The sequence below is a fragment of the Micromonospora sp. DT53 genome (assembly GCF_049841535.1).
In the GTDB taxonomy this organism is placed as follows: Bacteria; Actinomycetota; Actinomycetes; order Mycobacteriales; family Micromonosporaceae; genus Micromonospora.
Genome location: NZ_JBNCKM010000005.1, coordinates 407,655 through 464,531 on the forward strand (window position 1 = coordinate 407,655; position 56,877 = coordinate 464,531).

General features: G+C 71.1%; 51 protein-coding genes, 1 tRNA gene, 1 other RNA gene and 1 pseudogene (1 of these 54 cut by a window edge). 19 read left to right on the forward strand and 35 right to left on the reverse strand.

Going from position 1 to position 56,877, the window contains the following annotated elements; genetic code table 11:
• Positions 1-176: 176 nt before the first annotated feature.
• Together ACLQ3B_RS18850 and ACLQ3B_RS18855 are read left to right on the forward strand one after the other, a co-directional pair.
• A pseudogene (locus ACLQ3B_RS18850) lies at positions 177-404 on the forward strand (type II toxin-antitoxin system RelE/ParE family toxin); the annotation flags it as partial.
• Positions 401-718 carry a helix-turn-helix domain-containing protein gene (locus ACLQ3B_RS18855; protein ID WP_196928203.1) on the forward strand — a complete coding sequence of 106 codons (318 nt, stop codon included), beginning with the start codon at positions 401-403 and terminating at the stop codon, positions 716-718. The pseudogene ACLQ3B_RS18850 and the gene ACLQ3B_RS18855, both read left to right, overlap by 4 nt.
• Positions 719-846: 128 nt before the next feature.
• Here the strand turns inward: ACLQ3B_RS18855 and ACLQ3B_RS18860 are convergent, their stop codons facing one another.
• The 4 genes from ACLQ3B_RS18860 to ACLQ3B_RS18875 form a co-directional block, all read right to left on the reverse strand.
• Complete coding sequence (locus ACLQ3B_RS18860) at positions 847-1,716, reverse strand: SRPBCC family protein (protein ID WP_425782033.1); 870 nt, start codon at positions 1,714-1,716, stop codon at positions 847-849.
• Positions 1,709-2,266 (reverse strand): winged helix-turn-helix domain-containing protein, encoded by a 558-nt coding sequence (locus ACLQ3B_RS18865; protein ID WP_238666556.1) that lies wholly within the window; start codon positions 2,264-2,266, stop codon positions 1,709-1,711. The genes ACLQ3B_RS18860 and ACLQ3B_RS18865 overlap by 8 nt, the downstream gene beginning before the upstream one ends.
• Before the next feature lie 100 nt (positions 2,267-2,366).
• On the reverse strand, positions 2,367-3,710 hold the full coding sequence (locus tag ACLQ3B_RS18870) for a class I SAM-dependent methyltransferase (RefSeq protein WP_425782034.1): 1,344 nt from the start codon (positions 3,708-3,710) through the stop codon (positions 2,367-2,369).
• Complete coding sequence (locus ACLQ3B_RS18875; RefSeq protein WP_425782035.1) at positions 3,707-5,104, reverse strand: FAD-binding oxidoreductase; 1,398 nt, start codon at positions 5,102-5,104, stop codon at positions 3,707-3,709. The genes ACLQ3B_RS18870 and ACLQ3B_RS18875 overlap by 4 nt, the downstream gene beginning before the upstream one ends.
• A gap of 93 nt (positions 5,105-5,197) precedes the next feature.
• Here ACLQ3B_RS18875 and ACLQ3B_RS18880 point away from each other — a divergent pair, with 93 nt between their 5' ends.
• Positions 5,198-5,668, forward strand: a complete 471-nt coding sequence (locus tag ACLQ3B_RS18880) for an aminoacyl-tRNA deacylase (RefSeq protein ID WP_425782036.1) — start codon at positions 5,198-5,200, stop codon at positions 5,666-5,668.
• Positions 5,669-5,693: 25 nt separating this feature from the next.
• On the opposite strand, the gene ACLQ3B_RS18885 is transcribed toward ACLQ3B_RS18880, so the two are convergent.
• Positions 5,694-6,998 carry an MFS transporter gene (locus ACLQ3B_RS18885; RefSeq protein WP_425782037.1) on the reverse strand — a complete coding sequence of 435 codons (1,305 nt, stop codon included), beginning with the start codon at positions 6,996-6,998 and terminating at the stop codon, positions 5,694-5,696.
• 52 nt (positions 6,999-7,050) lie between these two features.
• On the opposite strand from ACLQ3B_RS18885, the gene ACLQ3B_RS18890 reads away from it, so the two are divergent.
• On the forward strand, positions 7,051-8,058 hold the full coding sequence (locus tag ACLQ3B_RS18890; RefSeq protein ID WP_425782038.1) for a GlxA family transcriptional regulator: 1,008 nt from the start codon (positions 7,051-7,053) through the stop codon (positions 8,056-8,058).
• 126 nt (positions 8,059-8,184) lie between these two features.
• On the opposite strand, the gene ACLQ3B_RS18895 is transcribed toward ACLQ3B_RS18890, so the two are convergent.
• From ACLQ3B_RS18895 to ACLQ3B_RS18925, 7 genes are all read right to left on the reverse strand, one after another.
• Entirely contained in the window at positions 8,185-8,649 is a 465-nt protein-coding gene (locus ACLQ3B_RS18895) for a hypothetical protein (RefSeq protein ID WP_425782039.1), read from the reverse strand.
• Between the two features lie 28 nt (positions 8,650-8,677).
• Positions 8,678-10,630: a vWA domain-containing protein gene (locus ACLQ3B_RS18900; protein ID WP_425782040.1), complete on the reverse strand. Its 1,953-nt coding sequence runs from the start codon at positions 10,628-10,630 to the stop codon at positions 8,678-8,680.
• Positions 10,631-10,632: 2 nt separating this feature from the next.
• Positions 10,633-12,093, reverse strand: a complete 1,461-nt coding sequence (locus tag ACLQ3B_RS18905) for a magnesium chelatase (RefSeq protein ID WP_425782041.1) — start codon at positions 12,091-12,093, stop codon at positions 10,633-10,635.
• A 57-nt stretch (positions 12,094-12,150) separates the two neighbouring features.
• Complete coding sequence (locus ACLQ3B_RS18910; protein WP_425782042.1) at positions 12,151-13,227, reverse strand: hypothetical protein; 1,077 nt, start codon at positions 13,225-13,227, stop codon at positions 12,151-12,153.
• Positions 13,228-13,303: 76 nt separating this feature from the next.
• Entirely contained in the window at positions 13,304-13,954 is a 651-nt protein-coding gene (locus tag ACLQ3B_RS18915) for a response regulator transcription factor (protein ID WP_425782043.1), read from the reverse strand.
• The gene (locus tag ACLQ3B_RS18920; RefSeq protein ID WP_425782044.1) at positions 13,951-15,195 is read right to left on the reverse strand and encodes a sensor histidine kinase; all 1,245 of its coding nucleotides are present in this window, start codon (positions 15,193-15,195) and stop codon (positions 13,951-13,953) included. Before ACLQ3B_RS18920 ends, ACLQ3B_RS18915 begins: the two co-directional genes overlap by 4 nt.
• Before the next feature lie 55 nt (positions 15,196-15,250).
• Positions 15,251-15,748: a hemerythrin domain-containing protein gene (locus ACLQ3B_RS18925; RefSeq protein ID WP_030331463.1), complete on the reverse strand. Its 498-nt coding sequence runs from the start codon at positions 15,746-15,748 to the stop codon at positions 15,251-15,253.
• A gap of 113 nt (positions 15,749-15,861) precedes the next feature.
• On the opposite strand from ACLQ3B_RS18925, the gene mgrA reads away from it, so the two are divergent.
• Complete coding sequence (mgrA, locus tag ACLQ3B_RS18930) at positions 15,862-16,857, forward strand: L-glyceraldehyde 3-phosphate reductase (protein ID WP_425782045.1); 996 nt, start codon at positions 15,862-15,864, stop codon at positions 16,855-16,857.
• A gap of 27 nt (positions 16,858-16,884) precedes the next feature.
• Here mgrA and ACLQ3B_RS18935 read toward each other — a convergent pair whose 3' ends face one another.
• Positions 16,885-17,811, reverse strand: a complete 927-nt coding sequence (locus tag ACLQ3B_RS18935; RefSeq protein WP_425782046.1) for a lytic polysaccharide monooxygenase auxiliary activity family 9 protein — start codon at positions 17,809-17,811, stop codon at positions 16,885-16,887.
• 63 nt (positions 17,812-17,874) lie between these two features.
• Entirely contained in the window at positions 17,875-18,270 is a 396-nt protein-coding gene (locus ACLQ3B_RS18940) for an SdpI family protein (protein WP_425782047.1), read from the reverse strand.
• A 73-nt stretch (positions 18,271-18,343) separates the two neighbouring features.
• On the opposite strand from ACLQ3B_RS18940, the gene ACLQ3B_RS18945 reads away from it, so the two are divergent.
• Positions 18,344-18,466 (forward strand): 50S ribosomal protein L36, encoded by a 123-nt coding sequence (locus ACLQ3B_RS18945; protein WP_357071839.1) that lies wholly within the window; start codon positions 18,344-18,346, stop codon positions 18,464-18,466.
• A gap of 79 nt (positions 18,467-18,545) precedes the next feature.
• Here ACLQ3B_RS18945 and ACLQ3B_RS18950 read toward each other — a convergent pair whose 3' ends face one another.
• Together ACLQ3B_RS18950 and ACLQ3B_RS18955 are read right to left on the reverse strand one after the other, a co-directional pair.
• Complete coding sequence (locus tag ACLQ3B_RS18950) at positions 18,546-19,937, reverse strand: class I adenylate-forming enzyme family protein (protein WP_425782048.1); 1,392 nt, start codon at positions 19,935-19,937, stop codon at positions 18,546-18,548.
• Complete coding sequence (locus ACLQ3B_RS18955) at positions 19,927-21,465, reverse strand: NAD(P)-binding domain-containing protein (RefSeq protein WP_425782049.1); 1,539 nt, start codon at positions 21,463-21,465, stop codon at positions 19,927-19,929. The genes ACLQ3B_RS18950 and ACLQ3B_RS18955 overlap by 11 nt, the downstream gene beginning before the upstream one ends.
• 63 nt (positions 21,466-21,528) lie before the next feature.
• On the opposite strand from ACLQ3B_RS18955, the gene ACLQ3B_RS18960 reads away from it, so the two are divergent.
• From ACLQ3B_RS18960 to ACLQ3B_RS18990, 7 genes are all read left to right on the forward strand, one after another.
• Positions 21,529-23,043 carry an aromatic amino acid ammonia-lyase gene (locus ACLQ3B_RS18960; protein ID WP_425782050.1) on the forward strand — a complete coding sequence of 505 codons (1,515 nt, stop codon included), beginning with the start codon at positions 21,529-21,531 and terminating at the stop codon, positions 23,041-23,043.
• Positions 23,033-24,598 carry an NAD(P)-binding domain-containing protein gene (locus ACLQ3B_RS18965; RefSeq protein WP_425782051.1) on the forward strand — a complete coding sequence of 522 codons (1,566 nt, stop codon included), beginning with the start codon at positions 23,033-23,035 and terminating at the stop codon, positions 24,596-24,598. Before ACLQ3B_RS18960 ends, ACLQ3B_RS18965 begins: the two co-directional genes overlap by 11 nt.
• Position 24,599: 1 nt before the next feature.
• Positions 24,600-25,589, forward strand: a complete 990-nt coding sequence (locus ACLQ3B_RS18970) for an alpha-hydroxy acid oxidase (protein ID WP_425782052.1) — start codon at positions 24,600-24,602, stop codon at positions 25,587-25,589.
• Complete coding sequence (locus ACLQ3B_RS18975; protein ID WP_425782053.1) at positions 25,586-26,839, forward strand: cytochrome P450; 1,254 nt, start codon at positions 25,586-25,588, stop codon at positions 26,837-26,839. The genes ACLQ3B_RS18970 and ACLQ3B_RS18975 overlap by 4 nt, the downstream gene beginning before the upstream one ends.
• Entirely contained in the window at positions 26,836-28,095 is a 1,260-nt protein-coding gene (locus ACLQ3B_RS18980; RefSeq protein ID WP_425782054.1) for a cation:proton antiporter, read from the forward strand. Before ACLQ3B_RS18975 ends, ACLQ3B_RS18980 begins: the two co-directional genes overlap by 4 nt.
• A 62-nt stretch (positions 28,096-28,157) precedes the next feature.
• Positions 28,158-28,814: a response regulator transcription factor gene (locus ACLQ3B_RS18985; protein ID WP_425782055.1), complete on the forward strand. Its 657-nt coding sequence runs from the start codon at positions 28,158-28,160 to the stop codon at positions 28,812-28,814.
• On the forward strand, positions 28,811-30,070 hold the full coding sequence (locus ACLQ3B_RS18990) for a sensor histidine kinase (RefSeq protein ID WP_425782056.1): 1,260 nt from the start codon (positions 28,811-28,813) through the stop codon (positions 30,068-30,070). Before ACLQ3B_RS18985 ends, ACLQ3B_RS18990 begins: the two co-directional genes overlap by 4 nt.
• A gap of 46 nt (positions 30,071-30,116) precedes the next feature.
• Here the strand turns inward: ACLQ3B_RS18990 and ACLQ3B_RS18995 are convergent.
• Together ACLQ3B_RS18995 and ACLQ3B_RS19000 are read right to left on the reverse strand one after the other, a co-directional pair.
• Positions 30,117-30,189 (reverse strand) — tRNA-Ala (locus ACLQ3B_RS18995).
• Positions 30,190-30,278: 89 nt separating this feature from the next.
• On the reverse strand, positions 30,279-30,869 hold the full coding sequence (locus ACLQ3B_RS19000; RefSeq protein WP_030490862.1) for a YqgE/AlgH family protein: 591 nt from the start codon (positions 30,867-30,869) through the stop codon (positions 30,279-30,281).
• A gap of 322 nt (positions 30,870-31,191) precedes the next feature.
• On the opposite strand from ACLQ3B_RS19000, the gene mdlC reads away from it, so the two are divergent.
• Complete coding sequence (gene mdlC, locus ACLQ3B_RS19005) at positions 31,192-32,787, forward strand: benzoylformate decarboxylase (protein WP_425782057.1); 1,596 nt, start codon at positions 31,192-31,194, stop codon at positions 32,785-32,787.
• Between the two features lie 6 nt (positions 32,788-32,793).
• Here mdlC and ACLQ3B_RS19010 read toward each other — a convergent pair whose 3' ends face one another.
• From ACLQ3B_RS19010 to pruA, 10 genes are all read right to left on the reverse strand, one after another.
• Positions 32,794-33,747: a hypothetical protein gene (locus ACLQ3B_RS19010; protein ID WP_425782058.1), complete on the reverse strand. Its 954-nt coding sequence runs from the start codon at positions 33,745-33,747 to the stop codon at positions 32,794-32,796.
• 45 nt (positions 33,748-33,792) lie between these two features.
• Complete coding sequence (locus tag ACLQ3B_RS19015) at positions 33,793-34,302, reverse strand: hypothetical protein (protein ID WP_425782059.1); 510 nt, start codon at positions 34,300-34,302, stop codon at positions 33,793-33,795.
• Between the two features lie 150 nt (positions 34,303-34,452).
• A complete protein-coding gene (locus ACLQ3B_RS19020) occupies positions 34,453-35,130 on the reverse strand; it encodes a hypothetical protein (RefSeq protein ID WP_425782060.1) in 678 nt (225 codons plus the stop codon).
• 71 nt (positions 35,131-35,201) lie between these two features.
• Positions 35,202-35,577, reverse strand: a transfer-messenger RNA (tmRNA) gene (gene ssrA / locus ACLQ3B_RS19025).
• Between the two features lie 104 nt (positions 35,578-35,681).
• Positions 35,682-36,161: an SsrA-binding protein SmpB gene (gene smpB, locus ACLQ3B_RS19030; protein ID WP_124821485.1), complete on the reverse strand. Its 480-nt coding sequence runs from the start codon at positions 36,159-36,161 to the stop codon at positions 35,682-35,684.
• Positions 36,162-36,309: 148 nt separating this feature from the next.
• A complete protein-coding gene (gene ftsX / locus ACLQ3B_RS19035) occupies positions 36,310-37,185 on the reverse strand; it encodes a permease-like cell division protein FtsX (protein WP_425782061.1) in 876 nt (291 codons plus the stop codon).
• Positions 37,186-37,252: 67 nt separating this feature from the next.
• Positions 37,253-37,933 (reverse strand): cell division ATP-binding protein FtsE, encoded by a 681-nt coding sequence (ftsE, locus tag ACLQ3B_RS19040; protein ID WP_030331491.1) that lies wholly within the window; start codon positions 37,931-37,933, stop codon positions 37,253-37,255.
• Positions 37,934-38,051: 118 nt separating this feature from the next.
• Positions 38,052-39,173 carry a peptide chain release factor 2 gene (gene prfB, locus ACLQ3B_RS19045; protein WP_425782062.1) on the reverse strand — a complete coding sequence of 374 codons (1,122 nt, stop codon included), beginning with the start codon at positions 39,171-39,173 and terminating at the stop codon, positions 38,052-38,054.
• Between the two features lie 121 nt (positions 39,174-39,294).
• Positions 39,295-39,810 (reverse strand): PadR family transcriptional regulator, encoded by a 516-nt coding sequence (locus tag ACLQ3B_RS19050; RefSeq protein ID WP_091393967.1) that lies wholly within the window; start codon positions 39,808-39,810, stop codon positions 39,295-39,297.
• A gap of 176 nt (positions 39,811-39,986) precedes the next feature.
• Entirely contained in the window at positions 39,987-41,615 is a 1,629-nt protein-coding gene (gene pruA / locus ACLQ3B_RS19055; RefSeq protein ID WP_425782063.1) for an L-glutamate gamma-semialdehyde dehydrogenase, read from the reverse strand.
• Positions 41,616-41,906: 291 nt separating this feature from the next.
• Here pruA and ACLQ3B_RS19060 point away from each other — a divergent pair, with 291 nt between their 5' ends.
• Complete coding sequence (locus ACLQ3B_RS19060; protein ID WP_425782064.1) at positions 41,907-43,061, forward strand: hypothetical protein; 1,155 nt, start codon at positions 41,907-41,909, stop codon at positions 43,059-43,061.
• 121 nt (positions 43,062-43,182) lie between these two features.
• On the opposite strand, the gene ACLQ3B_RS19065 is transcribed toward ACLQ3B_RS19060, so the two are convergent.
• Positions 43,183-43,692 carry a DUF6912 family protein gene (locus tag ACLQ3B_RS19065; RefSeq protein WP_425782065.1) on the reverse strand — a complete coding sequence of 170 codons (510 nt, stop codon included), beginning with the start codon at positions 43,690-43,692 and terminating at the stop codon, positions 43,183-43,185.
• 215 nt (positions 43,693-43,907) lie between these two features.
• On the opposite strand from ACLQ3B_RS19065, the gene ACLQ3B_RS19070 reads away from it, so the two are divergent.
• Together ACLQ3B_RS19070 and ACLQ3B_RS19075 are read left to right on the forward strand one after the other, a co-directional pair.
• Positions 43,908-44,135: a helix-turn-helix domain-containing protein gene (locus tag ACLQ3B_RS19070; RefSeq protein WP_425782066.1), complete on the forward strand. Its 228-nt coding sequence runs from the start codon at positions 43,908-43,910 to the stop codon at positions 44,133-44,135.
• Between the two features lie 351 nt (positions 44,136-44,486).
• Positions 44,487-45,080, forward strand: coding sequence for an Rv3235 family protein (locus ACLQ3B_RS19075; RefSeq protein WP_425782067.1), 594 nt, complete (start codon positions 44,487-44,489; stop codon positions 45,078-45,080).
• A 582-nt stretch (positions 45,081-45,662) separates the two neighbouring features.
• On the opposite strand, the gene secA is transcribed toward ACLQ3B_RS19075, so the two are convergent.
• Positions 45,663-48,590: a preprotein translocase subunit SecA gene (gene secA, locus ACLQ3B_RS19080; RefSeq protein ID WP_425782068.1), complete on the reverse strand. Its 2,928-nt coding sequence runs from the start codon at positions 48,588-48,590 to the stop codon at positions 45,663-45,665.
• A gap of 168 nt (positions 48,591-48,758) precedes the next feature.
• Here secA and ACLQ3B_RS19085 point away from each other — a divergent pair, with 168 nt between their 5' ends.
• On the forward strand, positions 48,759-49,910 hold the full coding sequence (locus tag ACLQ3B_RS19085; RefSeq protein ID WP_425782069.1) for a GNAT family N-acetyltransferase: 1,152 nt from the start codon (positions 48,759-48,761) through the stop codon (positions 49,908-49,910).
• Positions 49,907-51,019: a GNAT family N-acetyltransferase gene (locus tag ACLQ3B_RS19090; protein WP_425782070.1), complete on the forward strand. Its 1,113-nt coding sequence runs from the start codon at positions 49,907-49,909 to the stop codon at positions 51,017-51,019. The genes ACLQ3B_RS19085 and ACLQ3B_RS19090 overlap by 4 nt, the downstream gene beginning before the upstream one ends.
• Positions 51,020-51,078: 59 nt before the next feature.
• On the opposite strand, the gene hpf is transcribed toward ACLQ3B_RS19090, so the two are convergent.
• The 5 genes from hpf to mtrA form a co-directional block, all read right to left on the reverse strand.
• Positions 51,079-51,720 carry a ribosome hibernation-promoting factor, HPF/YfiA family gene (gene hpf / locus ACLQ3B_RS19095; protein WP_425782071.1) on the reverse strand — a complete coding sequence of 214 codons (642 nt, stop codon included), beginning with the start codon at positions 51,718-51,720 and terminating at the stop codon, positions 51,079-51,081.
• 245 nt (positions 51,721-51,965) lie between these two features.
• Complete coding sequence (locus tag ACLQ3B_RS19100; RefSeq protein ID WP_425782072.1) at positions 51,966-52,673, reverse strand: ComF family protein; 708 nt, start codon at positions 52,671-52,673, stop codon at positions 51,966-51,968.
• Between the two features lie 4 nt (positions 52,674-52,677).
• Positions 52,678-54,495 (reverse strand): LpqB family beta-propeller domain-containing protein, encoded by a 1,818-nt coding sequence (locus ACLQ3B_RS19105; protein ID WP_425782073.1) that lies wholly within the window; start codon positions 54,493-54,495, stop codon positions 52,678-52,680.
• Positions 54,492-56,249, reverse strand: coding sequence for an MtrAB system histidine kinase MtrB (gene mtrB, locus ACLQ3B_RS19110; protein WP_425782074.1), 1,758 nt, complete (start codon positions 56,247-56,249; stop codon positions 54,492-54,494). The genes ACLQ3B_RS19105 and mtrB overlap by 4 nt, the downstream gene beginning before the upstream one ends.
• A 12-nt stretch (positions 56,250-56,261) precedes the next feature.
• Positions 56,262-56,877: the 3' portion of an MtrAB system response regulator MtrA gene (gene mtrA, locus ACLQ3B_RS19115; protein WP_030331519.1), read on the reverse strand. 74 nt of this gene lie beyond the right edge of the window; 616 of the gene's 690 nt are visible here — the last part of the coding sequence; the start codon falls outside the window, past its right edge; it ends in the stop codon at positions 56,262-56,264.

Genomic DNA, 56,877 nt, shown 5'->3' on the forward strand with positions numbered 1-56,877 from the left:
TCGGCGTCGGACTTGGAGATCTCGTACTCCGCCGCGCAGAACGTGCACTGCTGTGCGTACCGGGTGCGGATCGGAATGAGGGAGATGAAGAACATCGCCCGCCAGTACCCACTCGACCGCGAAAAGTCACCAGATCCCGCCAGCGGATCACCAACCATCGCCGTCGGCCACCGGATCTGGTCGACACAATCAGAGGTTCGTCGATTGCCAACTTGAAGGAGCTGCGTCCCGGCACGGTCCGCATCCTTTTTGTCTTCGACCCCTGGCGCGCGAGCATTCTGCTGGTCGCCGGCGACAAGGCGGGCCAATGGACGAGCTGGTATCAACAGGCCATCCCGCTCGCCGAGCAACGGTACGAGCTTTACTTGAAGGAACGTGCACAGCAGGAGGGGGGACACCAGTGAGCGGTCACGTGCGGTGGACGGACATCCGAGCGGAATACGTGCAGCGTGCTGGTGGCGAGGCGGCTGTCGAAGCGGGTAAGGAAGAGCTGCTCGCGCAGGTAGTCGGGCACCGCCTCGCGGAGGTACGACGCTCTCGCGGCTTCACCCAGCAGCAGATCGCTGAGCGGATGGGCGTGACCAAGGGGCGGGTGTCCCAGATCGAGCAGGGCAGGATCTCCGGTCAGGATGTGGTGGCCCGATACGCCGCCGCCCTCGGCGGCCGGCTCCACCAAGCCATCTACTTCGACGACGGTGACATCGCCGCCATCGCGTAAGGATCCTGACACGAGATAGTGCTCGATCCGGGATGTAGTGGCCTCCGGGATGAACGAGGCCACTACATCCCTGATCGAGCACGATCAAGGCGACACGATCAAGGGCGAGCGCGGTCAGGGCGAGACCGTCAGCTGGCCGGCGCGGGCTCCAGGCCGGGGATCTCCTCGGAGATCCAGATCGGCTGCCAGTCCGGCACCTCGTGGAAGCGGCGCAGCTCGAACAGCCCGGCAACCGACCCACTCCAGGCGCCGTACGGCGGGTTGGCCTCGTCGAAGCCGCTCTGCACGAAGGTCAGCGTCGTCCGGCCACCGGACTCGGCCAGCTCCCAGCTCGTCACGCCGGTCGGTCCCCAGTCGACGGACATCCGGCGACCGGGCTCCAGGTCGACGACCTTGGCGGCGTAACCGGTCTCGAAGCCGCCCATGGCGTATCGGCCGCCGACCCAGGGCTCGATGCCGATCGGGTAGCCGAACCAGGCGCTGGCCTGCTTGGAGTCGGTCAGGGACTCCCACACCTTGTCGGCGGGGGCGGCGATGACCAACTCACCGCGCAGGTCGGCGGAGGTGAAGTCGGTGCGGGGCAGCAGTGGCTTGCCCTCCACGTGGCCGGCCAGGTTGGCGATGGACAGCGCCCAGAACGTCTGGAGCACGCCCCGGATGCTGGAGCCGCTCATCGCCTCGGCGAAGTCGAAGTGGGTCTGGGTCAGCGTCAGCATGGTGCTGTCGGTGCCCTCGGCGGCCAACTGGAACTCGGTGGTGGTCTCCACCCCGTCGAGCAGCCAGCTGAAGCGCAGCGTGTCGTCGTCGGCGTGCAGCAGCCGCTGGTGCGGGACGTCGCCCTCGGGCGTGTAGCGGCCCCAGAACTCGTACCGCTGGGGCAGCTCGACCTCGGCGTGCTCGGCCAGCCAGAGACGCAGCTCGGCCGGGTCGGTCAGGGCCTGGCGGACGCGCCCGACCGGCGCGGAGAGACGGGCCTGGACCTTCATCGGCTCACTCATTGTCGTTCCCTTTCGGATAGCAGGCGACGGCCAGCTTGAAGGCATCGCCTTCGCTGCCGCCGTAGCGGGTGAACAGGTCCTGAAGTGCGGTTTGCAGGTCGTGCAGGAACTGCTGGCGAAGCTCTGCGGGCACGCGGATCTCGCCGGAGACCCCGATCGAGGGCAGCTCGGGTGCGGCCCGGTCCAGGCCGGCGATGTCGGCCTGCACCTCCTCCATCAGGTCGAGCAGGTAGCCCAGGCTCAGCTCGTCACGGGCCCGGCGCAGGCCGATTCGGCCGACGAGTCGCGGCGAGAGCCAGTAGGACCGGGCGGCGGCCTGGTAGATGCCTTCGGTGATGCCGCGGACCTTGCGTTCGTTGACCAGCTCGACGAGGCCGGCCGCGACGAGCTGCTTGACGTGGTAGTAGACGCGTTGTGGCGTCTGGTCGAGTCGGGCCGCGACCTCGGTGCAGGTGCGCGGCTCGGCCAGTTGCCGCAGCACCTCGACGCGCTGCGGCTTGAGCAGGACTTCGGCCTGCTCGATCTGCTCCAGGTACAGGACGTCTCTCATGGCAAAATCAGTTTGTACGTACAAAACTTATTTGTCAATCGCTTCGCGAGAAGCCGCGCCGACTTTCTCGGCGCGGCTTCAGGCAACGGTCAGCAGGTGGTCAGGGCAACCAGTCCGGTCGCAACGGATAGCCGCTCACACCGTTCGGGCCGTTGTGGGTGGCCAACACCTGGTGCAGCTGGATGCCGTTACGTTCGAACGCCATCCGCGACCCGGCCATGTAGAGCCCCCACACCCGGGCGGTGCCCGCGCCCACCTCCGAGACGCAGAAGTCCCAGTGCTCGACCAGGTTGCGGCACCAGGCGGCCAGCGTCAGCGCGTAGTGCTGGCGCAGGTTCTCCTCGTGGTGCACCTCGAACCCGGCGTCGTGCACCTCGCTGACCAACCGGCCCGGACCGGCCAACTCACCGTCCGGGAAGACGTACCTGTCGATGAACGCGCCGGAGCGGTGCGGCGCCCGGTTGTCCGCGCGGGTGATGCAGTGGTTGAGCAACCGCCCGCCCTGCCGCAGTCGACTGCGCAGCGACCCGAAGTAGGCCGGGTAGTTGCGCACCCCGATGTGCTCGGTCAACCCGATCGAGGAGATGGCGTCGAACTGCTCGGCCGGCGCGTCCCGGTAGTCCAGGTGCCGCACCTCCGCCAGCTCGGTCAACCCCTCCCGCTCGATCGCCGCCTGCGCCCACTGCGCCTGCGCCTTCGACAGGGTCACCCCGAGCGCCTTGACGCCGTACTCGCGGGCGGCGTGGCGCACCATGCCACCCCAACCACAGCCGACATCCAGCAGCCGCATCCCCTTCTTGAGCGCCAGCTTGCCGGCGACCAGGTCGTACTTCGCCGCCTGGGCCTGCTCCAGGGTGTCGTCCGGAGACCGGAAAACCGCGCAGGTGTACGTCATCGACGGGCCGAGCACCTTCTCGTAGAAGGCGTTGGAGACGTCGTAGTGGTGCGAGATGGCCGCGCCGTCCCGCACCCGCGAGTGCCGCAGCCCGTTCATCACCCGCTTCCAGCGGGGCTGCGCCTCCTGCGGCGGCGCCGGCGGCGGCATCAGCCGCTCCCAGCCCAGCCCACGGACCAGCGCCAGCCCCTCGGCCAGCGACGGTGGGCGCAACCGCAGCTCGTCCTTGAGCACCCGCAACGCCTCGTACGGGTCACCCGGGTGCACGCCCTGCAACGCCAGGTCACCACTGACGTACGCCCGGGCCATGCCCAGGTCGCCGGGCGCGGTGAGCAGGTACGACAGCCCCCGCTCGGAACGGATCGCCAGGGTGATGCCGGCGTCGGACGGGCCGACGGCGCTGCCGTCGTACCCGGTGATCCGCACCGGCAACGGCCCCGCGGTGACCGCGCGGACGACATCCGCGACGGTCGGACCCGTGTGCCGGCCCCCCGCCGGTGGGGTGGCGGGGACGCTCGCCGCCCCCTGATCTCTGTCGGTCAGGCTCATGCTCGTGCTACCGCCTTTTCGTACAGTCCCGTCAGCCGGTGGTCCGGGTCGTAGCGGTCTTTCACCGCGCGCCACGTGTCGCCGCCGTAGAGGCGATCGAAGGCGTCCCGGTCGTAGTACGCGTCGGAGTAGAGCGACTTGTGGCCGCCCGCCTCCGACACCCTGCGTTCGATCGTGCGGTTGACGTCGCCGTCGGCGGCGCCCGGCGCGATCGGCACGCTCCCCCAGAACCCAATGTTGACGTAGTCCAGCCCCGGCCGGAGCGGATACAGCGGCCAGGACCGCGCCGAACCGGACCCTGCCGGCTCACGCAGTCGCAACGGGCACAGCCACACCGGGTTCATCCCCACCGCGCCGGCGAACCAGCGCAGGAAGTCAGCCGTCTGGCCCAGCGGGATCTCCACGTCCTGCACGACCCGCTCCCGGGCGGGTTGCCCGCGCAGCCTGTCGATCCGGGCCGCCACCTGGTGGCGGTGCTCAAGGCGGACCAGTCGGTGGTAGAAGTCGCTGCGTCGGTAACGCGCCGGCCAGAGCCTGCGCACCACCGGGTGCTGCGCGCCGAACGCCGCCGAGCACCAGAACCAGTCGGTGTCCCAGCGCCACAGATAGTCGTACGCGGTGAGCACGTCGCGGGTGCGCTGGCGCAGTGACCGGTAGTAGATCGCCTGGCCGGTGTAGTCGCTGGGCGGGTCGGCCACGTCGGTGAACGTGGCGAGCACCAGGTACGACTCGCCGGGGCTGAACATCACCCCGTCCATCGCGTCCACCGGCTCGCCGGCCCAGGATCGGGTCGCGCTCACCTCCGCGATCGCGTCGGTCAGCGCCTCCAGTTGGGTGAACCGCACGTTGCGCAACGAGACGTACCGGCCGACCGGTTGCAGCTCGATGCGCAGCCGGGTGGCGTAGCCGAGGCTGCCCAGCGAGTTGGGGAACGCGGTGAACAGGTCGGCGTGCTCGCCGTCGGGTCGGGCGGTGACGATCTCGCCGGAGCCGGTGAGCACGTCCAACTCCCGGACCGACTCGTGCGGCAGGCCGTTGCGGAACGAGGTCGACTCGATCCCGAGGCCGGTCACCGCGCCGCCCAGCGTGATGGTGCGCAACTGCGGCACCACCAACGGCATCAGCCCGTGCGGCAGCGTCGCGTCGACCAGGTCCTCGTAGGTGCACATGCCCTGCACGTCGGCGGTGCGGCCGGCCGGGTCGACCGACAGCACGCCGTTCAGGCCACTCACGTCGAGCCCCGGAGTCCGGGGAGCGGACCGGGGGCGGAACAGGTTGGAGGTGCGTTTGGCCAGCCGGACAGGCTCGCCCGTGGGCACCGCGGCGTACGACCGCCGCAGCGTGTCCACCGCTTGATCATGGTCAATCGGATGATCCACACGCTCAGCGCGCATGTGATCACCTTACGCTCGCCGTTCGGAAACCGTGGGATGTCGGCGTCGGCGGTTTCCCGTCCGGTGGCAGGCCCGACGGCTACCGTGGCGGGCATGCCATCGCCAGCGATCGTCGCCCTGGACGCCGCCCAACTGCCGTATCGGCTGGTCAGCCACGGTGCGGTCGGTAGTCTCGCGGAGGCCGCCGCGGCCCAGGGCGTGGCCGTCCCCGACGTGGTCAAGACGATCGTGGTCCGCCGAAGTGAAGCCGATCACCTGTTCGTGCTCACCCCCGGCGACCGGGTCATCTCCTGGCCCAAGCTGCGCGCCCTGCTCGGGGTGCACCGGCTCTCCATGCCGGACGCGGCGGGCGCCCTGGCCGCCACCGGCTACGAACGTGGCACCATCACCCCGTTCGGCGCGAGCACCGCCTGGCCGGTGGTCGCCGACGAGCGACTGCGCGGCCGGGAGATCACACTGGGGGCCGGCGAGCGTGGTCTCGCCATCGCGATCGCCGCCGACGCCGCGATCGCCGCCCTCGGCGCCACAGTGGCCGACGTCACCGACCCGCAGCCCACCCGCTGAGCCTCGCCGGCCGCCGCGTCGCGGTTCAGCCCCGGAAGCTCCACGCCCGGGGCGCGGTCGCGGCGCCCAGCACGGCCTCCGGCACCGGCCGGCCCGGTCGCCTGCGCAGCAGCAACGACAGCCCGGCGGCGCCGATCGACAGCGCACCCGCCACGTACCAGGCCATCGCGTAGTCGCCCAGCCGATCCCGGACCAGCCCCGCGCCGGTGGCGGCGACCGCCGCGCCGAGCTGGTGCGCGGCGAACACCCAGCCGAACACCACAGCCCCGGCGCCACCGAAGTACTCCCGGCACAGCGCCACGGTCGGCGGCACGGTGGCCACCCAGTCCAGGCCGTAGAAGACGATGAACACCAGCATGCTCGGCTCGGCCGTCCCGGAGAACAGGCTCGGCAGCACCAACAGGGACAGTCCCCGCAGCGCGTAGTACGCGCCGAGCAGCAATCGGCTGTCCACCCGGTCGGTGAGCCAGCCGGAGGCGATCGTGCCGACGATGTCGAAGAACCCCACCAGGGCGAGCAGCCCGGCCGCGGTGGTCTGGGCCATGCCGTGGTCGTGCGCGGCCGGCACGAAGTGCGTACCGACCAGGCCGTTCGTGGTCGCCCCGCAGATCGCGAACCCTCCGGCCAGCAGCCAGAACGGCCGGGTCCGGGCCGCGGTGGCCAGCGCGCCGAGCGCCCGGGTCGCCGCGCCGCCGGTAGGCGGCTGCGCCGCGACGACCTCGGTCGCCCCGTAGGCGGGCAGGCCGAGATCCGCCGGGTGCTCGCGCAGCAACCACACCACAAGGGGTACGACCGCCAGCGCCGCCGCGGCCACGACAAGCGCGGCGGTACGCCAGCCGTGGTCGCGCACCAGGATGGCGATCAGCGGCAGGAACACCAGTTGTCCGGCCGCGCCGCCGGCGGTCAGCACTCCGGTGACCAGGCCCCGACGGTGGACGAACCAGCGTCCGGTGACGGTGGCCACGAACGCCAGCGCCATCGAGCCGGTGCCCAACCCCACAAGCACGCCCCAGCAGAGCAGGAGCTGCCAACTGGCGGTCATGAAGATCGTCAACCCGCTGCCCGCGGCGACCAGCAACAGCGCCACCGAGACCACGCGGCGGATGCCGAACCGGTCCATCAGGGCGGCGGCGAACGGCGCGGTGAGCCCGTAGAGCAGCAGGTTGACCGAGACGGCAGCGGAGATCGTGGCCAGGGGCCAGCCGAACTCCTCGTGTAGCGGGTGCAGTAGCACCGACGGAGTGGCGCGGAAGCCGGCCGCGCCGACCAACGCCACGAAGGCGACGGCGGCGACCAGCCAGGCGGGATGAAGACGGCGGCTCTTGGTCACGGAACAAGTCTGGGGTCGGCCGCTCACCTCGACGAGTGGCCGGAAAGCCATCATGCGCAATAATCGGGCCATGAGCGCTCGCCCGCACCGAATCGCCGTACTCGCCCTGCACCAGGTGGTCGGCCTCGACCTCGGCACCCCGGCGCAGGTCTTCGGCACCGCTCGGGCCGCCGACGGGACACCCTTCTACGACGTCCGGGTGTGCACCCCGGGCGCGCAGCCGGTGCACAGCACCGGCGGCTTCCAGGTGCTCACCGACCATGGTCTCGAACTGCTCGACACCGCCGACACGGTGATCGTCCCGGGCATCCACGACAGCTCCACGTTGACCTCGGGCACCGTCGAGCCGGAGGTGATCGAGGCGCTGCGCGCGGCGTACGAGCGGGGTGCCCGAATCATGTCGATCTGCACCGGGGCGTTCGTGCTCGCGGCCGCCGGGCTCCTCGACGGGCGGCGGGCGACCACCCACTGGGCGTACGCCGAGCGGTTCCGCCACCTGCACGGCCGGGTGCACCTCGACCCGGACGTGCTCTTCATCGCCGACGACCGGGTGCTCACCTCGGCCGGAGTCGCCGCCGGCATCGACCTCTGCCTGCACGTCATCCGCCTCGACCACGGCAGCGAGGTGGCCAACCGGGCGGCCCGCCGCTGTGTGATGCCACCGTGGCGCGACGGCGGCCAGGCGCAGTACATCGAGCAGCCGGTGCCGAAGGCGACCGACACCAGCACGGCGGGCGCACGGGAGTGGGCACGGCAGCGGCTGCACGAGCCGATCGCGCTTCGCGACCTGGCCGAACAGGCGCGGATGAGCGTGCGCACCTTCACCCGGCGCTTCCGTTCGGAGACCGGCCTGAGCCCGGCCCAGTGGCTGCTGCAACAGCGCACCGACCACGCGAGGCTGCTGCTGGAGACGACCGACCTCAGCGTCGACCAGATCGCCCACCGCTCGGGTTTCGGCACCACCGCCGCCCTACGCCAGCAACTCCACCAACGCATCGGCGTGGCGCCCTCCACCTACCGCCGCACCTTCCACCCCCGCCCCGAGCTAATCGAAACCTGACCCGCCCCCTGGGGCGGGGTGGGCAGCGCTGGTGTGAGCGTGATGTCTGGGGGTCATCGTGATGACTCACGGACATCACGCTCAATTGGGCAAGACCTGCGACGCCGACCGGCCGATCGGCGTCGCTCAGCACCGGAGGACGTGCAGTTGGGACTGGTGCTTGGGCAGGTGCACCCGGGTGTGCAGGTCCAGGGTGCGGGACCAGGGCAGTGGCTCGTCGACGACGAGGTCGAAGCCCTCGCGGAGGTGCGTCGCGACCGGGGTCTCGGCAGCCAGGCCGAGCTGGTCGACCAGCCCGCACAGCCGGTCGCTGGTGCCGTGCAGCAGCGCGGTCAGACCGCGCAGACCGCCCTGCTCGGCGGCGAGCGCGTCGAGCTGCGGGCGGTGCATGTCCTCTTCCAACTCGTAGTAGGCGAACGGCGACCCGGCCAGCAACGCCTCGGTGGCCTGGATCATCAGCTCGTCGTTGGCGACCAGATGCGCGACGATCTGCTCGGCGCTGAGCTGCCCCTCCGGAGCCGGACCGAACCCGCCGGCGTCGACCTCCGCGAACAGGGCACCGTAAGCCCGCCGCAATCCCCCGCTCTCCATCCCCCCAGTCAACCCGCCCCGACGGGAGTTAGCGGCGGGATTGGCGGGAGCGGAGATAGTCGCTGACCACGTACTCGCCCAGGTCGTCGGTGTCCGGGGTGAACATGCGGCCCCGGCTGCGGCGGGCCACCGCGTCCACGAAGCGCCGCAGGCCCGGGTCGTCGCCGAGCATGAACAGGTTGAGCGTGGCACCGTAGCGGCTCAGCCGGTCCACCTCGCGGACCGTCGCCTCGATCGTCTCCGGCAGCGGCGGCCAGTGGAACAGCGCCTCCCCGTCGTCCGGGTCCAGGTGGGCGGTCGGCTCGCCGTCGGTGACCACCAGCACGATCGGGTCGGCGTCCGGGTGTCGGCGCAGGTGCCGGCCCGCCAACCGCAGCGCGTGCTGGAGGTTGGTGCCCTGTTCCATGTCCGGCTCCACGGCCGCCAACTCCTGCTGGGTGAGCGTCATCGCCTCCCGGCCGAAGCCCACGATCTGCAGGGCGTCCTGCGGGAAGCGCGTCTCCATCAGGTGTGCCAGCGCCAGCGCCGTCTGCTTCATCGGCCCCCAACGACCCTGCGAGATCATCGAGTACGACAGGTCGACGCAGAGCACCACAGCGGCCGAGGCCCGCTTCTCGGTCTCCACCACCTCGAAGTCGTCCACCGCGAGCTGCACGGGAACCGTCGGCCCGGCCCGGCTGACCGCCCGGGTCAGCGTCCGGACCACGTCCAACGGTTGCTCATCGCCGTACTGCCAGGGCCTGGACGCGCCGCTGACCTCGCCCGCCGCACCGGCGGAGCGCAGGTCGTGCTGACCGCGCGGCCCGGCCGTCAGCTCGGAGAAGACCCGCCGCAGCGCGGTTCCACCGAGCCGGCGTAGCGCCTTCGGGCTCAACGTGAGCCCCTCCGCGTCCCGGCTCACCCAACCCTGGCGGCGCAACTCCCGCTCCAGATCGCGCAGCCGGCGCACGTCGTCGGCCGCGTCCCGGCCCAGCGTGCGAGCCACCGCGTCGACGTCCACGTCGTCGAGGGTCGCCCCCGGGTGTTCCTGGTCGAGCTGGTCGAGCAGGTCGTCGAGTTCGCCGATCTCACCGAGCGCGCCGGCCGCGTCGGCGTAGTCCAGCGGCTGGTCGCCGCGGACCCGCTCGCCCCGACCCCAGCGCAGATCGGGTCGCAGCGCCCGCAGGTTCGCGTCGAGCGCGGACATCTCGCCCGCGAGGCGGTCGCCGAGCGACTGCTGCATGAGGCCGGCCAGCTCGGCGCGTTGCCGGTCGGAGAGCGAATTCATCAGCCGCTCGCCGGCCGCCGCCCGGCGGGCCAGCACGTCGATCAACTCGTCGACGGTCTCCGGCTTCTCCGGGAAGAAGTCGCCGTGTCGGCGCATGAACTCGGCGAACGCGTCGGTGGTGTCCTCCGCGCGACCGTGCCGGGCCAACAGGTCGTTCAGGTCGCCCATCATCTCGGCCAGCCGCTGCTGGGCGGCCGGGTCGGCGGAGGCGCGCACCGCGTCGCGCAGTCCGGCGAAGCGCTGACCGAGCACGTCGTCGCGGAGCTGGTCGAGGATCCGCTGGTACGAGCGGCGGGCGTCATCGCTGGCCCATTGGTAGCCGGACAGCTCCTCCACCGCCCGCGCGGTCGAGCGGGGCAGATTGTCAAGCACCGACTCGGCGAACCGCGCGGCGTCGTCGTCGCGACCCCGCAGTTCGTCCCGCTCGGCGGCCAGGGCCTGGTCGAGGAGGGCCTGGGCCCTGGTCACCGCGCCGTCCAGGTCACCCCTGCGCATCGCCTCCCGGCGCAGCCGCCGGGCCCGGGCGGCCAGGTCGTCGAGGCCACCCCGCCCCTGCGGGCCACGGCGCAACAGGTCGCGCAGCGCCTCCCGCAGGCTGCCGCCGGCCAGCACCTCGGCGCCGACCGCGTCCACCGCCTCGCGCACGTCGTACGGGGGTGCGAGCGGGTCGGGCCCGCCGTTCCACTGCCCGTAACGGAACCGGTTGCCGGCCACGGTCAGCCCCGGCCGCCGTAGACGGTGCGCCCCGAGTCGGTGACGTCCTTGCCGAGCCGGCGGGTCAGGTGCAGCCCTTCCAGCACGAACTCGACGGCAGCGGCGGCCTCCTCCGAGGTCGGCGCGTCGCCCAGGTCGAGCCGGTCCAGCACCTTCGCCAGCCCGGGCACGGTGCCGACCTGGCGTAGCAGCTCGGTGGCGCTGACCAACTCGCCGGTCTCGATCGCGGCGCCGTCCTCGACCAGGGCGGTGAACCCGGACAGGTCCAGCCCGGCGAGGTGCGCCCGGAACGTCTCGGCGGTCGCGGTGCGCAGCAGGTGCGCGAGGATCTCGGTCTCCCGGCCCTCCTCGCCGCTCTCGAACTCGACCTTGCCGCGCAGCGTGCTGGTCACCGACACCGCGTCACCGACGCGGGCAACGGCCGCCTCGGGACGTCCCTCCGGGTTGTCGGAGGCGGCGAGCAGGCCGGCGCGACGCAGCGCGGCACCGGCGACCGTCTCGGCGGCGGCGATGGCGAATCGGGCGGAGACACCGGAGCGCGGGTCCACCGACGGCGACTCCCGGACGGCGCGGGCGAAGCGGGCCAGCACCTCCAGCACGTGCTCGGGCACCTCGGCGACCAGGTCGGCCTCCTGGCGGATGAGCGCCAGCTCCAACTCCAGGTCGACCGGGTAGTGGGTGCGGATCTCCGCGCCGAACCGGTCCTTCAGAGGGGTGATGATCCGGCCCCGGTTGGTGTAGTCCTCCGGGTTGGCGCTGGCCACCAGGAGCAGGTCCAGTGGCAGGCGCAGCTGGTAGCCGCGAACCTGGATGTCCCGCTCCTCCAGCACGTTGAGCAGCGCCACCTGGATGCGCTCGGCCAGGTCGGGCAGCTCGTTGACGGCGAAGATGCCCCGGTTGGTGCGCGGCACCAACCCGAAGTGGATGGTCTCCGGGTCGCCGAGGGTACGACCCTGGGCGATGCGGATCGGGTCGACGTCACCGATCAGGTCGCCGACGCTGGTGTCCGGGGTGGCCAACTTCTCGCCGTAGCGCATGGAGCGGTGCAGCCAGCCGATCGGCAGATCGTCGCCGGCCTCGGCGACCTGGGCGCGGGACGCCGGGGTGAGCGGGTGCATCGGGTGCTCGTTGAGCACCGAGCCGGGCAGAACCGGGGTCCACTCGTCGAGCAACGCGCCCAGCGAGCGGATCAGCCTGGTCTTGCCCTGGCCGCGCTCGCCGAGCAGCACCATGTCGTGCCCGGCGAGCAGCGCCCGCTCGACCTCGGGCAGCACCGTGTCGTCGTAGCCGACGATGCCGGGGAAACGGGTCTCGCCGGAGCGCATCCGGGCGAGGAGGTTGTCGCGGAGTTCCTGCTTGACGGTGCGGTACTGGTGACCGGCCGCCCGTAGCGCGCCGAGCGTGCCGGGCAGGTCGGCCGGTGGAACCGGGATTACCGGGGTAGGCGCAGTCACCCGACCCACGCTAGCTCACCTTCGCGAGGGTGCCCCGGGCATCGGGGGGCACCCCCACTACCAGCCTCAGCCCCGGTCGCAACGCCGGCAGGCACCGCGGCGGCGCAGGTGGTACGCGTAGGTGGCCGCGCCGAGCGCCACGCCCCACACCGGCCAGAGCAGCATCGGCGCCCCGGTGATGCTGAGCCCGCCGGTGAGTTCCCAGAACTTCGGGTTGCTGAGCAACCCCAGCGAGGCGGCGGTAACGGAGATGGCGACCAGGGTGGCCGGCACCACTGCCAGCTTCACCGGCACCCGCCGACCGGCCAGGCCGCCCATCCAGCGCGGGAACCGCTCGCCCCAGCGCTGCACCAGGCCGAGGGTGAGGATCGCGCCGACGGTGGCGAAGGCGGCCAACCCGAACCCGGCCCAGACCAGCCCGCTGTCCTGCATCTCGGTCAGGAACTCGCGGGAGATGCCGAGCGGGATGCCGGCCGCCCAGGCGAAGCGGGTCAACGCGTACGTGAAGGGGATGACGGCGGCGATGCCGGCGGCCCACCTGCCCCAGCGGGTGGCAGCGGCCGGGGTGGTCCACCCTCGGTCGGTGTGGTTGCGGCCGCAGCCCACGCAAGCCGCGGCGGTACGGCGCTGCCAGGCGAGCACCGCAGCGGCCAGCAACAGCCCGCCGGCCAGCGCCGCGAACCGGCCGAACAGCGCCCAGTTGAAGACGTCGGCGTAGTCGACCGGCGGCCACCCGAACGGCGCACCGACGATCAGGATCGGCAGGTAGCCGAGGACGACCAGCACCCGGACGTCCGGCACGACCAGGACGAGCACGAACGCGACAGCCCAGCCGTAGCCGGCGAGCAGCGCCCGCAGCGGGCCGGGCGGGCGCGCCGCCGGGCGGCTCATGGCCAGGGCGGTCACCGCGGCGGTGAGCAGTACGCCGGCGAAGAGCGGGGTGGCCACCTCCACCGGCACCAGGCGCAGCAGGCTGACGTCGCCGCCGTGGGGGTCGTTCGGGCCGAACGGGTAGCCCGCGCCGGTGAGCGTGCCGATCAGTGCGAGCACGCCCCACAGGCCGAGCCAACCGGCGGCCAGTGGGGCCAGCCGGTCCGGCCAGCGGGAGTCGGTACGAGGTGGGGAGGCAGTGATCGTTGTCATGCTCCCAGCCTCGACGGGCAACCGCCGGATTCCCTCCCGGCCGGCGGTGAACCCGCTCCCCCGGTGGAGGGACCGTTCAGCCGGACGGGGTGACGAAGCCGGACTCGTAGGCGGCGATCACCGCCTGCGTACGGTCACGGACGCCCAGCTTGGCCAGCACGTTGCCGACGTGCGTCTTGACCGTCTCCACCCCGACCACCAGGTGCGCTGCGATCTCCGGGTTGGACCGGCCGGTGGTCATCAACCGCAACACCTCGGCCTCCCGTTCGGTGAGCCGGGCGCGATCCAACCTGTCGCCGCCGGTCGGCCCGTACGCCCCGACCAGTTGGCGGATCGCGGCCGGGAAGAGCAGCGACTCGCCGGCCGCGACCACCCGGACCGCCTCCACCACCTCGGCGGGCCGGGCCCGTTTGAGCAGGAACCCCGAGGCGCCGGCGCGCAGCGCCTCGTAGACGTACTCGTCGTTGGCGAAGGTGGTGACCACCAGCACCCGGGGCGGGTCGGCGGAGGTGGCCAGCAGGTGCCGGGTGGCCTGGATGCCGTCGATGCCGGGCATCCGCACGTCCATCAGCACCACGTCGGGCCGGTGCCGGGCGACAAGCGGCGGCACCTCGGCCCCGTCGGCGGCCTCGGCGAGAACGCGCAGGTCGGGTTGGGCGTCGATGATGGCTCGCAGCCCCACCCGGATCAGCTCGTCGTCGTCGACGATCAGCACTCCGGTGGTCATGTCGTCTCCTCGTAGGGCAGGCGGGCCCGGATCAGCCACCGGTCGCCGTCGGGGCCCACTGTGAGCCGGCCGCCGAGCAGCAGCACCCGCTCCCGCATGCCGTCCAGGCCTCGACCGCCCCGCCCCAGCCGGGTCCGGTCGGGGTGGCGCACCGCGTTGACCAGTTCCAGCTCCAGTGCGTCGCTGCGCAGGTCCAGGCGTACCGTCACCGGCCCGTGGCCGTGCCGGGCCGCGTTCGTCAATCCCTCCTGGACGATCCGGTAGCCCTCCCGGGAGACCACAGCGGGCACCCGCGTCGGGTCACCGGCGCGTTGCGCGTGCACGGCCAGGCCGGCCGCGCGCGCGTCGGTGACCAGTCGGTCCAGGTCGGCGAGGGTACGCTGCGGCGCCACCACGGGCCTGTCGCGTCCGTTCTCCCGGAGCAGCCCGAGCACGTGGTCGAGGTCGTCCATCGCGTTGCGTCCGACGTCCTCGATGGCGGTGAGCGCCCGCCGGACGAACTCGGGGTCGGTGTCGAGGACCTCGCGGGCGGCCCCGGCCTGGAGGGTGGCCACTGTCAGCGCGTGACCGACCGAGTCGTGCAGCTCCCGGGCCAGGCGGTTGCGTTCGGCGAGCCGGGCGGCCCGTGCTTCGAGGGCGGCGATCCGTTCCGCCTGGGCCGGGCCGAGCAGCACAGGTGCCATGGATCCGGCGAGCGCGCCGAGCCCGGCGACGGCGTAGCCGAGGCCCACCAGCAGGAGCACCCCGGTCAGGGTCAGCCAGCCGCTGTCCTGCCCGTCCAGTGGCCCGAACTGTTCCCGGCTGGTCAGCTCGGTGCCGATGCCGAACTGTTGGGCGATGAACGCCAGCGCCATCGGCAGTGCGCTGAACAGCGCGAGCATCACCAGCGCGCCGACGATGAGGTGGGTGGCGATCCAGAGCGCGCTGCGCAGCCGGGTCTCCCGGTCGCCGTGGTGCCCGGGCGCGGGGTCGGGCAGGTCGACGCCGAGCAGGGCCCGTACGGCGGCGATCTCCAACGCCCGGCTGCCGTCCACCAGCAACGGGACGACAGCGATCAGCACGGCGATGACCAGCAGGACGTAGACCAGCGGGCGCGGGATCGCCGAGTCGGCGAGCAGTTGGGCGAAGGTCACCGCGAGCAGCCCGTACGGCAGTGCCAGCACGCCGCCGAGCAGCAGGAACACGCCGCGTCGCCAGGTGGTGCCGGCGACCAGCGGGGCCAGCGCCGCTCGGAGGATCACCCCGCCATTCTGCGGCCGGGACCAGTCCCGGCGACTCCCCCGCGTCGGGGAATTGTCAGCGGTGGTCGGCCACGTACTGCTGCGGGTCCTTGTCGCGGAACGGGAGGTTGCGACCGTTCTTGTGCTCGCCGTAGAAGGTCAGCCAGCGTTGGCCCAGCTCGGCGCGGAGTTCGGTGCTGGCGTGCCGGCGGAAGTCGGGCAGCGCCTCGTCCTCCTCCTCCGCCAGGTGCTCGCTGTTCTCCCGGCGGGCCGTGCCGACCGCCTCCCACCACTGATCCGAGCCGACCGGGTGCAGCTTCGCCTCGGCGATGGCGTCGCGGATCTTGTTGTGGTCGCCGATCGCGTCGGCCGTCTCGTCCTCGCCGTCGTCGCCGTGCTTGACCAGGTGCGGGTAGAGGATCGCCTCCTCGGCCTCGGCGTGGATGTCCAGGTGCAGGGCGAGGGCGTCCCAGATGGCGAGCATCTCCTGCTCGTCGCGGGCGTCGTCGAGGCGGGCGAAGCCACGCCGGAAGGCGGCGTGGTCGTCCAGGATCAGCGCGGTGATGTCGTCCACTGTGCTCACTTTCCCGTTGGCCGGCGAACCGGGCACGCAACCTTGCGTCGAAACTACCCTGATGTCCCGGTTTCCACTCCCGATCCTCGGCACGCTGCACCGGAGCTAGGCTCATGATCGTGACCTACCTCGCCGCGGATGACCGCTACGACACCATGACCTACCGGCGCAGCGGACGCAGTGGCCTGCGGCTGCCCGCCGTCTCGCTCGGCCTGTGGCACAACTTCGGCCCGGACCGCCCGTTCGAACGGCAGCGCGACATCGTCCGCCGCGCCTTCGACCTGGGTGTCACCCACTTCGACCTGGCCAACAACTACGGCCCGCCGCCCGGTTCGGCCGAGGAGAACTTCGGCCGGATGCTCGCCACCGACCTGAAGCCGTACCGGGACGAGTTGGTCATCTCCAGCAAGGCCGGCTACCTGATGTGGCCCGGCCCGTACGGCGAGTGGGGCTCTCGCAAGAACCTGATCTCGTCACTGGACCAGTCGCTGGGCCGGATGGGGTTGGACTACGTCGACATCTTCTACTCGCACCGGTTCGACCCGGACACCCCGCTCGAGGAGACGATGGGGGCGCTCGACGCCGTCGTCCGCTCCGGCAAGGCCCTCTACGTCGGCATCTCGAACTACAACTCGGAGCAGACCAGGCGGGCCGCCGCGATCCTGCGCGAGCTGGGCACGCCGCTGCTGATCAACCAGCCGTCGTACTCGATGCTCAACCGCTGGACCGAGTCCGACGGCCTGCTCGACACGCTGGAGCAGGTCGGCGCAGGCTGCATCGCGTACAGCCCGTTGGCCCAGGGCCTGCTGACCGACCGCTACCTGGGCGGCATCCCGGCCGACTCGCGGGTTCGCACGAGCGTCTTCCTCAACGAGAGCGACCTCAGCGAGGAGAAGATGGCCACCATCCGGGGGCTCGGCGCGGTCGCCGAGCGGCGCGGCCAGTCGCTGGCCCAACTCGCGTTGGCCTGGGCGCTGCGGGACCCGCGGATGACCAGCCTGATCATCGGGGCGAGCAGCGTCGAGCAGTTGGAGACGAACATCGCCGCCCTGGACAACCTCGACTTCACGGCCGACGAGTTGGCCGAGATCGAGCGCCACCTCGGCTGAACGCCGTCGGGTCCCGGGCGGGTCGGGTCACCAGATCCGGCGCCGCCCGGCCCGGTGGTTGCGCACCTCGCACTGCCGGCCCACCGGCGCGGCGGCGCCGCGACGTCGCCGTCCGGCACCGATCAGCAGCGCCAGGACCAGCACGGCGGTGGCACCGGCCAGCACCGGCCACCGGCCGCCGAGGTCGGTCACCGACGCCACCGGCACGCCCGGGTCGGCCGCCGCGGCCACCGCCGACCCGGTGGCGGCCGGCGTGCTCGCGGTGGTACGCGGCGCGCTCTTCGTCACGGCGGCCTTCGACGGGTCGGCCTTCGGCGGGGCGGCGGTGGCCTTGGCGCCACGGAACACCACGTCCGAGCAGGAGTAGTAGGTGTCCGGGGTGTTGGAGTTCTGCCAGATCGTGTAGATCAGGTGTCGGCCGCTGCGGCCCGCCGGCAGCCGACCCGCCAACTGGTACGCCCCGGCCCGCACCGGCGGGTCGGTCCGGGTCAGGAACGGACGCGACTCCAGATCCGCCCAGGTCAGCTTCTTGCGCGGGTCGTAGTCGGGCGTGGTGACGTAGAGCCGGAAGGTGCCCCGGTGCTCGATGGTGGTCCGGTACCGGAAGGTGAACTTCGCGCCCGCGCTCAGCTCGGTGGACGGCCAGTCGGTGCGGGGCAGGTCCAACCCCCGGTACGCGGACAGCCCGCCGCTGCACAGCTCACCGTCCGGGATCCGTTCCCGGTCCCGACCGTTGATCGCGGCGACCCGTACGTTGTCCCATTCCCGGACCGCCGCGCCGGCCTCGATCGCCGCCCGGCAGGCGCTGGTGGCCGCGTACCGGCCCTCGGGTCCACAGGCCGCCGCCCGGCTGACCGGGTCGGTCGGGGCGCCGTGCGCGGCGGCGGGCGTGGCGGCCAGCGGCACGGTCGCGGCAGCGACAAGCACCGTGGCGAGGAGCCGGCGTACGGTCATGAGGTTGACCTCCCGCCCACTGGTACGGCCAGCGGAGGGCAAAGGTTCGACGTCGGCCGTCGGTCACCGTTTCCGGTCGACGGCGGCTGCCGCGCGATCGGCGAGAAGGGCCAGGTAGGCCAGGTACGGCACGACGAGCAGGGCGAGCACCAGCACGGCCCCGATCACCGGCGGGTCGCCGAAGGCGGCCCCGAGCAGGATCGGCAGCGGCGCGGCGATCGCCAGCAGAATCCCGGTGCGGCGCAGGGGCCGGGCGACCCGCCGGTGCGCCGCGAACCAGTGCTCGGCCGACCGCATCGTCGCCGGTGTCCGCACGCCGGGGCTGCGGTTCCTGTTCACCGATGGTCGCAGCGTCACCCGGGCGGTGAACACCAGGAGCCAACCGAGGAACGCGTAGACCACGGTCACAAACGCCCCAGGCAACACCTCGGCACCTCCCCACGCATCGTGCACGGTCATCGTAGGTCGCGGGAATCCCCGGGGTGGGCACGGCGTTTCGATACTCGGAACCGCTGAGACCGAGGAGGCAGACATGAAGGTACGTACCTCGTTGCGTGCACTGAAGCAGAAGCCGGGTTCGGTGGTGGTCCGCCGTCGTGGCCGGGTGGTCGTGGTCAACCGCGCCAACCCGCAGTGGAAGAGCCGCCAGGGCTGACCCCCGCCCTTACCGGACATGCAGTCGACAACCGCCCTGACCGGGTCTTCCGGTCAGGGCGGTTTGGCGTGTACGCCCGTCACATCCGGTGATCGGGTCGTGGGAGTTGACTCTTGTCCGGTTTGCCGCTGGGCGCGAGCGGCACGCGCTCGATGACCGTGACGGTTCGCGGCACCGCGAGATCGTTCACCCGTACGGCCACCAGCTTGCGCAACACGTCCGGATCGGGTGTTCTCCCGGCCACCGGCACCACGTAGGCGTGCACGGCCTCGCCGGTCATCTCGTCCGGACCCCCGACGACGTACGCCTCGGCGACCGCGGCATCGGCGGCGAGCGCCCGCTCCACCGGCCCGGCGTGCACCACCTGGGCGTTGACGATGATCACGTCCCGGGCCCGTCCGAGTAGCCGCAGGTACCCGTCGGCGCCCAACTCCCCCAGGTCACGGGTACGCACCCAGCCGTCCACGAACACCTCGGCCGACTCGTCCGGGTCCTGCCAGTACGAGGATGCCTGCGCGGGTGTGCGGACGTAGATCTCCCCGCCACGAACGGAGACGTCCACGGCCGGACGACCGACCGTGCCGAGCGTGGTCTCGTCGGTCAGCATCTCGGCGGGGGTCACCATGGAGATCATCGACGTCTCGGTCTGCCCGTAGCCGTGGAAGAGCACCGGGCCCAGCACGTCCAGGGCCTCCGCCAGCCGGCCCGGCGCGAGTGGCGACCCGGAGACCATCAGCGCCCGCAGGTGCCGCAGGTCCACCGGGTTGGCGCGCTGGTCCCGAATCAGCTGGTGCAGCTTGCCGACGGTGATCACACTCGCCGTGGCCCGGTGTTCGACAAGGGCGTCCGGGAAGACCGGCCGGGGTGCCACGACGAGGGTGCCGCCCGCCGCGAGGGCGAGGATGCCGTACTCCAGCATCACCTGACTGGCCAGCGAGCCGAAGACCAGGTAGCGCCGCATCCGGGGGGCCAGTTCGGTGATGGCCGGCGGCCATCGGTCCGGGTACGGGACCCAGGCCGCCGACATCGCCGCATACGTCTGCACCACACCCTTCGGCGTACCCGTGCTGCCACTGGTCCAGATGATCCGCGCGGGATCCTCGGCCCGTCCCGCCGCGACGAGGGGCAGCCCGTCGTCGGGATGCGCGGCGAGCGCGGCCAGTTGAGCCGGGTCGACCAGGAGGGAGCCGGACAGTTGTGCCGGGCTCAGGTCGGCACGCCACCCGGACACCCGGGCCCCGACGGCGAAGGCGGCCATCGTGGCGGCGAAGGCGGGCGCGGTGACCGGCAGGTCGAGCGTGACACCCACTCCGGGCCCCGCGCCGGACGAGCGCAGCCCGGCCGCGATGCGCCGGATCAGACCCGTCAGCACCGAGGCGGTCGTGACTGTCGGCCCGTCCTCGAAGACCGGCCGGTCCCCGTCGGCCGCCAGGAGGTCGAGGACGGGCTGTGGCCAGACGTCAGCGGGCATCGGCGAGGACGCCCTTGACGAAGACCTCGAGGGGCTGCCGATGCACTGTCGGCAGGTCCCACTGGTTCTCCAGGTTCTCCGCCAGGTGGTGCTCGGCGATGACCTGCCCGTCGCGCAGCACCCGGACGACGGGGTGGAGATAGCTGGCGTCGTGCGCGGCGGTCGCGTCGTTCTCGGCCGGGCGCGGCACGGTGATGTCGAACGGGTCGACCTGGTCGTGGTCGGGACCGTACTCAAGGGTGACAAGGAACGCGAACACGTCCGGCTCCGCGTCCCGCAGATAGGCGACCGGCACCTCCTCGCGGTAGCGGGCGGCGTCGCCCTCGACGGTGACGACATCGCCGAGCACCGAGAACTGCTGCCACAGCGCGGAACTGACGTTGATCCGGGCGATTATCGAATCGGCGATCGCCTCGGGCGTCGGGGGGATCTGCCGGGACGGCCAGGGCTGCCCGTGGTGCCGCTCGCGGAGGATGTGGTGCAGGGCGCGGGTGGCATAGCGGAAGCCGTGGATGAACCCGTTTGTGGACTTCTTGAAATCACGCTGCTGGCTGAGGGTGCCGGCGAAGTAGAGACCTGGGACGTTCACCGACTCGAAGGCCGGCGTCTGCGCCGGGAACCGATCCTTGATGACCACCTCCGGTCGGGCCGACTCGGCGAAGATGGACGCGTCGAAGCGGAATCCGGTGCAGAGGATGACCCGGTCGTACTCGAGCTCGCGCAGATTCTCGACTGTCCGGGCGTACCGGAAGAGCACCCGGAATCCCCCGCCCTCCCGCTGGCTGATCTGCTCCACCGTGCCGTCCAGGACGGCGTTCTGTGACTTCAGCTGATAGGTGTCCAGGAAGTTGTTGTTCACCGCGCGCAGGTGCCCGACGTAATGGGTCTGCCAGGCCAGCCTGATGGAGTGCGGTCCGGCGACGTGAATCGTGGCGGCGGTCTCGACGAGCGCGTCCGCGGTCTCGAAGGCCGAGTTGCCCTTACCGATGATCAACACGCGCTGGTTGACGAAATCGGTGGGGTCCACGCTTACCGTGTCGTAACGCTCGGCCAGGTCAGCGCCCTCGATCGGCGGCTGGTAGAGCTGGGAGACGCCGGTGGCGACGACGACTCTCCGGGCCGTCCAGCTGTGGTCGCCGGCCCGCACGGTGAACACGTCGTCGGTCTTCGACACCGAGGTCACCCGGGTGTCGTAGACGACGTTCAGACCCCGCGCGAAGTCGGCGAGATAACGCACGAGATCCTCGGCGGCGGGGAAATAGCGCGTGCTGTAGTACTTGAAGAGCATCTCCGGATCGTCGGTCAGCAACGAGTTCCAGTCCGACCGTAGATTGAACTCCGGATCGGTCGACCCGGTCCACACCTTGTTGATCGAGATCAGCTTTCGATGCCGGGGATAGGTCTCGAAGAATGTGCCCGCCCGTGGGCCGCCCTCCAGCACCACGTAGTCGTGACCGTCGCGCTCGAGCAGGGTCGCGAGCTGCAGGCCTGCCGGCCCGGCTCCAATGATCAGGCAATCGTGCGTCATGCGCCGCAATTTACTGAGGCAATTTCAGAGCGCTCTGAGAAATTGCCTCTAGCATCCGCTCCCATGACGATTAAGGTGGATTTGGCGGCGCCGCTGCGCCTCGCCGACCTGCGTGTCGCGGCCGGCCCGGTCACTGTCGTGCTCGGCGAAGAGGTGCGGGCCCGGGTGGCGACCGGCCGCACGTTCCTCGGCAAGGCACTCGGCGACGACCGGGCGATCTACGGTGCCACCACCGGCTTCGGGGCGCTCGTCGGCTACGCGGGCCGAGCCGACCAGCGCGACCAGGCCGACAACACCCTCGCTCACCTCGGGGCGGGCCAGGGCCCGGACCTCGCCCCGGATGTCGTGCGCGCGACGCTGCTGGTGCGCGCCTGGTCCCTGGCCCGGGGTGCGTCAGGGGTCTCGCCGCACGTGATCGACGCGCTCGCGGCCATGCTCGGCACGACGTTCACGCCGGCGATGCCCCGATTCGGCTCGGTGGGAGCCAGCGGCGACCTGATCCCGCTCGGTGCCGCCGCCCAGGCGCTGCGCGGTCGCGGGCACGCCTACGTGGACGGCGTCCGGATGCCCGCCGCGGATGCCTTGACCAAGGCCGGCCTGGAGCCGCTGCCGCTCGACGGCCGGGACGCACTCGCGCTTGTCAACGGCACGTCGCTCACCACGGCGGCGCTGGCCCTCGCCCTGGACCGGGTCCGCACCGCACACCGCGTGGTGCAGACGCTCACCTGCCTGCTCGCCGACCTGCTCGGCTGCGATCCACAGTTCCTCGATCCGGCCCTCCTCGCCGCCTACGGTCACCCGGGCGCGATCGAGGTCGGCCACGCGATGCGGGCGGTCTGCGCCGGCCTGCGAGAGTCCGGCACGAGACCGTTGCAGGAGCCCTACAGCATCCGCTGCGCGCCGCAGTTGCTCGGAGCGGCCGAGGACGCCCTGCGCTATGTCGACGGCGTCGTGTCGGCGGACCTCGGCGGGGTGAGCGACAACCCGCTGTTCTTCCCGACCGACGACAAGGTCGTGCACGGCGGCAACTTCTTCGGCCAACCCGCCGCGTTCGCCGCCGACGTCCTGACCATGGTGATCGCCCAGGTCGGCAACCTCGCCGAGCGCCAACTCGACCTGCTCGTGGATCCCGGGCGCAACGGCGGCCTGCCGCCGATGCTCGCGGCCGGTCCAGGGCAGCAGCACGGGTTGCAGGGTGTCCAGCTGGCGTCGACCGCGCTGATCGCCGAGATCAGGCGCGACTCGGTGCCGGCAAGCCTGCAGAGCCTCCCCACCAACCTGCACAACCAGGACGTGATCCCACTCGGCACGCAGGCCGCGCTCCGCGCCCTGGACCAGGCCGAGTTGCTGCGCCTGATCACCGGTTCGCTCGGGCTCGGGCTGCGCCAGGCGGTGCACGTCGGGGCGCGCCGGCCCACGGCGGTGGGCTGTGACCGCACCCTTCGGGCCCTGGAGGAGATCGCACCGATCGACCCGGACCGGCCGCTCGACGTCGACGTGCGAAGAACAGCCGACATTCTGGAAGAGCTTGAAATCTCTCTGATTTCCCACTCGTACGGTGAGCGCCGTGACGCTTGATTACCTGATCATCGGGGCCGGTCCGGCCGGCCTTCAACTCGCCGCCCTGCTCGAAGCCGAGGGCAAGCGTGACTATCTGGTGTTGGAGGGTGCCGACGGGCCGGGGGCGTTCTTCGCCACCTATCCGCGGCACCGCCAACTCATCTCGATCAACAAACCACACACGGGCACCGACGATCCCGAGCTGAATCTGCGGCTCGACTGGAACTCCCTGCTCACCGACGACCCGGCGCTGCTGTTCACGCAGTACACCGAGCGGTACTTCCCCGACGCCGACGTGATGGTGCGATACCTCGCGGACTTCGCGGCGAAGACCGGCGTCAAGGTCAGTTACGGCACCCGGGTGACCCGGGTGTCCAAGCACGACGACGTGTTCACGGTCGAGGCAGGTGACCGGCGCTGGGAGGCCCGCGCGGTGGTCGTCGCCACCGGCGTGTCGAAGACCTACCAGCCGGACATTCCAGGATTCGAACTGGCCGAGGGGTACGACGTGATGAGCGTCGAGCCACGTGACTACCTGGACCAGAAGGTGCTCATCATCGGCAAGGGCAACTCCGCCTTCGAGACCGCCGAGAACCTCATGGAGACCACGACGCTGATCCACCTCGCGGGGCCCAGCTCGGTCCGGATGGCGTGGCGCACCCACTACGTCGGGCATCTGCGCGCGGTGAACAACAACTTCCTGGACACCTATCAGCTCAAGTCGGCAAACGCGATCCTCGACGGCACGGTCCAGAGCATCGAGCGCGACGGCACGGGCTACAAGGTCGCTTTCAGCTTCTCGCGGGCGAACGAGGTCGTGAAGGAACTGCGTTACGACCGGGTGCTGGCGTGCACCGGATTCCGTTTCGACGACTCGATATTCGACTCCTCGGCCCGACCGCAGCTCACCATCAGGGACCGATTCCCGGCACAGACCGAGGCATGGGAGTCGGTGAACGTTCCGGGGCTGTTCTTCGCCGGGACGATCTCCCAGGCACGCGACTTCAAGAAGTCCACGAGCGGTTTCGTGCACGGCTTCCGCTACGCCGTACGCGCGTTGCACCGAATCCTCTCCCGCCGGTACGACGCCACCGCCTGGCCGTCCGACAAGCTCGCCGTCGAGCCGGCGGCCATGACCACTGCCGTCATCGAGCGGGTCAACCGCACCTCGGCCCTGTGGCAGCAGTTCGGGTTCCTCGCCGACGTGCTCACCGTCGCCGGACCCGAGGCCCGCTACCACGAGGAGGTGCCGGTGGACTACTTCCTGTCGACCGGCCTGCGCACCGCCGAGCACGACCACGACCAGGCGTTCGTGATCACTCTCGAGTACGGCCCCGACCACGACCAGGTCGACCCGTTCGACATCACCGTGACCCGGGTGGCCCAGGACGTCGTGGGGCAGGCGCACGACGCCGCGTACCTGCACCCGGTCGTCCGTTACTACCGCGACGGCCAGGTGGTCAGCACGCACCACCTCGCCGAGAACCTGGAGAACCAGTGGGACCGCCCGGACGTCCACGTGCGGCCGCTGCGCGAGTTCCTGGGTCGCTGCCTCGCCGGCGCCGAGGGCTGACATGGACCCGGTTGTCCAGGACTTCTTCGAGGGTGGGGCCGGGCGGGAGCGCACCCTGGCCGCCAACGAGCGGGCCTTCGAGCGACGGTGGATCGTGCCACGGGTGCTGCGGGCGACCGGCGAGCGGGACCTGCGGGTCAGCGTGGCCGGCACGTCGCTGGCCGCGCCGGTCCTGGTCGCTCCGACGGCCTTTCATCGGCTCGCGCACCCGGATGGCGAGGCGGCTACCGCGCGGGGGGCCGCGGCGGCCGGCACGACGATGGTGGTCAGCATGGCCGCCACCCAGCCGGTCGAGGAGATCGCGGCGGCGGGCGCGACGCTGTGGTTCCAGCTGTACCCGCAACCCGACCTCGACTTCACCGAGTACGTGGTCAAGCGCGCCGAGTCGGCCGGCTGCCGGGCGCTCGTGGTGACAGTGGACTCCCCGGTGTTCGGACGGCGCGAGCGTGACAGGCGCAACGGCTTCACGGACCTGCCTCCCGGCTACGCCTGCGCGAACATGCGCGACGCGACGGGCCGGGTGCGCCCGATCGCGATGGACGCGACGGCGGGCTGGGATCGGATCGCGTGGCTGCGCGGCGTCACGGGACTACCGATCCTGCTCAAGGGCATCCTGCATCCCGCGGATGCCCGCCTCGCGGTCGAGCACGGCGCCGCCGGTGTGATTGTGTCCAACCACGGTGGACGGCAGCTCGACGGGGCGATTCCCACGCTCGACGCGCTGCCCGCGGTCGCGGCGGCCGTGGGTGGGCGGCTCCCGGTGCTGCTCGACGGAGGTGTCCGCCGCGGCACCGACGTGGTGATCGCGTTGGCGCTCGGGGCCGGGGCGGTGCTGGTGGGGCGCCCGGTGGTGCGGGCGCTCGCGGCGGGCGGGGCGACTGGCGTACGCGAAGCCCTCGAACGACTCACCACGGAGCTGGATCAGGCCCTCGCCCTGGCCGGGGCGCGGCGGCCGGCCGATCTGACACCCGACCAGGTGGCGATCCGGTGAGGGCGGTGGTCGGCCTCCGGGAGTGGATCTTCGAACGGGTCAACGGGACCGAGGGCGTTCCCGTCCCCGGTGCACTTGTGGGACCGGAGGACTTCGAGCGGGTCTACAGCGATCCGGCCGCCGACGGGCGCAGCCGCGGGGCCGGCCTGTCGGACCTCTTCTGGTACTGGCTCGCGCCCGGTCCGCAGATGCACCAGGAGCACCTTGAGCCCGGCGAGCGGTACCGGACGGTCGCCCGGACGACCCGACAGGTGCTGGCCATCCCGCACGCGCGCTCCGACGAGCTGGCCACGGCCGCGACCCGGCGGATCCTCGACGCGCTCCCGGCCGACCGGATCAGCCACGTGCGGCTACGTGACCTGATGATGCCGGTCTGGGCCGAGGTCTCGTACGAGCTGGTGTTCGGCGCATCCTGCCCGCGCGACGTCCGCGAGCTCATCGTGGCGAACGCGGACGACGTGGTTACCGCCCTGAAGGGGATGGGTCTGCGGCACATGTCCCGGCGGCTTCGTCTGACTCGCTACCTGCTGGACCGGATCGCCGCGGGAACCTGCCCGGTCGTGCTGCCGCCGCCCTTCACCGCCCTGGAGACCGCCTGGTACCTGCAGGGCGCGTTCTTCAACACGGCGGTGGTGCAGATGTCGGAGGCCATGGCGCACATCCTGCTGTGTTCCAGGTCCGTCACGGACACCTCGGATGAATCGCTCGACCGGATCATCGACGAGACGCTCCGGGTCTACCCGCTCTTCGGCATCGCGCACCGGATCACCTCCGGACCCATCAGTGTGGGCGATCACGTCCTCCCGACCGGGTCCGTGCTCCTCTTCAACTATCGGGCCTATCAGCGCACCGGTCCCGCCGCCGACGACGAGTTCGACCCGGACCGCTGGCTGTCGGTGCGCCGGCAGGACGCCCATTTCATTCCGTACGGCGTGAGCGCCAACCGGGCCTGTCCGGCGCGCGGCTCCGCCCCCGTCCAGTTGCGCGCGGCGACCCGGGAGGTGCTGCGGCGCTTCTCGGTCAGCTCGTCTGCGGCGCACACCCGCTCGCTGCCGAGTCGCGGGCCCGCGTACCTGACGCCCCGGGGTCTTCCCGGCCCCGGCCGCGACCGGCTCACCCTCATGCGGCAACGCGACCGGATCTTCGACGTGGGGCGCTCGGTCAAGCAGCTGGTCTGTGGCACCTGGATGGTCGTCGACGCCCGACGACAGAAGTTGTGCACCCGACACTTTGAGGAGACCAGCTCATGACTCCCAGCGAACTCGCCCCGCGGTTCTTCATCGCGGTCGCGGTCATTCTGCTCTTCTGCAAGCTGGTCTCCTGGCTCCTGGGCAAGGTGGGCCAGCCCCCCGTCGTGAGCGAGATGCTCGCCGGGGTGCTGCTCGGCCCGTCGCTGCTCGGCCTGTTCTGGCCGGGCGCCCAGGCCGCGCTCTTTCCCGCGCCGCTGCTGCCGATCCTGTACGTGGTCGGCCAGGTCGGCCTGGTGCTGTTCATGTTCCAGGCCGGGTACGCCTTCACCTCCCATCGGGTGACCAAGCTCGCGGGTACGGCGGGAGCGGTGTCGCTCGCGGGTGTCGCCGCTCCGCTGGTGCTGGGCATCCTGCTGGTCGTGGGCGTGGCGGGCTTCGTCCCGATCCGCGCGGACGGCGTGTCGCTCGGTGTGTCCGCGGCGTTCGTCGGTGTGGCGCTGGCGATCACGGCCTTCCCCATGCTCGCCCGGATCATCACCGAGCGCGGCCATACCGGCACCCGCCATGGTCTGCTCGCCCTGGCCAGCGGCGCGATCGACGACATGGTCGCGTGGATCATGCTGGCCGCGGTGCTGGCGTTCGCCTCGGGCTCGGTCGGCCCGGCCCTGGTCTGCGTGGGTGGTGCGCTGCTGTTCGGGGCGGCGCTGTGGCTGGGTGGGCAGCGGGTGACCGGCTTCGTCATGGGGCTCCCGGGCGATCGCGCGCGGCTGCTCGGCACTGTGGCACTGCTCTTCCTGGTCGCCTGGTACACCGACGAGATCGGGCTCTACGCGGTCTTCGGCGCCTTCGCGGTTGGCGTGGTGATGCCGCGCTCGGAGAAGACCGACAAGGTGGTCGACACGCTGACGCCGATCGCCGCGACGGTGTTCCTGCCGCTGTTCTTCACCTTCTCCGGGCTGCGCACCGAGTTCGCGCTGCTGGGCAACCTGGCCGTACTCGGCTTCGCCGCCGCGTGCGTGGCCGTGGCGATCGCTGGCAAGTTCGGCGCCTGCTGGGCCGCGGCCCGGATGCGCGGCGAACCGAACGGCGTCGCGCTGCGCGTCGGCGCCCTCATGAACGCCCGGGGCCTGATGCAGCTGATCGCCCTGAACGTGGGGCTGGAGGCGGGCATCGTCAACACGTCGCTGTTCACGGTGCTGGTGGTGGTCGCGCTCGTCACCACACTCATGACGACGCCGCTGCTCACCTGGATCGAGCGACGCGAGGCACGCGTTCCCACTCCTACACCGTCGCTCGTGCCCGCCGGAACCCCGTAGAATGTTTGTTTGAGGAGACAAATTCTACAGACAACGATACTTATCTATGTAACGATCGCCGTATGACTCGACTCCTGCTCGTCGAGGACGACTCGGAACTACGCGGCATGGTGGCCGAGACGCTCACCGGCGAGGGATACGTCGTCGACCAGGCCCCCGACGGCCAACGCGGCCTGCACCTCGGGCTCACCCGGCCGTACGACGTCATGGTGATCGACCGACGCCTACCCGCCCTCGACGGGCTGGACCTGGTCGTCCGGCTGCGGGCCCGGGCGGTGGTCGCCCGGGCGCTGCTGCTGACCGCGCTCGGCACCGTCGAGGACCGGGTCGCCGGCCTCGACGCGGGCGCCGACGACTACCTGACGAAGCCCTTCGACCTGGACGAGTTGAGCGCCCGCATCCGGGCCCTCTGCCGCCGGACCACCGAGTCCACGGAGGTGCTGCGGCTCGGGTCGGGCCAGCTCGACCTCTCCGTGCGCGACGCCGTCCTGCCCGACGGCACCCGGATCGCCCTGTCCGCACGCGAGTTCGAGCTGCTGCGGGTCCTCGCGTCCCGGCCGTACACCGTCCACTCCCGCTCCGAGCTCCGCAGTCGGGTCTTCGACGAGGCGGGCGCTGCGTCCCTGGTCGACACATACGTCTACTACCTGCGCCGCAAGCTCGGCCGCTCGGTGATCCGGACCGTGCACGGCCTTGGCTACCGGCTGGGATCCCTGTGAGCTTCGAGGACACCATGCTGCGCCGGACCAGGGCGCGGGTCAGCCTGCTCGTCGGACTCACCATGACGGCGCTGCTCGCCCTGGGCGCCGGCATCTCCTATGCCGCACTGCTGCGCTACCAGCACGAACAGATCGAACGAGAGCTCAACTACGGCGCGGTCCACGGCACCATCGCCGGGCCGCCGGGCTGCAGCTGGATCATCCTGTACGACGGCAACCGCACCGACTCGGGCCGGAACCCGCCCCCTCCGGGCTTCCCGCTGCAGTCCGCCATCGACGCGGTGGCCCTCGACCACCAGGTCCGCAGCGACAAGGTCGACCGCAACGGCACGACCTACTACGTCCGCACCCAGCCCCGTGGCACGGGTGTGGTGCAAGCGGTGTTCGACGCGCGCTTCCAGCTCTCCGACCGGCGTCACCTGCTCGCCGCGTTCCTCCTCGCGGCGGTGGTTGGCCTCGCCGCGGCGGTGTTCACGGGCATCGTCGTGGGTCGCCGAGCCGTGGCGCCACTCGCCGAGGCGCTCGGCCGGCAACGCCGCTTCGTCGCCGACGCCAGCCACGAGTTGCGCACCCCCATCGCCCAGGTCCACACGCGCGCCCAGATCCTGGCCCGGCGCGCCAGCGCCGACCACGCCGACTACGACCGCCTGATCGAGACCACCCGCCGCCTCGGCGAGATCGTCGACGAACTCCTGCTCTCCGCCCGCCTCGCCGCCACCCCGGCCGACCGGCACCCCTCCGAGCCCGTCAACCTGGCCCACCTCGCCGCCCAGGCCGTCGACTGCGAGGCCGACCGCGCCGCGGAGCAGGGCGTCCAGCTGCACCTGTCGGTCCCGGACACTCCGGTCCTCGTCCCCGGCATCGCCTCGGCCCTGCGCCGCATGGTCGGCGAACTGCTCGCCAACGCCCTCACCCACACCCCGACCGGCGGCCGCATCGACGTCGCCCTGCGCACCTCCCGCCGCGGCGCGGACCTGGTGGTCACGGACAGCGGAGCCGGCTTCGACCCCGCCGACGCCGAACACCTCTTCGACCGCTTCCACCGCGGCGCCGGGGCCAAGGACCGGCGCTTCGGTCTGGGCCTGGCCCTCCTGCGCGAGGTGGTGACCAGCCACGGCGGAACGATCTCCACCGACAGCCGGCCCGGCGCCGGGGCGACATTCACCGTCCGGCTACCGACGATTCCGTCACGGGCTCCCACGGCTGACTCCGACGGACGGGTGAGCGCCGCGCCAGGAAACGAATCAGCGGCTTGACAGATGGTTGCCATCTGTCAAGCCGCTGATGTGCAGCACAACAAGGTGGAGCCGAGGGGACTCGAACCCCTGACCCCCACACTGCCAGTGTGGTGCGCTACCAGCTGCGCCACGGCCCCTTGCTGTTGTCCCGGTCGCCCGGGCACTGGGAAACTATACACAGACCGGCCCGCATGGTCATCTCGCGGGGTGCCCCCGCCGAGGCCGGTCAGTTGAGTGCCACGTCCGGCGGGAAGTGCGCCACGGCGGCCATCATCCCGCCCTGGCGGCGCAGCACCATCGGCCACAGGTCGTCGGGCCGGTCGACGAAGGCGTCCCCGGGCAGCCCGTCCAACACGAACCAGGACCCGTCGGCGATCTCCTGCTCCAACTGGCCGCTGCCCCACCCGGAGTAGCCGGCGAAGACCCGGATGCCGCCGATGCTCTCCCGCAGCCGCTCCGGGTCGACCGAGAGGTCGATCGTGCCGACCGCCCCGGAAACCTGGTGGAAGCCCTTCAACCGGCGCATCGGGTGGCGCATCCGGGCGAGGCAGATGGCCGAGTCGGGTTGCACCGGACCGCCTTCGAAGAGCACCGCCGGGTGGCGGGCCAGGTCGCTCCAGTCACCGAGCACCTCGGCCACCGGCACCTCGGTGGCCCGGTTCAGCACCACGCCGAGCGCGCCGCCCGGCTCGTGGGCGACCAGCAGCACCACCGTACGGTCGAAGTTCGGGTCCTTGAGCGCCGGAGTCGCGACCAGCAGCCGCCCGGTCATCGACTCCATCGCTCGTCCGCCGATCGCCTGGCCCTCTCCCTGCATTCCACACACCCGTCAACCGTGAGCCCGGGCCGGGGGCCGGTCATCGACCGGATCCGCCCGGCGCATCGGGTTCAGCCACGCTGTCAACGCCATGCCTGGCACCATAGCCTGCGTCCTGGGTGCTGGCTAAGGTCTGACCGGCGGGTGATCAGACAGTTAAGAGGAAGGGCCGTTGCACCCGGCGACACACCTCCCGGTGATCGACGGATCAGGACCACCGACGGCCGAGAAACGCCCGAAAGGTCCGTCACATCCCGATAGATTCGGCTGATCGGGAGGGCGACCGCGGTTGCCCCTGCCCGCGACACGGAGGCGGGTGGCGATGGCAACTGTCCGGGACGCGACGTACGACGTGCTCCGCACCCTCGGTATGACCACTGTCTTCGGCAACCCCGGCTCCACCGAGGAGCCGTTCCTCCAGGACTTCCCCGCCGACTTCCACTACGTCCACGCACTGCACGAGGCCTCGGCCGTCGCGATGGCCGACGGCTACGCCCAGGCCGCCGGCGTGCCCGCCCACGTCAACCTGCACACCGCCCCGGGCACCGGCAACGGCATGGGCAACCTGGTCACCGCCTGGCACAACAAGACCCCGCTGATCGTCACCGCCGGCCAGCAGACGCGGGAGATGTTGCTCCTCGAACCCCGGCTGGCCAGCCGTCGACCCACCGAGCTCCCACAGCCCTACGTGAAGTGGGCCTACGAGCCGGCCCGGGCGCAGGACATCCCCGCCGCGATGCTGCGGGCGTACGCGACTGCGGTGCAGCCACCGGCCGGGCCGGTCTTCCTCTCGTTGCCGATGGACGACTGGGCCCAGCCAGCCGACCCACCGCCCGCGCCGCGAACGGTGGCCACCCGGTTCGCGCCGGACCCGGAGCGGATGGAGGAGTTCGTCCGGGTGCTGGCCGGCAGCCGCAACCCGGTGCTCGTGTACGGGCCGGGGGTGGACCGCTCCGGGAGTTGGTCGACGGCTGTCGCGCTGGCGGAGCGGCTCGCCGCGCCGGTCTGGTCGGCGCCCGCCACCGAGCGGGCGGTGTTCCCCGAGGACCACCCGCACTTCCGCGGCGTGCTGCCGTACGCGATCGGTCCGCTCGCCGAGGCGCTGCGCGGGCACGACACGGTGCTGGTCGTCGGCGCCCCGGTCTTCCGCTACTACCCGTACGTGCCGGGCGGGCACCTGCCCGACGGCGCCCGACTGCTTCACATCACGGACGACCCCGACGAGGCAGCGCGAGCCCCGGTCGGTGACAGCCTGCTCAGCGACCCGGGGCTGGCCCTGGCCGCGCTCGTCGAACGGGTGCCGCCGAGCGGCCGGCCGGCACCCACGCGACGCGACGCACTGCCACCGCCGGAGGTGGGCACCCCGCTGAGCGCCGACGCCCTGTTCGCCGCGCTGGCCGCACACTGGCCGACCGACGCCGTGCTGGTCCAGGAGTCGCCATCCAATCTGTCCGCGCTGCGTCGTCAGCTGCGGATCACCCGCCCGGCGTCGTACTTCACGATGGCCAGCGGCGGCCTCGGCTACGGCCTCCCGGCGGCGATCGGCATCGCACTGGCCGAGCGGGACACCGGGCGCGGTCGCCCGGTGGTGGCGGTGATCGGTGACGGCTCCTTCCACTATTCGGTGCAGGCGCTCTGGACGGCCGCCCGGATGGCACTGCCGGTGGTGGTCGTCGTCCCGGTCAACCAGCAGTACGCGATCCTCAAGGCGTTCGCCGAGCTGAAGCACACTCCCGGGGTGCCCGGCCTGGACCTGCCGGGGTTGGACATCATGGCGATCGCGGCCGGCTACGGCTGTGCCACGCAGGTGGTGGAGACCCCCGATCAGCTCGGCGCGGCGCTCGCCGCCGGGCTGCGCGCCGACCGTCCCACGGTGTTGCCGGTGCCGATCAGCACCGACGTTCCCAGCATCCTCTGAGCCGGATCAGCGCGGTGCGATCGCCAGCGGGGCACCGGTGAAGACATCCAGCACCGGCCGGCTGCCCAGCGGCGCCGCGAGGGTGACGGTGACCGGCTCCAGTTTCAGCAGGGCGATGCACTCGCCGGTGGCCCGGGTGACGCGGCCACCGACCACGACGACGTCCGGCCGTTCCCACACCAACGGCGTGATCCCGGTGTCGCACGCGCCGACGCCGAGCCGCACGGTCAGCCGGGCGCCGTCGACCGCGGCCAGGTCCTGGGCCGCCACCAACCCGTCCGGCAGCGGCCGGGCCGGCGCGGTGGGCTCGGGGACGGGGGTGACAGCCGTCGGCGCGACGGCGAGCCGGGCCACCGGCGTGGCCAGCTCCTTGACGGTGAACAGCCAGGCCGGAACCTGCGCCACACCGCGGCTCGTGCGGACCGGCACGGCGCCGAACGTCACAGCGGTGACGGTGAGCGGGAGACAGGCGGTCTGCGTGCTGCTCGTGGCCCACCCATCGGGCCCTGGTTCGACTGTGGGACCGCCGGGGGTGGGCCGGCCGGGCCGCTTCGGCCGCCCAGGGCAGGGCAGTGGATCACCCTGGTCGAGCTGCCGGTACGCCTCGGCGGCGCTGACCAACGGCAGCGTCAGCCGTCCGTCCGGAAAGTGGATCTCGCCGCCCACCCGGGTGGGCGGTATCCCGACCTGCGCGCGGTACCACCCGGCCCGGAAGGCCGCCTCGGTGTCGGGGGTGAAGCCCGGGTCGCCGGTGAGCAGGGTCGGCCCCTCCAACGGCACGTAGCCCGTGCGCCAGTCGGGACCGGGCCGCCAGGCCTCGGCGACCTGAGCGGCCCGCTCGTCGAACGCCTCAGCGCCGGGCGCGGGGCTACGCGGACCGTCGGCCGGGCCGGGACCGGCGGCGGCACAGCCCGCGCTGAGCAGAAACGGGAGTACGAGCAACAGGGCCGATCGACGCATGTACGGTTCGACGCCTCCGTCGACCAGCCGGTTCCCGACCTGGGCTCAGGTTTCGCCACCCAGATCCGTCTGGTACGCCTCCCAGAGCAGGTTGGCCCCGCGCCGCCGATGCCGGGCCAACCTCCGCAGCAACTGCCCGACCCGGTGCCGCAGCTCGTCGGGGTGCGCCTCGGGCCGCTCGGCGAACTGCTGAACCGCCAGGATCGCGCCGACGATCGCCCCGTGTTCCCGGGTCAGCAGCCGCACCCCGTGGTGCAGTCGCGGCGACTGGGTGAGCAACTCCCGGTAGAGGCCGCTGGGGCCTTCGGTGACCCGGACGTGCTCGGCGAAGCCCTGGCGCACCGGACGTAGCCGAAGGAGAACGTCCTCGCGCCAACGCGGCCCGGTGGTGGTGACGGCCACGGCCCGGCCGAGGGCGTGCACGTCACCGGCGAGACCGGCCGGGCGCGGCTCGCCGGGTAGACCGATGGGATCTGGGTCGGCGGGGAGCCCCGCCGGATGCGTGACGCGTGGTCGGGCGACGAGTGACGGCTGCTGGACCGGACCGGTGACCATGGCACCTCCCGCGCGGCGCTGCTACCCCATACCGCGATGGTGAGCCTGTCGGCTGGCCCTGTCCAGTGCCCTGGGGCGTCTCGTCTTCCCCGTTGCACCCATTGACCCCACCAGCCGCACTGGTACCGCCCTGGGCACCGTAGAGCCGCCTCAGTCGGCCGACCGGTGCTGCGCCAGGCGGTGCAGGTGATCGGCCACGGCGAGCAAGTCGCCGTCCCGCCCGTCGTCCGGTCGACCCGTCGTGATCGCCTCGGCCAGCGCCCGCAGCTCGAACGGCGGCAGGCTGGGCAGCCCCATGCCGCGCAGGGGGATGGTGATCCCCCGCGTACTCCCCGGGTCGGTCGCGCGGATGGACCGCGGCTGCGGTCCGCCGGCCGGACCATCGTCGTCCGCCTCGCGGTACGACACCACGCCCGACTCGATCCGGGCGGTGGCGAGGTCGACGGTGCGGGTGCGCAGCGCGCCGCGAACCCGCAGCCGGCTGCCGTCCAGCCAGGCCGCCGTACGCAGCACCCGCAGCACCAGGTAGAGGCCGAGCAGGACGAAGGGGAGCCCGCACAGGCCGATGAACGGGCTGGGACCGGACTGGTTCGGGTCGGCGGAGTCCCGTAGCCCGGGCGGCAGCAGCCCCGGTGGCAGGTCGCGAGCCTCCTCATAGGAGGCGAACGCGTCACCTCGGCCGGTCAGCCGGCGCAGCAGCCCGTCGGCGATGAGGGGCAACGCCACGAACGCCGTGCCGACGGCCGCGAGGAAAACGCCGGCCACCACCGCCACGACGCGCTGGCCGGGCGACGCGCCGACCGACAGGCGCAGCTCCTGGTTGGTCACAGGGGGCAGCGTAAGACCCTCCCGACACAACGAAACGCCCCGGCTGGTGGGCCGGGGCGTTTCGTTCGAGGTGGTGGAGGTGCCGGGAATCGAACCCGGGTCCTTCGCCGGTTTGTCAGGGCTTCTCCGAGCGCAGCTCGCTGTGCCTCTACTCGGCCCCACCGCTCACGCGAGCAAGTTGGTGTGACGGGCCCAGTCGCTGATTAATCTCGCCGCACGGACCCCGCGACCGGGTCCGATTGGCCAGCCTCCTAGCTGATGCCGGCTACTGGGACGAAGGCGTTCCCAGACCGACAGACTTAGCTACTCGCCTCAGGCGGCGAGAGCGAAGTCAGCGCGAGTGTTATTGGCGCTTATAAAGTTCCGACGACCGATTCTCGAGACGACGTCGGCTTCCTCGGCTCGCTTCCCCTGTCGCTGCGTACGAAGTCGAAACCAGTCACCCCCTCGACAGGCCGCCGATGTGGCGGCACTGACAAGACTAACGCCTGGCGCAACACCTTTCATCCCGAGCCCCGGGCCGGCACGCCGACCCGGACAAACAGGATGAACTAGTCGTCCATCCCCTTGCCCCGTCGACCGGACACCCGGGCGATCTCCCGGTCCGCGTCGCGCTTGGCGAGGTCCTGACGCTTGTCGTACGACTTCTTGCCCTTGGCCAGGGCGATCTCGACCTTGGCCCAGCCGTCCGAGAAGTAGACCTGCAACGGGACGATCGTGAAACCGCCCTCACGGGTCTTGCCGAGGAGCTTGTCGATCTCGACCCGGTTGAGCAGCAGCTTGCGGGTACGCCGGGGCTCGTGGTTGGTCCAGGTGCCCTGGGTGTACTCCGGGATGTGCATCGAGTGCAGGTACAACTCGCCGTCACGTTCCTGCGCGAACGCGTCGACAAGCGACGCGCGCCCGGCCCGCAGCGACTTGACCTCGGTGCCGGTCAGCGCCATGCCCGCCTCGTACGTGTCGAGGATGGCGTAGTCGTGGCGCGCCTTCTTGTTGGAGGCGACCACCTTGCGCCCCTTTTCCCGTGGCATCGGTGCCACCCCCTCTCCTTCGTCCGCGGCCAGGATCACCCCGGCCGGACAACCGATCATGCTACCCGAATGACAAGGACCCTCCCGCGCCGTTTATTTCCGGCTGCGGGAGGGTCCCCGGGAGACGACGGGACGACCCGTACGGTGCCTAGACCCGCAGGTAGAAGCGCAGGGTGATCCAGGCGGTGCCCGCGCTGACCAGACCACCGACGCCAGCCATCAACGGGAAGATGAACAGGATGTCGCCCCAGGTGATCGGCGAGAGCAGACCCTCCAGAGCGCTCAACGACCCGTCGAAGAGCAGATACTTCGCCGCGACCAGGGCAGCCAGACCCAGCAGCGAACCGATCAGGCCGGCCACCACGGCCTCCAGCACGAACGGCGCCTGGATGAACCAGTTTGACGCGCCGACGAGCTTCATGACCGCCACCTCACGCCGCTTGCTGTACGCGGCCACCTGAATGGTGTTCGCGACCAGCAGCAGGGCGGCGATCGCCATCACGACGGCGGCAGCCAGAGCGATGTTCTGGATCGCGGTGAGGATGTTGAAGATCTTGTCGAGCAGTCGACTCTGGTCGACGATCTCCTCGACACCCTCGGTGTCCTTGTACTGGTCGTAGATGTCCTTGTACTGCTCCGGGTTGTTCAGCGTGAGTCGGAACGACTCGGGCAGCTGGTCCGGCTTGACGGCGTTGACCAGGTCCGGCGCGTCCTGGTACATCGCCTTGAAGCGCTCGTACGCCTGGGCCTTGTCGACGTAGATGACTTCCTTGACCAGGGGGTCGCTCTTCAGCTTGCCGTCCAGGTCGGTGCGCTGCTGCTCGCTCACCTCCTGCTTCATGAAGATGGAGACCTGGATGTTCTTGTAGTACAGGTCCTTCATGTCGTCGACCTGGCGGTACATGAGACCGCTGGCGCCGAGCATGGTCAGCGAAACCGCCATCGTGATGATCATCGCGATGGACATGGTCACGTTGCGCCACAGTCCGACCAGTACCTCGGACAGGACGTATTTCAACCGCATCGGGATTTCCTCCGGGTCTCCGGCATGAGGTGTTCGTCGTCAGGCTGCGCAGGGGTGGAGCGCCGGCTCACCCGTAGACGCCGCGGGCCTGGTCACGCACGATGCGACCGCTCTCAATCTCAACGACGCGGCGGCGCATCTGGTTCACGATGTTGGAGTCGTGGGTGACCATCACGACGGTCGTGCCGGTGCGATTGATCCGGTCCAGCAGGCGCATGATCTCGATCGAGGTGTCCGGGTCCAGGTTTCCGGTGGGCTCGTCCGCCAGCAGGATCAGCGGACGGTTCACGAACGCCCGGGCGACGGCGACCCGCTGCTGCTCACCACCGGAGAGCTCGTGCGGGTAGCGGTGCTCCTTGCCACCGAGCCCGACCAACTCCAGCACCTCCGGCACGACCCGGCGGGCAACCGCCTTCGTCTTGCCGATCACCTCGAGGGCGAACGCCACGTTCTCGTAGGCGGTGCGGTTGGGCAGCAGCCGGAAGTCCTGGAAGACGCAGCCGATCGAACGCCGGAAGTGGGGTCGCTTCCAGGAGCGCATCGACGTGACGTCCTTGCCGTTGACGACGACGCGCCCCTTGTTGGGGGCCACCTCGTGCAGCAGCATTTTGATGATCGTGGACTTGCCGGAGCCGGATGGACCGATGAAGAAGACGAACTCGCCCTTCTCGATCGAGACGGACACGTTGTCGAGCGAAGGCCGGGACGCCTTCGGGTACGTCTTCGTCACTTGCTCAAGCTGAATCACGGGTGGTGAGTCTACGCGGTGTAACAACTGAGCCAAGCCCCACGCCCCGCCGATCCGGCGCGAGTCGTCGAATCAGGCTCCTACCTGGAGATCGACGAAGCGCTCCGCCCGCGCACCGTCACGCACCGTCGCCGGCGAGCTGCCGCTGCTTGCGCCAACGGATGCCCGCCTCGATGAAGCCGTCCAACTCGCCGTCGAAGACCGCGCTCGGATTGCCGGTCTCCTGCTCAGTTCGGAGATCCTTCACCATCTGATACGGGTGCAGGACGTAGGAGCGCATCTGGTCGCCCCACGAGCCCGCCGCGTTCTCCTTGAGCCCTTCGAGCTTGGCCTGCTCCTCCTGGCGCTTACGCTCCAGCAGCCGGGCCTGGAGCACCCGCAGCGCGGAGGCCTTGTTCTGCAGTTGGGACTTCTCGTTCTGACAGGTCACCACGATGCCGGTCGGGACGTGCGTCAGCCGCACCGCCGAGTCGGTGGTGTTGACGCTCTGCCCACCCGGGCCGGAGGAACGGTAGACGTCGACCCGTACCTCGTTCTCCGGGATGTCGATGTGGTCGGTCTGCTCGGTGACCGGCAGGACCTCGACGCCGGCGAAGCTGGTCTGCCGACGACCCTGGTTGTCGAACGGGCTGATCCGGACCAGCCGGTGCGTGCCCGACTCGACGCTGAGCGTGCCGTACGCGTACGGCACCTTGACGGCGAAGGTGGCCGACTTCAGGCCCGCCTCCTCCGCGTACGAGGTCTCGTAGACCTCGGTCGGGTAGCCGTGCCGCTCCGCCCAGCGCAGGTACATCCGCAGCAGCATCTCGGCGAAGTCCGCGGCGTCCACACCACCGGCGCCGGCCCGGATGGCGACAAGCGCCTCCCGGGAGTCGTACTCGCCGGAGAGCAGGGTGCGGACCTCCATCTCCTGGATGGCCTTGGTCAACCCGGTGATCTCCGACTCGACCTCGGTCAACACACCCGGGTCGGCCTCGGCCTCAGCCAGCTCCAGCAGCACCTGGGCGTCGTCGAGGCCGGAACGCAGGCTGCCCAGCTTGCTGATCTCGCCGTTGACGTACGACAGCTGCGAGGTCACCTGCTGAGCCTTGGCCTGGTCGTCCCACAGGTCGGGGGCGGACGCCTCCTGCTCAAGGCGGGCCTTGTCCTCGTGGAGACGGTCGATGTTGAGGACGGCCTCGATGTTTCGCAGGGTCGCGTCGAGTTCCTTGAGCTGTTCGGCGTAATCGGCAGCGGTCACGACAGCCAAGCGTACTGCGCGGGCGAGGAGTGAGCTTGCGAGCCCCGCAGTCCCGCGCCAAATCGGCAGTGCGCCCCCGGGAGCGGAGCAGCTCGTTCCCTGTGCGCGAAGCCGCTGACCGTCACCCGACGGGGGCGGACTTCAGCCACGACAGGGCCGCCCGGTGGTAGGCGACGGCGAACTCCAGTGCGCTGGCGTCGTACGTCTCGCCGTCCCGTTTGGCGTTCTTCACCTGCTCCCGGACCTGGGCGAGGGCCTCGGTGTGGTATTCGTTGGCCGAGGCGTACAGGCCCTTCAGCTGGCTGGCGGAGTGCAGGTTGCCGAAGGCCATCCGGAGCGCTATCGGGTTGCGGATGGTGTCCCGCCCCGGGTTCTCCGCGAGCCAACGGGAAAACGTCCGCTTTCCGCTGGCGGTGAGTGCGTACGGCTGGCTCATTCGCGGCCCCGGCTTACCGAGCCGCACGAAACCCCGCTCAGCCAGCACCGGCAACTCGCGGTACACCTGACTGCGGGTCATCGACCAGTACGGCGCCAGACGGCGCTCAGCGGCGGCCATCAACTGACCGCCTGTCATCGGGCCCTCGTGGAGGAGGCCGAGCAGGGCCGCCGCCGTAGGGTTGACTCCGGAATCCGCCATGCCCACTACGCTGCCACTTTGCGCACCCGGCGTCCAGGATTTGCCGGTTTGCCACCCAACAGGACTTCCTAAGTGCACTGTCGGCGGCAGACAGTCCGTTGAGGACTATCGATGAATTGGGTCATTCCGGGCGCCCGCCGGCGACGCCACACGCGCCGCCGGCGGGTCGTCGCCGGTCAGCCCATGTGGGGGTACGTGTGGTCGGTCGGCGGCACGAAGGTCTCCTTGATCGTCCGCGGGGAGACCCAGCGGACCAGGTTGAGCCAGGAGCCGGCCTTGTCGTTGGTGCCACTGGCGCGAGCGCCACCGAACGGCTGCTGCCCGACCACCGCGCCGGTCGGCTTGTCGTTGATGTAGAAGTTGCCGGCCGCGTACCGCATGCGCTCGCCGACCGACTCGACGACCCGGCGGTCGGTGGCGAACACCGAGCCGGTCAGCGCGTACGGGGCGATCGACTCCGCCTGCGCGACCACCTCGTCGAAACGGGCGTCGTCGAACACGTGCACGCCCAGGATCGGCCCGAAGTACTCGGTGGTGAAGGTCTCGTGAGCGGCGTCGCCGCACTCGAAGAGCGTCGGTCGCACGAAGTAGCCGACCGAGTCGTCGGCGGTGCCACCGGCCAACACCCGGCAGCTGTCGTCGCCGGCGATCAGCTCCAGCGCGGCGGTGTGCCGGGCGAACGCCTTGTCGTCGATCACGGCGCCACCGAAGTTGCCGAAGTCGGCCACGTCACCGTAGGTGAGCGAGTCGGCGGTGGCGGCCAGCCGGTCCCGCAGCCCACCCTCCCAGATCGAGCGCGGCACGTACGCCCGCGAGGCCGCCGAGCACTTCTGGCCCTGGTACTCGTACGCGCCACGGATCAGCGCGGTGTGCAGAGCGTCCACGTCGGCGCTGGTGTGCGCGACGACGAAGTCCTTGCCGCCGGTCTCGCCGACCAGGCGCGGGTAGCCCCGGTAACGGGCGATGTTGTCGCCCACGGTCCGCCACAACTGCTGGAAGACCTTTGTCGAACCGGTGAAGTGGATGCCGGCCAGATCCGGGTCGGCGAGCACGACGTCGGAGACCTCCTCGCCCCGGCCGGTGACCATGTTGATCACGCCGGGCGGCAGGCCGGCGGCCTCGAACAGCCGCATGGTGAAGTGCGCGGCGAACTGCTGGGTCGGGCCCGGCTTCCAGACCACCGTGTTGCCCAGCAGGGCCGGCGCCGACGGCAGGTTGCCGGCGATGGCGGTGAAGTTGAACGGGGTGACCGCGTAGACGAAGCCCTCCAGCGGGCGGTGGTCAAAGCGGTTCCACACGCCGGGCGAGGACGCCGGCTGCTCCTCGAGCAGGCGACGCGCGAAGTGCACGTTGAACCGCAGGAAGTCGATGAACTCGCAGGCCGCGTCGATCTCCGCCTGGATCGCGGTCTTCGACTGGCCGAGCATGGTGGCGGCGTTGAGGGTGTCGCGCCAGGGGCCGGCGAGCAGCTCGGCGGCACGCAGGAAGATCGCGGCGCGCTCCTCGAAGGGCAGGGCCCGCCACATCGGCGCGGCGTCCTTGGCCGCCTTGGTGGCGGCGCGCGCGTCGTCGTGGGTGGCGTGCCCGGTCACACCCAGCACGTGGGCGTGCTTGTGCGGCTGCACCACGTTGATCGGCTCACCGCCGGCCATCCGCTGCTCACCGCCGATGGTCATCGGCAGGTCGATGCGCTCGGCGGCGAGCTCGGTCAGCCGCCGCTGGAGCCGGTCCCGGTCGGGGCTGCCCGGCTCGTAGTTGCGAACCGGCTCGTTGCGCGGCTCGGGAACGGAGAACACGGCATCCATCAAGGCTCCTGGCGATCTCGACAGCAGTGGCGAAACCGGACCCGCGGGCACCGACCGGACGGTCGGACACCGGACGCCGCACGGGAGGCCGAGCAGCGGCGGGACCTCCCGTGATTCTCCCACGACGGGCCGCGCGACCCACCTCGGCCACCGTCCTGCGCCAAGGACCGCCCCACCCCTCCTCCCCTTACCGATCGGTCTCGATCCGTCCCACCGTCCCGGGGCGACAGGCAGCCCAGCGGGCCCGCGTACCCTGAATGGTCGGTGACCTGCCGCCTCGAAGGGGAGACGATGACCAAGCAGCCCGGCCGCGTCCCGGCGGCCAAGCAGCCCGGCCGCGTCCCGGCCGCCGAGTCGGACGAACCGGCGGTCGACGCGACCAGCGCCGGCGGTCGGGCGCTGCCCGCGCCCGGCACCGCAGTGCTCGCGTTGCTGGCGCTCGGGTGGCTGGCCGCCATGCTCTGGTCCACCCGGGAGGCCATCACCTCGGCGGCGGCCGGAGTCACCGCGATCAGCCTCTCCGCGTTCGCCCTGCCCGGCGTCATCTCGGCCGCGCTGGTGGCCGGAGCGGCCGTCGCGCTGGCCGGCGGCAACCTGCTGGCCCGCCGATACGGCGACTGGGCCACCCTGCGCTTCGCCGGGGCGATCGGCGGCGGAATGCTGGTCGGGCTCGCCGCCGCGCTGGCCATCAACCTCACCTACTTCGACACGTCCACCACGAACGTGATCGCCGGCACCACGGCAGCCGCCGCGATCATCGGGGGCGCGCTGGCCGGCGCGCGGACCGCCGCCGCGATCGGAGCGGTGGTCACCGCCGCGCTGGGCACGCTGATCTTCGTGGTCGCGTTCAGCCGCGCCCGGGACCCGCTGTTCGACCTCTTCGGCGCCGGCGACAGCCAACAATCGTTGGTCAGCGCGGCCAAGTGGGTGTCCCGCACCGAATCGCTCGTCGCCGGACTGCTGGCCGGGCTACTGGCCTTCGGCTACCTGACCTGGGCGCGACGTCGAGCCGTCCGCCGCGATCCCGAGGCCCCAGCGCTGCGCTGGCCGGCGTACCTCCTCGCCGGCGCCGGCCCGGGCCTCCTCCTGCTGCTCGCCGAGGTGATCATCCGGATCGGCGGCCGGTCGTTGCTCGACCTCGCCAGCGCGCTCAGCGAGGCGGACGCGGTGGCGCAGACCTCGCTGGGCACCTCCCGGGTGGACAACGGCATCTGGGTGCTCTTCGTGGGGGCACTGACCGCGCTCATCGCGTTCGGCCGCACGCTCAGCCCAGCCCACGGCGACGACGACGAACCGACCGACGGCCCGAGGCCCGTCGCGGACCAGGTCGACCCGGAGGACGACAAGCCGGGTTACGCCAAGACGTTCGACGAAGACCCGGCCGAGACGTTCGACGGCACCAAGACGTTCGACGCGGACCCGGCCAAGCCGGACCCGGCCCGCTGACGCCGAACCGTGCCGGGCGTCCGGCTGCCGGGCTGAGCGGGCGTCCGGCTGCCGGGCTGAGCGGCGGCCGGCTCAGACAGCGGCGCGCGGCTCAGTCGGCCGCGCGGACCCGGCGCCCGGGTCAGTCGGCCGCGTTGAGCAGTTGGTCCAGCTCCGTCACGTCGTACCACTCCAGCTCGTGGTCCTCCGCGCCGTCGACCGTGAACTGGGCGTCCGGGTCGCCAGCGGCCGCCTCGGCCACCACGTCAGCCGCCGCGCCGACCTCCTCGACCGCGTCCGCGCCGTCCACGTGGATGGCCGCGACGGCACCCACCGCGACGGCACCGGTCAACAGCACCGTGCTAGAGCCCAGCTCACCGTCGCCGCGCCCGATCACTCCCGACGGCAGGTCGACCGAGACGACGACACGGCGGCGGGGAGCGGTCGGGTCGGCCCGCAGCAGGTGCAGGGCGTCCTGGGCGGCCCGGGTGAACGCGACGTACTCCAACTCCTCCTCGTCGCCCTCGGCGTACCACTCGCGAAGCGCCGGGGTCACGGCGTGCGCCTGGTCGGCGGCCAGCCCGTCCTCACGCAGCCGGGCCAGCATGGGTACGGTCGCCGGCACGTACACCCGGACAAGCTCGTCGGTCACCGGTCGTCTCCCCGCGTCGTCCTCCACCGGCGGCCGCCGGCACGGGCGCAGATCATGCCGCACGCCGTGACCGTCATACACCCCGCCTCCGGCCGGAGGAAGCTCCCAGCCGGTGTGTCCCGCACGGTCAGCCTGCTCCGAACTGGTCCGGTGCTGGGCGGCCGGAGCTGTCGGTGGCAAACTAAGCCAAACGACATCAACACCGGGAGTTTCCTGTGGAGCCGAGGTTCCTGCTGCTCTCCGACGTGGCCACCGAGCTCAATGTGTCGGACTCGCAGGTCTACCACATGGTGCGCAGCGGCGAACTGCCGGCGATCAAGATCGGCGGACGCGGCCAGTGGCGCGTCGAGCGCGCCCGACTGGAAGAGTACATAGCGCGCAAATATGACGAAACCGCAGACTGGGTGCAGAGCAATCCACTTGTCGACCGCGACTCCGACTAGCAAAGCCCGCCCCGCCTGGCCCGCCCGCCCTGCCCGACCCGTCTGCCCGGCCCTGCCCGGCCCTGCCCGCCCCGCCTGCCCGCCCCGCCTGCCCGGCCTACCTGCCCCGCCCGGCCCGACCTACCTGCCCCGCCCGGCCTGCCCGGTCGCCCTCCAGGGGCATGATCGACTCGGTTTTGCGGAAGTCGGGCTATCCGGCTCGCTGGGACACCGCGTTATCAAGGAACCCGAGTGGATCATGCGCTTTGTCGGCCGGGGCCAGCATGAAGCCATTGACCGAGGCCGTTCCGTCGCCCAGAATCGAGGTTGTCTGAGGCAAACGAAGGTAAACGCAAGATCGAGGAGGCCGCGATGAGCGGAGCGCGACCCGGTCCGTCCCGACCACCGGTGCGGCTGCGCCCCGTCCCGCCCTTCGACCCGCCGTACGTCGACGAGACCGACGGGTCGTACTGGCCGGCACCGACCGAAGGTCAACTTGCCCTCGACCTCTTCGCTTCCACCCGACCCAGCCCCGTCCGGCCGCCGGAGCGGCGAGCAGCCCTGCGTCCGGTGCCCATCCGGTCCACCACCACCCGCCCGGTCGCCTCGTTGCCGCCGGCGACCGCTCCGGAAACCACCCGAGCCGCGCACCGGTTCGTCGGCACCTGCCTGGAGGTGGTCAACGGCTACCGTTCGCCGACCCAGGTGCGAGCGCTGCTCGACCCGGCCCGGGCCGGCGACCTGCTGGCCGAACTCGCCCGCGCATCCGGTCGGGCCGGCACCTCCCGCCGCCGCAACGGCCGGCCACTGGTCCGGCTGCTACGCCTGCGGGTGTGCGAGCCCCGAGAGACCGCGGTCGAGGCGGCAGCCGTCCTCACCGGCGCGGGTGGTCGAAGCTGGGCGATGGCACTGCGCCTCGAGCATCGCCGGGGCCGCTGGCTCTGCACTGCCCTACACGTGCTCTGACCCCATCTGCCTCCGTCGATCACCCCGGCCGCGCCCGGGCCGTGCCCCGGCCGCGCCCGGGCCGTGCCCCGGCCGCGCCCGGGCCGTGCCCCGGCCGGGCCCGAGCCGGGCCGCGCCCCGGCCGGGCCACGCCACGCCACGCCGGGCCACGCCACGCCACGCCACGCCGGGCCGCGCCGCGCACCCATACCGGGCCGGGCCGGGCCGAGCCAGACCGACCCGGGCCAGGCCAGGCCCACCGCCTGGCCGGGCCGAACAGGGCCGGGCCGAACAGGGCCGGGCCGAACAGGGCCGGGCCGAACAGGGCCGGGCCGAAAAGGCCGGGCCGAACAGGCCGGGCTAGACACACCTGAGCCGAGCCGGTGATCCACTCCGGTTGCAGGAAACCGGGCTGTCCGAGAGTCGGTGATGCCGCGCTTTCCTTGAAGGCGAGGTGATCATTGGGGTGCGGCTTCGCATGACCCACAGAGATGCGCCGAGACGGGCGGTTTGTCAGGCACGCGGGGCTGGAAGACACCGACGGGCCCCGGCCTGGTCGGCCGGGACCCGTCGGTCAGACGCTGTCGGTGTCGCTGCTGTGGATCAGTTGCCGCCGTTGGGGGCGCCGTGGCAGCGCTTGTACTTGCGGCCCGAGCCACACGGGCACGGCGCGTTGCGGGACGGGCCGTTGCTCGCCTCCGCCTGGTTCGGTGCCGGGCGACGGGCTGCGGCCGACGGAACGGCCGGGCCGCGCAGACCGGATGCCGGCCGCTGCGGAGCGGACGGCGCGCTCTGCCCCGGCGCGGCGGGGGCACCCGGGGCCGGTCGACCCACACCGAGCGCCGGAGCCTGCTGCTCGGCCTGCTCCACGGCGACCGCGCCTGGGCTGGCCTCACCGTCGATGGTGGGCGCGGAGTATTGCAGGCCCTGCCGCCGCGGTGCCTGGTTGAGGCCCTTGGCCCGGATCTCCACCGGCTTGTCGAGCAGCGCGACCTCGTCGGCGCCCGCCTCCGGCTCCGGTTCGGTCACCTGGACGTCGACGTTGTAGAGGAAACCAACGGTCTCCTCCTTGATGCCCTCCATCATGGTGGCGAACATGTCGAAGCCCTCGCGTTGGTATTCCACCACCGGGTCGCGCTGGGCGTACGCCCGGAGGTTGATGCCCTCCTGGAGGTAGTCCATCTCGTAGAGGTGCTCGCGCCACTTACGGTCGATGACCTGGAGCAGCACCATGCGCTCGAGTTGGCGCACGCCCTCGGTGCCGAGCTGCTCCTCACGCCTGTCGTACGCGGCGTTGGCGTCTTCCTTGAGGCGGGCGACCAGGAAGTCGGCGTCCATGCCGGCCCGGGAACCGCCGGCCTCCTCCTCCAGCTCCTCGATCGTCACGCCGACCGGGTAGAGCTGCTTGAGGCTGGACCACAGCTGCTCAAGGTCCCAGTCTTCGCCGTAGCCGTCGGAGGTGGCGCCCCGCACGTACGCCTCGACGGTGTCGTCGATCATGTTGCGGACCTGGTCGGAGAGGTCTTCACCGTTGAGCACCCGGAGCCGCTCGGCGTAGACGACCTGGCGCTGCTTGTTGAGCACCTCGTCGTACTTGAGGACGTTCTTGCGGATCTCGGCGTTCTGGCCCTCGATCTGGGCCTGGGCGCTCTTGATCTGCCGGGTGACCATCTTCGACTCGATGGGCACGTCCTCCGGGATGTTGAAGCGCTCCATCACCGCCTCGACGGCTCCGGCCCGGAAACGCCGCATCAGTTCGTCCTGCAGGGACAGGTAGAAACGGGACTCGCCCGGGTCACCCTGCCGGCCGGCGCGACCGCGCAGCTGGTTGTCGATCCGCCGGGACTCGTGCCGCTCGGTGCCCAGCACGTAGAGGCCACCGGCGGCGGAGACCTCGTCCGCCTCGGCGTCGCAGGCCTGCTTCCAGGTGGGAAGGACCTCCTCCATCGCCTTGGCGTACTCTTCCTCGTTTTCCAGCGGGTCGAGGCCGCGCTGGCGCAGCTCGTTCGCGGCGAGGAACTCGGCGTTGCCGCCGAGCAGGATGTCGGTGCCGCGGCCGGCCATGTTGGTCGCCACGGTGACCGCGCCCTTACGCCCTGCCTGGGCGACGATCTCGGCCTCCCGGGCGTGGAACTTGGCGTTCAACACGTTGTGCGGGATGCCACGGCGGCGCAGCAGCTGGGAGAGGATCTCGGAGTTTTCCACCGAGACGGTGCCCACCAGCACCGGCTGGCCCAGCTGGTGCCGCTCGGCGATGTCCTCGATGACGGCGTTGAACTTGGCCTTCTCCGTCTTGTAGATGACGTCCGGCCGGTCCTCGCGAACCATCGGGCGGTGGGTCGGGATCGTCACGACGCCGACCTTGTAGACCTTGTTGAACTCGCTCGCCTCGGTCTGCGCCGTACCGGTCATCCCGGACAGCTTCTCGTAGAGGCGGAAGTAGTTCTGGAGGGTGATGGTGGCCAGGGTCTGGTTCTCCTGCTTGATCTCCACCCCCTCCTTGGCCTCGATCGCCTGGTGCATGCCCTCGTTGTAGCGACGGCCGTGCAGGATGCGACCGGTGAACTCGTCGACGATCAGGACCTCACCGTCGCTGACGATGTAGTCCTTGTCGCGCTTGTAGAGCTCCTTGGCCTTGATGGCGTTGTTGAGGTAGCCGACCAGCGGGGTGTTGACCGACTCGTACAGGTTGTCGATGCCGAGCCGGTCCTCGACCTTGGCGACACCCCGCTCGGTCACCGCGATGGTGCGCTTGGAGTGGTCGACCTCGTAGTCGCCCTCGCCGTCGGTGCCGGGCTGGAGCCGGGCCACCACGCCGGCGAACTCGCCGTACCAGCGGGCGGAGTGCTCGGCCGGGCCGGAGATGATCAGCGGGGTGCGGGCCTCGTCGATCAGGATGGAGTCGACCTCGTCGACCACCGCGAAGTTGTGGCCGCGCTGGACCAGCTCTTCCTTCGACCAGGCCATGTTGTCGCGCAGGTAGTCGAAGCCGAACTCGTTGTTGGTGCCGTAGGTGATGTCGCACTCGTAGGCGGCCTTGTGCTCGGTGGCCGGCCGGTTGGGCAGCACCACGCCGACGGTCAGCCCGAGGAACTCGTGCACCCGACCCATCCACGCCGCGTCACGCTGGGCGAGGTAGTCGTTGACCGTGATCACGTGGACGCCCTTGCCGGAGAGCGCGTTGAGGTAGACGGCCATGACCGAGGTCAGCGTCTTACCCTCACCGGTCTTCATCTCGGCGATGTTGCCGAAGTGCAGCGCGGCGCCGCCCATCACCTGGACGTCGTACGGGCGCTGGCCGAGCACCCTGGCGGCCGCCTCGCGGGCCACCGCGAACGCCTCCGGCAGCAGGTCATCGAGGGTTTCACCCTCGTCGAGCCGCTCCCGGAACTGTTCGGTCATGCCGGCCAGCTCCTCGTCGGTGAGGTTGACGTAGTCGTCCTCGATCGAGGTGACGGCGGCGGCGATGGCCTTGAGCCGGCGCACCATGCGGCCCTCGCCCGCGTTAAGGACCTTTTCCAGAATCGACACGGATCAACGCTCCCCTAGACAGTCTCGAACCATCGTAGGCGCTCCATCGGCGCGATGGTCACTGGTGGCGGTGCTCGACCCCGCCGAACCCGACATAACTCGCGTCCTGCGCTCGCCCCAAACGTTATCCGGTTACGCCGTCGGCGAACGCTGCGGCAGGATGCACGAGTGGAGCCCGTGGAGATCATCGAGGACGGCGTGCTGCTGCGGCCCTGGCGAGAGGCGGATGCCGAGGCCGTGCACCGCGCCTGCCAGGACCCGGACATTCAGCGCTGGACCACCGTACCGCGCCCATACCGACCGGAACACGCGCACGGATTTGTCACCGAGATCAGCGGGAGGTCCTGGGCCGAGGGCACCGGGGCCCCGTTTGCGGTCTGCGACCCGAACACCGGGGAGCTGCTGGGTTCCAGCGGGCTGATCTCGATCGACAAGGACGGCACCGGTGAGATCGGCTACTGGACGGCGCCCTGGGCGCGTGGTCGGGGGGTGATGGTCCGGGCCACCCGGGCGGTCGCCCGCTGGTCCTTCGACACCCTGGGGCTGCGCCGGCTCATCTGGCAGGCCGAGGTGGGCAACCACGCCTCCCGGCTGGTGGCCCTCCGGGCCGGTTTCCGGATCGACGGCCGGCTGCGGCGGGGCAACCCGAAGCTGGACGGCGGCACGGACGGCTGGATCGGCTCGCTGCTTCCCGGCGAGGTGCCCGCCGCCGGGGCGACCGGTCCGGCCGGTCCGGGCACCCTCGCCGCCCGGCGGGCCGCCGTCTTCGGCCGCCCGCAGCCCGTCCTGTTCGCCACGACCCGGGCCGGCGAGCTGCGTCTGCGGGCCATGGAGGAGCAGGACCTGGACGCCGTGGTGCAGACCTGCCAGGACCCGGAGTCGATCCGCTGGACGACGGTGCCGGACCCGTACGACCGCGCCGACGCGCAGGGTTACCAGGCCCACAACCGGGACGCCTGGGCTCGGGGGGACGCCGCCGGCTTCGCGATCGCCGATTCCGACGACAGGTACGTGGGCTCGCTCGACCTACGACTCTCCCCCGCGGACCCGCTGGTGGCCGACGTCGGCTTCATGACCGCGCCGGCGGCCCGGGGCCGGGGCTATCTGCCCGCCGCGCTGGTCGCGCTCAGCGCCTGGGGCTTCAGCACGTTGGGCCTCGCCCGGATCGAGTGGAAGGCGAATGTGGGCAACACCGCCTCCCGCCGGGTCGCGGAGAAGGCGGGCTTCCTGGTCGAGGGGACCGCTCGGGGCGGTGTGCAGCACCGGGGCGAACGGGTGGACGTGTGGGTCGGGGCGCTTCTCGCCAAGGATCTGGGATGACTCCGCCGCCGGTGGTCGAGGCGTACGGGGTGCGGCTGCGCCCGTTTCGCGCCGAGGACGGCGCCGACGTGGTGGACGGCTGTGCGGACCCGCTGACTCAACGGTTCGTGTCGAACCTGCCGATGCCGTACACCGAGACCGATGCCCGGTGGTGGATCGACGTCGGCGTCCCGGCGGCCTGGACCGGCGGCGGCGCGGCGTACGCCGTCGCGGACCCGGCCACCGATCGGCTGCTCGGCGCGGTGGGGCTGAACAATCCGGTGCCCGCCCGGGGTCAGTTGGAGATCGGCTACTGGATGCGGCCGGCGGCGCGGGGGCGCGGACTTGCCACCGCGGCGACTCGTGCGCTGAGCGAGCACGCGTTCGGCACCGGGACGGCGCGACTGGAGTTGCTCACCGAAGCGGAGAACGGCCCGAGCCAGCGGGTCGCGCTGGCCGCCGGCTTCCGCTACGAGGGTCTGCGCCGGTCGGCCGGTACGTCCCGCGACGCGGGCCGGCACGATCTGCTGGCCTGGGTACGGGTCGCCGGTGATCCGCCCGGCCCGGTCGCCCGGCTGCTGCCCGACCTGCCCGCAGGGGTGCTCACCGACCAGGTGGTGGCGCTGCGTCCGCTCGCGCCGGACGACGCGGAGCTGATGTACCGCCTGCACAGCCGGCCCGAGGTGGTGGCGAACCAGGCGCCGCCGGTGCCGCCGACGCGGGAGGCGATGGAGCGGCGTTGTCGTCTGGCGCAGAGCGGATGGCTGACCGGCGAGATCGCCCGGCTGCTGATCACGGACGTGGCCAGCGGGGAGCCGGTGGGCAGTTGCGGCTTGTCGTACACAGATGTGGCCGCTGGCGAGGCCTCGGTCGGCTACGCGTTGCTGCCCGACTGGCGCGGCCGGGGGTACGCGACGCGGGCGGTCCGGTTGCTCGCGGGCTGGGCGTTCGGCCCGGCCGGTGTCGCCCGGCTGTCGGCCGGCACGGTGCCGGACAACACCGCGTCGCACCGGGTGCTGGAGCGTGTCGGTTTTCGGCGCGAGGCCGTGCAGCGCGGCCGGCTGCCCGGGCTGGCCGGCACCCGTCTGGACGATCTGACCTTCGCGCTGCTCCCCGCCGACCTCCGCTGACAGATCATGGAGTTGTGGTGGGCGTTCCCCACCACAACTCCATGATCGACGCGGGTCGGCTACTGGTCGGTGGCGAGGGAGATGATGCCGTAGTCGTACGCGTGGCGCCGGTAGACGACGCTGGGGCGGCCGGACTCCTTGTCCTGGAACAGGTAGAAGTCGTGGCCGACCAGTTCCATCTCGAACAGCGCGTCGTCGATGGTCATCGGCTCTGCCGGGTGCACCTTCTCCCGGGCGATGTGCCACGGCTGGTCGTCGTGATCCTCTTCGACCCGCTCCGCGACCGCGGTGCCGGCGCGGGCGCCGTCGCTGGGCGCGCTCAACGCACTGGGCACCAGGTCCGCGACCGGCAGGCCCGCGGTGGCCTCGGCGACGGAGATCGGCGCGTGCCGACCCCGGTGTACGCGGCGGCGGTCGGCCGCACGGCGCAGCCGGGTGTCGAGCTTCGCGATGGCCGCGTCGAGTGCGCTGTAGAAGTCGTTCGTGCATGCTTCGGCCCGCATCACCGGGCCCCGGGAAACGCAGGTGATCTCCACCCGCTGGCAGTGGTCGGCCTGGCGCGGATTGCGCTCATGAAACAGCTCGACATCGACGCGAATGAGTTTGTGGTCGTAGCGTTCGATCTTCGCGAGTTTCTCGGCTACGTGTACCCGGTAATGGTCCGGCACTTCGACGTTTCGGCCCTTGACCACGATGTCCACGTGACCTCCCTTGTTCGGACGGTCTTCGATCCGGTTACCCGGCCGCGCGCCGTGGGGAGACCCGCTGGCGTCGACCGGTTGGTACGGCTACGCCTCCTCTCACCGCCAGGGGCGGTTGGAACGACCTCCTACCCCCGACAGCGAAACGCTAACTCCTGTTTGCCCGGCAGTCACCCCATGTCGCCGAGACGGCCCAGGATTTTTCACACCTCGTACACCAACGGGTGAAACGGAAACACGATCGGTTACGACTGGTGTCTTTTCTCGGTCGCCGCGAGCACCGCCGCGACGCTGGGTGCCCATCCCATCGCGGTCAGCACCCTGCTCGCGGCGGCGAGGGTCACCCCTGTGGTGACGATGTCGTCGAGCAGCACCACGACCGGGGCGGCGCCCGCGGCACCGGTCCGGACCGGCCCGGTCGAGCGTGGCTGGAAGGCCGCCTCGGCCGCCGCCGCCCGCCCGGCGCTGTCCAGGGTGACCGAGTCGGGCCGGGGCAGCGCCCGCAACTGACGGCGCACCCGCACCGCCCAACCACCCCGGTTCAGCCGGGCCGCGCAGTGCCGGGCCAGCCGGTCGAGGTGGTCCCCGTAGCGGGACCGGGCCGCCGCCGCGGTGTCCGGGACCGGAACCAACGCCAACTGACGAGCCTCGCCGACGGCCGCCGCGACGACCTCGGCGAGCAGCGCGCCGAGCGGCCGGGCCAACCCGTGTCGGCCGTGTTCCTTGTACGCCAGCAGAGCCTCACGCAGTGGACCCGCGTACGGGCCGAGCGCGACGCAGGACGGCAGGCCCGGCGGGGCGGGGGTGGGGCGGACCGAGCGTGGCCGCAGTTCGCCAAGCGCCGCGACGCAGGCGGGGCAGACCCCGTGCCGCAGCCCGGGTCGGCGCTCCCGGCAACCGGCGCAGTCGGCGGGCAGCACCAGGTCGGCGAGGTCCGCCCAGAGCCCGCTCACCGTGTCAGTAGAGGAAGAACGGCGCGGTCGGGTTACTCGGCCGCACGCCGGCCGGCACCGGGGCGATGTCGCGCACCCGGCCGGGCTCGATCCGTTCGAACGGGCTGCTGCGGTAGGCGACCCCGTTCGCCTCGTACATATAGGCCCCGGTGGGGGCCCGCACGCCGCGGTTGCTCGGGTACGCGGTCAGGTGGTTGACCTTGGCACCGAGGTCGGTCCTCAACGGCGTCTCCAGGGCGCCGTCGACGCTGATCTCGTAGATCGCCGGCTGGCCGACCGACCCCGCAACCACCAGCTGATCTTCCCTGCCCCAGTCGACCGCCGTGGGGTTGGTCAGCGAGGTGACCAGCTCTCGGGGCGGGCTGATGGAGACCCCGGCGCCGTCGAGGTTGACCGCGGCGACGTAGAGACGGCCGCCGGCGATCAGCGCGACCCGCTGGCCGTCCAACGCGGCGGCCACCGCCGTGACCTCGGCGGAGGGCAGATTGAGCGGCACCGGGAACATCCGGGCCGCCTCGTCGAACCGGTAGAGCTGCCCGTCGGCCACCACCAGGCCACGGCCGGGGCGGGAGTCGACCGTACGCAGCCAGACCGGCCGGCTGATCGAGGAGTATTCGGTGCCGCTGCGGCTGAGCACGGAGACCGGGTCGACGCCCGTGCCCACGGCGAGTCGGTACCGGTTCTTGCTGGTGCCGGTGACCACCATCGCGGCGAGGATCCGCCGGTCCTTGGCCAGCCCGAGGCTTGCCGAGACGACGTTGTGGTTGGCCTCGGGCGCCAACGGCACCGTGCCGCTGGGCTCGCCTTCGAAGTCGAGTGGGTGGATCACGCCGTCGTACACGCCGTACCGCTGTGGGCTGGCGACATACGGGTAGAGCGTCTGGGAGCCCCGTCGCTCGGCCAGATCCACCACGGGTTGCGCGTTGTTGCGGATCTTCAACTCCAGTTGGCCGGGCAGGTCCCCCAAGGACCAGGCGATCTGAGTGATCACCTGGTCGATCCGGGTCTGGTCGTCACCGGACATGTCCAGGTTGACCTCCCACCGACCGTTGCCGCCGGTGGCGTTGTTGATCAGCTCGGTGCGGTCCGGCAGCCCGACGACTGCCGGGCGCAGCCAGTCGGAAGGACCGCCGACCAGCCACTTCACCACCTCGTTGACCCGCCGCTCGACCGGCACCGCCTGCGGCCGGTAGCGCTGGTCGGGCACGAGGCGGGTGCGGTCCGAACTCCAGAAGTAGATCGTCTCGTCCTGGTAATACTGGCGAAGGGCGGTGTCGCTGAGCAGCAGCACGTTTGGCGGGTTGATGACGTAGAGGCCGGCCCGATCATCATTGACGCCGCCGGTGAACGACGCGCTGCGCACGCCGAACTCGTACTCCGTCTCGGTCGCCACCGGCGGGGCCAGGGTGCCGTTGGCTCGCAGCACACCGATCTGCTGCACGGCGATCTTCACGGTCGTGGTCGAGTCGCTGTTGAGGGTGTAGACCGCCTCGCGCAGCCGGATCACGTTCAGCGCGACCTCGCTGCCCTTCTTGTCCTGTAGGCGGATCTTGTCCTCCGGGGCGACGAACGCCTTGACCCGCTCGTACGCCCGATCCGGCTCGCCGGCGGCGGCGGACAGGAAGTTACGGACGAACGTCTCGTTGACGCTCCCGCTGGCCGTCCGCGTCGGTGGCTCACTGCCCCGGCTGATCACACCGGCCTCGGTCGCGGCACCGCCCTTACCGTCCACCCGCACGTCGGATGCCGCCGGGATGCCACAGCCGGCGCCCAGCAGCACCAGCACACCAAAGGCCCCGAGGAGCAGAGTCGGCCGTCTCACGAGCGCACCTCCGTCCGCTGCCCGTCCCCGGCCGGAGCCGGGCCGATCGCCAGTGCCCCGCCGGTGCCGGGCCCGATGGCCAGTGGGCCGCCGTCACGCGGGCCCCCGAACGGCAGCGCGGCGTCGGCCGGCACCAGCCGCAGCGGCGAGGTGGTCAGCCGGTCGCCCGCGCGGGCCGGCAGGGTGAGCCGGAACTGCGCGCCCTGCCCGGGAGCACCCCACGCCTCCAGCCAGCCGCCGTGCAGCCGCGCGTCCTCCAGGCTGATCGACAGGCCAAGCCCGGTGCCACCGGTCTGCCGAGCCCGGGACGGGTCCGCCCGCCAGAACCTGTTGAACACCAACTTCTCCTCGCCCACCTTCAGCCCCACCCCCCGGTCGCGGACGGTGATCGCCACGGCGGTCTCGTCGATGCCGAGGGTGATCAGCACCGGGCGGGCCTCACCGTGCTCGACAGCGTTGCCGACCAGGTTGCGCAACACCCGCTCGACCCGGCGCGGGTCGACCTCGGCGATCACCGGCGTGCCCGGCAGGTCGAGTTCGATGGGTACGCCCACCCGCTCGGCCAGGCCGGCCAGCCGGTCGACCACCCGGTGCACCACCGGCACCAGGTCGGTCGGCTCGGAATCCAGCATGGCGAAACCCGCGTCGAACCGACTGATCTCCAGCAGGTCGGTGAGCAGCTCCTCGAATCGGTCCAGTTCGGCTTGGAGCAGTTCGGCGCTGCGGGCGACCGCCGGGTCGAACTCGTCGCGCTCGGCGAAGATCAGGTCAGCGGCCATCCGAACCGTGGTCAGCGGGGTACGCAGCTCGTGGGAGACGTCCGAGGTGAAACGGCGCTGCAACCGGGACATCTCTTCCAGGCGCAGGATCTGCCGTTGCAGGTTGGTGGCCATCTGGTTGAACGACGCGGCGAGCAGGGCCAGGTCGTCCTCGCCGTTGACCACCATCCGCTGGTCGAGAAGGCCCGCGGAGAGCCGCTGGGCGGTCCGTGCGGCGACCCGGACCGGGTTGACCACCAGCCGGGTGACAAGCGCCGCGAGCAACCCGAGCAGGATCACCAGCGCCACCCCGGTGGCCACCACCGTGGCTCGGGCGTCGGCGGCGGTGACGTCCTGCCGGCCCAGCGGCACCAGGTAGTAGAGCTCGATCTGGCCGAAGCGGGTGGGCACCGGCGAGCCGTAGACCAGGTATTTGGTGGTCTCACCGGTGAGTCGCCCGGTGCGGATCTGGCTGGCCACCTTGCCGTCGGCGATCGCGGCCCGCAGCTCGGGGCTGATCAGCGGCTGGACGTTCGCGGACGGGGAGGTGCGCGTCTGGATGTCGGTGGGATAGTCGTCGGCGAGGATCGCCACCACCACCCCGCTGGTCTGCTGGGGGTCGCCACCGGCCAGGTAGTTGACCGTGCCGTCGATGGTCTCCTGGAGCTGCGCCTCCTGCGGCTGCCCGTAGAAGGACACCTGCTTGGCCGCGTAGCTGGCACCGCTGGTCACCCGCTGTCGGACGTCGCTGCGCGCGCTGTCGAGCAGGATCGTGGTGATCTTGTCAGCGATCAGGAACGCGAACCCGCCGACCAGCAGGCTGGACGCGACGAGCGTGATGGTCACGACCCGAACCTGGAGCGAGCGGCGCCAGGTCTGGTGTGCCCGACCCACCACCCGGGCGACCCGACCGCTCACCGCACGCCAGAACTCCCCGCCGGCGCTGGGCCGGCGGGTGACCGTACTCGGGGAGGGTGGGGGCGGCGAGGTCGACACAGTGCGACCAGGCTATCCGGTCCCCGCCTTGTAGCCCACGCCCCGCACGGTGAGGATGATTTCCGGTCGCTCCGGGTCCGGCTCGATCTTGGCCCGCAACCGCTGGACGTGCACGTTGACCAGACGGGTGTCGGCCGCGTGCCGGTAGCCCCAGACCTGTTCGAGGAGCACCTCGCGGGTGAAGACCTGACGTGGCTTGCGGGCGAGGGCGACCAGCAGGTCGAACTCCAGCGGAGTCAGCTTCACCTCCTCGTCGTTGCGGCTCACGGTGTGCGCGGGCACGTCGATGGTGATCTGGTTGTCGGGCGGCCCGATGGTGAGCATCTCGGGGGCCACGTCCTCACCTCGGCGCAGTCGGGCCCGCATCCGGGCCACCAGCTCCTTGGGCTTGAACGGCTTGACCACGTAGTCGTCGGCACCGGACTCCAGGCCGAGCACGACGTCCACGGTGTCGCTCTTGGCGGTCAGCATGACGATGGGCACGCCGGACTCCGCCCGGATCGACCGGGCCACGTCGATGCCGCTCATGCCGGGGAGCATCAGGTCAAGCAGCACGATATCGGGACGACTGTCGCGAAAAGCGGCCAACGCCCGCTCGCCGTCCGCCACAAACGAGGGCAGGAAACCC

Bases quoted from the DNA above. Each gene is read 5' to 3' on its own strand.
- ACLQ3B_RS18865 (WP_238666556.1), bottom strand. From the start codon at position 2,266: ATGAGAGACGTCCTGTACCTGGAGCAGATCGAGCAGGCCGAAGTCCTG.
- ACLQ3B_RS18915 (WP_425782043.1), bottom strand. From the start codon at position 13,954: ATGACCACCGGAGTGCTGATCGTCGACGACGACGAGCTGATCCGGGTG.
- ACLQ3B_RS18945 (WP_357071839.1), top strand. From the start codon at position 18,344: ATGAAGGTACGTACCTCGTTGCGTGCACTGAAGCAGAAGCCGGGTTCG.
- ACLQ3B_RS18955 (WP_425782049.1), bottom strand. From the start codon at position 21,465: ATGACGCACGATTGCCTGATCATTGGAGCCGGGCCGGCAGGCCTGCAG.
- ACLQ3B_RS19090 (WP_425782070.1), top strand. From the start codon at position 49,907: ATGACTCCGCCGCCGGTGGTCGAGGCGTACGGGGTGCGGCTGCGCCCG.
- ACLQ3B_RS18890 (WP_425782038.1), top strand. From the start codon at position 7,051: ATGCGCAATAATCGGGCCATGAGCGCTCGCCCGCACCGAATCGCCGTA.
- mgrA (WP_425782045.1), top strand. From the start codon at position 15,862: ATGATCGTGACCTACCTCGCCGCGGATGACCGCTACGACACCATGACC.
- ACLQ3B_RS18960 (WP_425782050.1), top strand. From the start codon at position 21,529: ATGACGATTAAGGTGGATTTGGCGGCGCCGCTGCGCCTCGCCGACCTG.
- ACLQ3B_RS18880 (WP_425782036.1), top strand. From the start codon at position 5,198: ATGCCATCGCCAGCGATCGTCGCCCTGGACGCCGCCCAACTGCCGTAT.
- ACLQ3B_RS18940 (WP_425782047.1), bottom strand. From the start codon at position 18,270: ATGACCGTGCACGATGCGTGGGGAGGTGCCGAGGTGTTGCCTGGGGCG.
- ACLQ3B_RS18950 (WP_425782048.1), bottom strand. From the start codon at position 19,937: ATGCCCGCTGACGTCTGGCCACAGCCCGTCCTCGACCTCCTGGCGGCC.
- ftsX (WP_425782061.1), bottom strand. From the start codon at position 37,185: ATGCGGTTGAAATACGTCCTGTCCGAGGTACTGGTCGGACTGTGGCGC.
- ACLQ3B_RS18985 (WP_425782055.1), top strand. From the start codon at position 28,158: ATGACTCGACTCCTGCTCGTCGAGGACGACTCGGAACTACGCGGCATG.
- ACLQ3B_RS18935 (WP_425782046.1), bottom strand. From the start codon at position 17,811: ATGACCGTACGCCGGCTCCTCGCCACGGTGCTTGTCGCTGCCGCGACC.
- ACLQ3B_RS18895 (WP_425782039.1), bottom strand. From the start codon at position 8,649: ATGGAGAGCGGGGGATTGCGGCGGGCTTACGGTGCCCTGTTCGCGGAG.
- ACLQ3B_RS18870 (WP_425782034.1), bottom strand. From the start codon at position 3,710: ATGAGCCTGACCGACAGAGATCAGGGGGCGGCGAGCGTCCCCGCCACC.
- ACLQ3B_RS19015 (WP_425782059.1), bottom strand. From the start codon at position 34,302: ATGGTCACCGGTCCGGTCCAGCAGCCGTCACTCGTCGCCCGACCACGC.
- ACLQ3B_RS19010 (WP_425782058.1), bottom strand. From the start codon at position 33,747: ATGCGTCGATCGGCCCTGTTGCTCGTACTCCCGTTTCTGCTCAGCGCG.
- ACLQ3B_RS19050 (WP_091393967.1), bottom strand. From the start codon at position 39,810: ATGGCGGATTCCGGAGTCAACCCTACGGCGGCGGCCCTGCTCGGCCTC.
- ACLQ3B_RS18910 (WP_425782042.1), bottom strand. From the start codon at position 13,227: ATGACAACGATCACTGCCTCCCCACCTCGTACCGACTCCCGCTGGCCG.
- ACLQ3B_RS19000 (WP_030490862.1), bottom strand. From the start codon at position 30,869: ATGCAGGGAGAGGGCCAGGCGATCGGCGGACGAGCGATGGAGTCGATG.
- ACLQ3B_RS18875 (WP_425782035.1), bottom strand. From the start codon at position 5,104: ATGCGCGCTGAGCGTGTGGATCATCCGATTGACCATGATCAAGCGGTG.
- smpB (WP_124821485.1), bottom strand. From the start codon at position 36,161: ATGCCACGGGAAAAGGGGCGCAAGGTGGTCGCCTCCAACAAGAAGGCG.
- mdlC (WP_425782057.1), top strand. From the start codon at position 31,192: ATGGCAACTGTCCGGGACGCGACGTACGACGTGCTCCGCACCCTCGGT.
- ACLQ3B_RS18980 (WP_425782054.1), top strand. From the start codon at position 26,836: ATGACTCCCAGCGAACTCGCCCCGCGGTTCTTCATCGCGGTCGCGGTC.
- ACLQ3B_RS18860 (WP_425782033.1), bottom strand. From the start codon at position 1,716: ATGAGTGAGCCGATGAAGGTCCAGGCCCGTCTCTCCGCGCCGGTCGGG.
- ACLQ3B_RS18970 (WP_425782052.1), top strand. From the start codon at position 24,600: ATGGACCCGGTTGTCCAGGACTTCTTCGAGGGTGGGGCCGGGCGGGAG.
- ACLQ3B_RS19075 (WP_425782067.1), top strand. From the start codon at position 44,487: ATGAGCGGAGCGCGACCCGGTCCGTCCCGACCACCGGTGCGGCTGCGC.
- ACLQ3B_RS19060 (WP_425782064.1), top strand. From the start codon at position 41,907: ATGACCAAGCAGCCCGGCCGCGTCCCGGCGGCCAAGCAGCCCGGCCGC.
- pruA (WP_425782063.1), bottom strand. From the start codon at position 41,615: ATGGATGCCGTGTTCTCCGTTCCCGAGCCGCGCAACGAGCCGGTTCGC.